This window comes from Allobosea sp., from assembly GCF_017308015.1.
In the GTDB taxonomy this organism is placed as follows: domain Bacteria; phylum Pseudomonadota; class Alphaproteobacteria; order Rhizobiales; family Beijerinckiaceae; genus Allobosea.
Genome location: NZ_JAFKFW010000032.1, coordinates 1 through 54,044, shown reverse-complemented (window position 1 = coordinate 54,044; position 54,044 = coordinate 1). Strand labels below are relative to the sequence as shown.

Below are 54,044 nucleotides of genomic sequence, written 5' to 3'. Positions count from 1 at the left end.
ATCGCGACGGACCTGATCGGCCATATCCCCTCGACCGAGGCGACCGTCCTCGACCATGGCTGCGGCGAGGCACTCGACGCCGCTCGCGTCGCCGCCTCCTGCGGCAAGCTCTATCTCTGCGAGGCGGCGCCGACCGTGCGCGACAAGCTGCGAGCGCAGTTCGGCCGCAAGGACAACATCGTCGTGGTCTCGCCGGAAGAGGTCGAGGCCCTGCCGCCAGCCTCGCTCGACCTCGTCGTCGCCAATTCCTTGCTCCAGTACCTCTCGCGCGACGAACTGAAGGCGTTGCTGGAAATCTGGCGCGACCGGTTGAAGCCCAGCGGTTCGCTGATCGTCGCCGACGTCATCCCGCCCGATGTCAGCCCGCTGACCGACGCCTCGCAGCTTCTCGCTTTCGCCTGGCGCGGCGGCTTCCTCATGGCGGCGCTCGGCGGCCTCGTCCGCACCGCCTTCTCGGACTATCGCAAGCTCCGGGCGCAATACGGCCTGTCGACCTATACGGCCGAGGCAATCACCGCCCTCATCCGTGAGGCGGGCTTCGCGGATGTGCAGCGTCCGAAGAATTTCGGGCACAATCCGCATCGCATGACGTTTAGGGCAACCAGGCCCGAAGCATAGACGAAAGTAGAATTCGAGCCGGGAATCCGACTCCCCCACACCAACATTCCCTTGCGGAATATCGTCATAAGCCTTGATCTGACGCTTCAAATATGGCTTTGACCGCGGCTTGCCCCGCGAGATTTCCGTGCAGGACCAGTTCATCTGTCCCTATTGCGAAGCAGCGCTCAACAACGGCGTGCTGTCATGCCGTAGCTGCGGGCGCGACCTCACGCCCGTGCTGCCGCTGCTGCGCCGCCTCGATGCTCTGGAAGAACGCCTCGCCGCCGCCGAGAAGCGTATGGACGAAGACCGCGCCGCGCTCGCAGCAGCCCGGACGGCAGAGCCGGCACGGGCTTCGGCCTTCACGCCCGCAGCAGCCCCTGCGGAGGCCGCGCCGGCCACCGCAGGGCTCGCGCGCCGGCGCTTCTGGGTCTTGCCCTTCGGTCTTGTGCTGCTGCTGCTCGCCTATTGGGCGGTCATTCTCTGGCTCGACCTGCCGCTCTGGACGTTGCGTCTCGCCTCGATCGCGATCCCGTTCTTCACCGGTTTCGTCTATTTCGGCATCCGCCCGCGCCTGATTGCCTTCGATATCGGCATCGCCTTCGTCTTTGCGATTTTTTCCGTCGCGACCATGAACGCGTTGCTGGGTTGGCACGACAACATACCGCTCCTTCCGCAAGGGTCGGTGGCCTGGCGCGAGACCTCGTTCTACGCGCTGAGCATCGGCGCCTCCATGTTCTCGGGGATGTTGCTGCGCGTGACGCAGGCTGCGCTGACCGCGCGCGGCCTCGTCTCGCTGCCGGAACTGCGGAAAGGGCTGCAGGCCGTCCACGGCAAGGTGCCGATGGACACGCTGAAGACGATCGAAACCACCATCCTGATGGCCGGCACCGCCATTTCGGCGATCGCCGGCCTCATCGCCGCAATCCTGGGAGTGAAATAGGACGATGATGAAGTCTGTGCTCGTTCGGCACATTCTGCCTGCCGTTCTCGCCACCGCCGCCATGCTGACGGCGGCCCAAGCCGCCGACCCGATCCATCTGATCACCCGCGAGGAAGCGGGCCTGCCGACCGCGCCCAAGGCCGCGGCCAGCACCCGCAACCTGACGCGCGGACCCGGCATCGACACCTTGCCGACCCCGGACAAGGGCGTCGACGGCAAGCCATTCCGCCTGGCCGTGCGCTTCATGCCCGCAAACGGCGTGCCGATCGACCCGGCGACCGTGCGCGTCTTCTACCGGCGCGATCCTCCGGTCGATATCACCCAGCGCATCAAGCCGTTCATCACGCCGGCCGGGATCGACGCGCCCTCCGTCGTCGTCCCCAGCGGCAGCCATACCCTCGAGATCGAGGCCGCCGATAAGGAAGGCCGGATCGGCCGCAGGCAGCTCACGCTGACCGTCGCCCCGACCCCGTGAGACATTGAGGGCCGGTCATCGAATGGCCCGCCCTCATCACATGGTCGTAGCGCAAGCTTCGTGCCTTGCCTGCCGCCATGTGATGAACTCCTGCCGGCAGGCGCGAAACCCTGGCGCCGCCCTGGGGGCACGGATGAAATATTGGCTGGTGACGGCGGCTTTGCTCGCCGCAGCATGGAGCACTTTGCCGGGCGCTTCAGCGCAGTCCGGCAGGATCAGGCCGGAATGCCGCAGCATGGGCAATCCGCATTCCTGCAGTTGTGCGCTCGACAATGGCGGCAGGATCGTGCCGGATCATCACCGCATCGGCCGGATGAACTGGCGGAGCCCCAAGGTTGGAACCGGGGCACATATGGCGTTCATGAACTGCGCGACGGGCTCGGGGCGATAGCGCCGGGCCGCACCCGAGCTCCCTCGAAGCCGCGTGAGCTAGCCGGCCCTGTCCGCGAAGCTGAAGAACTTGTGGCCGAGAAACGAGAACACCATCACCACGCCGGTGGTGACGAATTGCATCGGCAGATAGGGCAGACCCGCCCGCGCAACGAACAGATGCATCAGGATGCCGGTGAGCACGAAGCCGCCGGCCGCGATCAGGGCGAAGCGCCAGCCGGCCTGGGCATGGCTGCGGGTCGCATCGAAGGTCATCCAGCGGTTGAGGCCATAGGAAACCAGCGCCCCGACGATGAAGCCGGCCAGCGTCGCCGGCACGGGCTCGACATGGGTCAGCTCGACCAGCCCGATCAGAACGCCGTAATGCGCGACCGCCGTCAGCCCGCCGGCCAGGACATAGGCGGCGAGCTGGCGGATCTGGCGTGGATACTGGCGAAGCGGCATCCGCGCTTCGTAGAGGATGCCGCAGGTTCGCGGAAGCCCGTCAGCCCGCGTCGCTGCCGGCGAGATTGGCCGGCATGCCGCCGACCGGCATGTCCAGTCCCTGCTTCAGCGTATCGAGATGATACTCGCGGATGCGGCCGTTGGTCGGGTCGCTGACGAAGGCGCTGCTGCCGATGACGGCGAGGCTCGGCGTCGGCGTCTTGGCTCCGTAGGCGCAGTCGAAGGCCGGCACGGCATCGAAGGCCGCGAGGTCCTTCCAGACCGGCGCGATCTCGTAGATCCGCAGCTTGCCGTCCGGCGTCAGGTTGGCGAGCCGGCTGCCATTGCCGCTGAGCTCGAACTGGCAGGCGGCCTGCCCGCCCGGCACGGCCAGCACGTCCTCGATCTTCAGCGCCTTCGCCTCCGGGTCGATCCGCAGCAGCGCGTCATAGGGCGCCTTCAGACCGTAATTGCCAACGAGATGGCGCCCGTTGTCGCGCGACTTCAACGCGCTGACACGGCGCTCGTCGGGATAGCCGAGCTTGCGGCCGCTCCAGCTCGCGGCAGCCCCCTTGCCGGCCTTGGACAGCACCAGCAAGCCACCGCCCTCGCCCTCGGCGCAGCCGAAGATATGGCGGCCGCCGCGCGCTGCGGCCGAGCCATGGAAGAGCTTGCAGGAGGCATCGGGCTTTGCCGCGTCGTCGAAGAGCGCGACGCGCTTCCAGTCCTTACCCTCCGCGAGAATCTCGAAGCCGTTCGGCCGCGACGAGGCGCTGCGATCGTCGCCCTTGGCATAGGCCGGGTTCGGGATCGACATCAGCCATTGCCGGTTGCCGAGCGGCACCGCGACGCCGTGCTGCGGCGCCGGGCTCGGCCAGGTCGTCGCGGTAGGCTTCTCCTTGGCGAGGCTGTCGATCGCGACCAGCACGGCCTTCGGCTCGCTCTTGCCTTCCCAGGGCCGCAGACCGTCGAAGAACAGCGCGAGCTGGCCATGGCCGGAGAGTACATGCGCCGGCCGGTCGCCCTTCACCGCGAAATCGAGCAGCTTCGGCGACGCCTTGTCGAGATCGACATGGTCGCCATGCGATTCCGCGATCAGCCCGGTATCGAGGATACGCAGCGTGCCCGCCTCGTCGCCGGTCTTGACCACGACATAGCGCCCGCCGGACACGCCGGCGAAACCGGGATTGGCCTTCGGCATGTCGAAGCTGTGCGTGACCTCGCCGCTGTCGAGATCGAGGATGCGGACGACCGGCTTCTCGTGATCGGCGAAGACGAGGCGCCCGCGCAGCGGGGCATGGTCATGGGCGAAAGCCGCAGAAGCGAGCAGGCAGCCGACCAGGCCGGCGGCAGCGAAGCGGGAGGAAGGCACGGGAGAGCTCCAAGGTAATAATGCAATGATATAACGTTACATAACCACACGGCGAACTCAACCCGCTTCCGCGCCGCCGGTGGATAAGGCAGCGCGTCCGGCAAGCGCCCGCGAGGCGCCTGCCGAACAGCGATCAGCCAAATCGCCTCAGGCCCTGACCTCGAACACCATGTTGAACGGCGTCTCGGTCGCCCGGCGAAAATGCTGGAAGCCCGCATCCATCGCGACCTTCCGCAAGCGCATCTCGCCGGCCTGCGCGCCGAGACCCAGCCCGACCTCCTGCGAGAGCGAGGCCGGCGTGCAGATCATCGTCGAGGCCCCGTAGAAGATCCGCCCGACCGGGTTCAGGTTGTCCTTGAGATGGTCGTGCGCGAAGGGCTCGACGATCATCCAGCTCCCGTCCTCCGCGAGCACATCGCGTATATGCTTACCGGCGCCGACGGGGTCACCCATATCGTGCAGGCAGTCGAACATCGTCACAAGGTCGTATTTCCGCTCCGGGAAATCCTTGGCCGTGGCGCGCTCGAAGACGATGCGGTCGCCGACACCGGCCTTCTCCGCCGCCTCCCGCGCCCGCTCGATCGAAGGCCCGTGATAGTCGAAACCGTGGAAGCGCGATTGCGGGTAGGCCTGCGCCATCAGGATGGTGGAGGAGCCGTGCCCGCAGCCGACATCGGCGACGGTCGCGCCCTCCATCAGCTTCACCTGAACGCCGCTGAGCGCCGGAATCCAGTCCGTTGTGAGATGGGCATTGTAGCCCGGACGGAAGAAGCGCTCGGTCCCCCGGAACAGGCATTTGCTGTGCTCGTGCCAGCCGAGTCCCGAACCGTTGCGGAAAGCCTCCTCGACCTTCGGCTCGTCGAGCCACATCGACTGGACGATTTCGAAGGCGCCGGCGAAGAAGGCCGGGCTGTCCTCCTCGGCGAAGGCCATGGCCTGCTCGGCCGAGAGGCTGAAGCTGTCGCTGCCCTCGTCATAATCGACGTAGCCGGCCGAAGCCTGGCCAGCGAGCCATTCGCGCAGATAGCGCTCCTTGAGGCCGGTCTTCTCGGCCAGTTGCAAGGAGGTGACGGGCCTGCCGTCGGCCATCGCCTTGTAGAGGCCGAGCTGGTCGCCCAGAACGATCAGGGCCCCTGTGACGGAGGCGCCGACGTCGCCGACGAGACGCCCCACCAAATCATCGAGTTTCTGAGGGTCGGCAGCACGCATGGCCATGCTCCTCGGGTTCGGGCGTGGCCGGTGCCGTATCGCGATCCGGCTCGACGCCATCGCGGAAGCAGGAACGCTAGACCCGTGCGCGAGCCTGTCAACGTGACGAAGTCTGACCCTGAGCCTGTTCCCCGCCCGAAAGCCATTCGGGGCCGAGCCGCGGCAGGTTGGGATCGCGCCGCGCCGTTTCGATCACGCTGTCGATCAGCCCGGGGAAGCGCTGGTTCAGTTCCTCGCGCCGGATGCTCAGGTAGCGCGACGTGCCCTCGACCCGCATGCGGGTGATGCCGGCCTCGCGCAGCTTGGCGAAGTGATAGGACAACAGCGAAGGAGAAGCGAAGGCCGTGAAATGGCTGCAGCGCGCCCTGTCGACGTCGTTGAGGTCGGAGAGCGCGACGAGGATGCCGAGCCGGATCGGATCGGCCAATGCTCCGAATACGTCGGCGGGCGCCACATCCTCGATATCGGGGTGGAAAACCGGCTTCATGACCTCCGAGATAGGCGATGCCGCCGCTCCTGACAATATTCAACATTCATTGAAATTATCCTTGCGGCAATCGCCAGGCAGGCTTAATTCAACGATCATTGAATTTCGAACCCAGCTTTCGAAACAGCGATCATCCGCAAGGATCACTCCCATGGATACGCGCCTTCTCTCGCTTGCCGGCGGCGCCTTCGCCATCGGCACGGGCAGCCTGATCGTCACCGGCATCCTGCCCCATCTCGCCTCCGGCCTCGCCGTCTCGATCGACACCGCCGGCCTGCTGATCTCGATCTTCGCGCTGGCTTATGCGGTCGGCTCGCCGATCCTCTCCACCGTTCTGGGCGATGCCGATCGCAAGACGGTGCTGGCCGGCGCGATCACCGTCTTCGGCCTCGCCAATCTCGGCGCCGCCTTCGCCACCGATTTCTGGGTGGTGATGGCGGCCCGGATCGTGATGGCGTTCTCGGCCGGCGTCTTCATGCCCGCCGCCAACGCCGTCGCCGTCGCGGTCTCGCCCCCCGAGCGGCGCGGCCGCGCCATCGCGCTTGTCACCGGTGGCATGACCGTCTCGCTGATTCTCGGCATTCCGATCGGTACGGCAGTCGTCGGCTTCGGCGGCTGGCATCTCGCCTTCCTGATCGTGGCGGGCCTGAGCGCGCTCTCGCTGGCGGGCCTGCTGGTCAAGCTTCCGCGTGGCCTGCCGCGCGGCACCAACACCTTGCGCGAACGGCTGCAGGTAGCGGCGCGGGGCGACGTGCTGCTGGCGCTCGCCACGACCATGCTGTGGACCACCGGCGCCTTCGTTCTCTACACCTATATCGCGCCCTTCCTGACCAACCACGCCGGCATCACGGGGCCGTGGCTCGCCGCGACGCTGGTCGTCTCCGGCCTCGGCTCGGCGATCGGCAACCAGCTCGGCGGCATCGCCAGCGACCGCTTCGGCCCCGAGCGCTCGCTGAGCGTGGTGCTGTCGATCTTGGCCGCCGCGCTGGCTAGCGCCTCGCTGATCGCAGTCAGCCTGCCGCCGGCGTTGGCGATCTGGCCGATCCCCTTCGTGCTCTTCGTCTGGAGCGCGGCCGGCTGGGCCGGCCACCCTTCGCAGATGTCCCGACTGGCGGCGATGGCGCCGGATGCGACCGTAGTCGCGCTCTCGCTCAACGCCTCCGCGCTCTATTTCGGCATCGCGGCCGGCGCGGCACTCGGCCAGCAGGTGATGCGCCATGCCGGCACCTGGCCGCTCGGCTTCGTCGGCGCCGCCTGCGAGGTTGCGGCGCTCGCGGTGCTCGCATTCACGTTCTATCGCAAGCGCGCCGCCAAGGGCGCGCCGCCCCTCCCGGAAACGGCAGCGCCGGCTCGAAGCTGAGAGGGTGCGGGCGGATCAGGCCGCTTCCGCCCGCCGCCAGGCCGGGAACGGGTCCGGCAGGTCGCGGTAGCGCTCGGGGTTGAAGCGCAGCGGCAGGGCATCGCCGACGAGACAGAGGTCGAGCGCGGCGCGAATCGCCGCCTCGTCCAACTCCGTGCCGATGAAGACCAGCTCCTGCCGGCGGTCGCCCCAGACGGAATGCCAGTTGCGGTTCAGGATCGTCTTCCACTCGGGATGGTCGGGCCAACGCGAGCGTGGCACCGCCGCCCACCAGAAGCCCATCGCCTCGGTGCGGCAGATGCTGCCGGCCAGCGACATCTCGCCGACCCAGTCCGGCCGGGTCGCCAGCCAGAAATGCCCCTTGGCGCGGATCAGTCCCGGCCATGTCCGGCCCAGAAAAGCATTGAACTTCTCGGGATGGAACGGTCGCCGCGCCCGGTAGACGAAGGAGGAAATGCCGTACTCCTCCGTCTCCGGCACATGGTCTTTGAAGCCATACAGCTCCTTGTGCCAGAGCGGGTGTTCCTGCGCCTTTTCATGATCGAACAGGCCGGTATCGAGCACGGCGGCGAGCGGCACCTTGCCGAAATCCGCCTCGACCTGCCTTGCATCCGGATTGAGCGCGCGCACGATCCTGCTGACGGCATCACGCTGCTCGGGTGTGGCCTCCGAGATCTTGTTGACCACGACCACGTCGGCGAACTCGATCTGCTCGACCAGGAGGTCGACCAGCGTGCGCTCGTCGCCTTCCCCGGCCGTCTCGCCGCGCTCACGCAGGAAATCGCGCGAGCCGTAGTCCCGCAGCAGGCTCGCGGCATCGACCACCGTGACCATCGTGTCGAGCCGCGCGACATCCGACAGCGAAAGCCCGCCCTCGTCGCGGAACTCGAAGGTCGCGGCGATCGGCAAGGGCTCGGCGATGCCCGTCCCCTCGACCAGCAGATAGTCGAACCGCCCTTCCTCCGCGAGGCGGCGCACTTCCGCGAGCAGGTCGTCGCGCAAGGTGCAGCAGATGCAGCCATTGCTCATCTCGACCAGCTTCTCGTCGGTGCGCGAGAGTTTGCCGCCGCCCTCCCGCACCAGATCGGCGTCGATATTCACCTCGCTCATGTCGTTGACGATGACCGCGACCTTGCGGCCTTCGCGGTTGTTCAGGATGTGGTTGAGAAGGGTCGTCTTGCCGGCTCCGAGGAAGCCGGACAGGACGGTGACGGGCAGACGTGACATGGGGCGGAACCTCTATATGAAATGTTATAACATAACTTTCATAAGATACCCGCCACTGGCAAGTGCCCTAACGAAGCCGTGCACATCTGGCCGTGCCGCTCCTTTTAGCTTCCCCCCGGCGCCTTCGCCGTCTATAGCGAGCGCCTAGCATTCATTCAGACGCTCGCCTCGCCTCCGCTCGCCCGATCGGACCGGCCTTGCGCGCGCCTGTCCAAGACCGGTCGAGATCATGCCCAAGCGCACAGACATCAAGTCCATCCTGATCATCGGCGCCGGCCCCATCATCATCGGCCAGGCCTGCGAGTTCGACTATTCCGGCACCCAGGCCTGCAAGACGCTGAAGGCCGAGGGCTATCGCATCATCCTGGTCAACTCGAACCCGGCGACGATCATGACCGATCCGGACCTGGCCGACGCGACCTATGTCGAGCCGATCACGCCCGAGATCGTCGCCAAGATCATCGAGAAGGAGCGCCCCGACGCGCTGCTGCCGACCATGGGCGGCCAGACCGCGCTGAACTGCGCGCTCTCGCTCAAGAAGATGGGCGTGCTCGAGAAGTTCGGCGTCGAGATGATCGGCGCCACGGCCGAGGCGATCGACAAGGCCGAGGATCGCGAGCTCTTCCGCGAGGCGATGACCAAGATCGGCCTCGACACGCCGCGCTCGCACCACATCAAGACGCTCGGCCAGGCGCTGGACGCGCTGGAGGATATCGGCCTGCCGGCGATCATCCGCCCGTCCTTCACCATGGGCGGCACCGGCGGCGGCATCGCCTACAACAAGGGCGAGTTCATCGACATCGTCGAGCGCGGCATCGACGCTTCCCCCACTAGCGAGGTTCTCATCGAGGAGAGCGTGCTCGGCTGGAAGGAATACGAGATGGAGGTCGTCCGCGATAAGGCGGACAACTGCATCATCGTCTGCTCGATCGAGAATTTCGATCCGATGGGCGTCCATACCGGTGATTCGATCACCGTCGCGCCGGCGCTGACGCTGACCGACAAGGAATACCAGATCATGCGCGACGCCTCGCTGGCGGTGCTGCGCGAGATCGGCGTCGAGACCGGCGGCAGCAATGTCCAGTTTGCTATCGATCCGGCGACCGGCCGCATGATCGTCATCGAGATGAACCCGCGCGTCTCGCGCTCCTCGGCGCTGGCCTCGAAGGCCACAGGCTTCCCGATCGCCAAGGTCGCGGCGCGGCTTGCCGTCGGCTACACGCTCGACGAGATCGAGAACGACATCACCGGCGGCGCGACGCCGGCCTCCTTCGAGCCGACGATCGACTACGTCGTCACCAAAATCCCGCGCTTCGCCTTCGAGAAGTTCCCGGGTGCCGAGCCGACGCTGACAACGGCGATGAAATCGGTCGGCGAATCCATGGCGATCGGCCGCACCTTCCAGGAATCGCTGCAGAAGGCGCTGCGCTCGCTGGAAACCGGCCTCGACGGCCTCGACGAGATCGAGATCGAGGGCTTCGGCCAGGGCGACGACCGCAACGCCATCAAGGCCGCGATCTCGACGCCGACGCCGGACCGCATCCTCCATGTCGCCCAGGCCATGCGCGCCGGTTTCAGCGACGAGGAGATCCACGAGAGCTGCAAGATCGATCCGTGGTTCCTCGCCCAGATGCGCGAGATCGTCGAGACCGAGGAGAAGATCCGCAAGATCGGCCTGCCGACCACGCCGGGCGCCTTCCGCCAGATCAAGGCGATGGGCTTTTCCGACAAACGCCTCGCCGCCGTCTCCGGCAAGACCGAGACCGAAGTCAGGAAGGCGCGCCGCGCGCTGGAGGTCCGCCCGGTCTACAAGCGCATCGACACCTGCGCGGCCGAGTTCTCCTCGCCGACGGCCTACATGTATTCGAGCTACGCCATGCCCTTCGGCGGCAAGGCCGCGGACGAGGCCAATCCGTCCGACCGCAAGAAGGTCGTCATCCTCGGCGGCGGACCGAACCGCATCGGCCAGGGCATCGAGTTCGACTATTGCTGCTGCCATGCCTGCTACGCGCTGCGCGACGCCGGCTACGAGACCATCATGGTCAACTGCAACCCGGAGACGGTCTCGACCGACTACGACACCTCCGACCGGCTCTATTTCGAGCCGCTGACGGCGGAAGACGTACTCGAGATCCTCGAAACCGAGAAGCAGAACGGCACGCTGATGGGCGTCATCGTCCAGTTCGGCGGCCAGACCCCGCTGAAGCTGGCCAACGCGCTGGAAGAAGCCGGCATCCCGATCCTCGGCACCTCGCCCGACATGATCGACCTCGCCGAGGACCGTGACCGCTTCAAGCGCCTGCTCGACAAGCTGCACCTGAAGCAGCCGAAGAACGGCATCGCCTATTCGGTGGAGCAGGCCCGCATCATCGCCGGCGAGCTCGGCCTGCCCTTCGTCGTGCGCCCGTCCTATGTGCTCGGCGGCCGCGCCATGGCGATCATCCGCGACGAGATCATGTTCGAGGATTACCTGCTCGGCACCCTGCCCTCGCTGATCCCCTCCGAGGTCAAGGCCAAGTACCCGAACGACAAGACCGGCCAGATCAACACCGTGCTCGGCAAGAACCCGCTGCTGTTCGACCGCTACCTGTCGGACGCGATCGAGGTCGATGTCGACTGCCTCTGCGACGGCAAGGATGTCTTCGTCGCCGGCATCATGGAGCATATCGAGGAAGCCGGCATCCATTCCGGCGATTCGGCCTGCTCGCTGCCGCCGCGCTCGCTCTCGGCCGAGACGATCGCCGAGCTGGAGCGCCAGACCAAGGCGATGGCTCTCGCCCTCGATGTCGGCGGCCTGATGAACGTCCAGTACGCCATCAAGGACGGCGAGATCTACGTGCTCGAGGTCAATCCGCGCGCCTCGCGCACGGTGCCGTTCGTCGCCAAGGTCATCGGCGAGCCGATCGCCAAGATCGCGGCCCGCGTCATGGCCGGCGAGGCTCTGGCCGGCTTCGGCCTGAAGCCCGCCAAGCTCGGCCATGTCGGCGTCAAGGAAGCGGTCTTCCCCTTCGCGCGCTTCCCCGGCGTCGACGTGCTGCTCGGGCCGGAAATGCGTTCGACCGGCGAGGTCATCGGCCTCGACCGCTCCTTCGACACCGCCTTCGCCAAGAGCCAGCTCGGTGCCGGCTCGAAGGTCCCGGTCAAGGGCACGGTCTTCGTCTCGGTGCGCGACGAGGACAAGCCGCGCATCGTGCCGGCCGTCCGCATCCTCGCCGATCTCGGCTTCCGCATCCTCGCGACGGGCGGCACGCTGCGCCACCTGCAGGAGCAGGGCATCTCCGCCTCCAAGATCAACAAGGTTCTGGAAGGCCGCCCGCATGTCGTCGACGCGCTGAAGAACAGCGAAATCCAGCTCGTGTTCAACACCACCGAGGGGCCGCAGGCTCTTGCGGACTCCCGTGCGCTCCGGCGCACGGCCCTCTTGCACAAGGTGCCCTATTATACCACCTTGGCCGGAGCGATCGCAGCGGCGGAGGGCATCAAGGCCTATTGCAGCGGCGATCTCGAAGTACGATCCTTGCAGTCGTATTTCGAACGCGCGGCCTGACCGGCCGCTCGGCGCGAATTCCATAGCATCGGACCGAAAAGTGGAATCCACTTTTCGAAAAATCCGATGCGAAACCATTAGAATAGATCATCGTTATCGCGTCCGATCGGACGCGCGATGATCTAGGGATTGAGCGGAAGCGCGGGAACCGGCGGCCGATATGCCGCCGGTGAGCCGCGCTTTCGAAGCTTATGGGACGGAAGGTATGGAAAAGGTTCCGATGACCGCGGGCGGCTTCGCCGCCCTGGAGGCCGAACTGAAGGACCGTCAGCAGGTCCAGCGCCAGCGCATCATCACCGCGATCGCCGAGGCGCGCGCGCTGGGTGATCTCTCCGAGAACGCGGAATATCACGCGGCCAAGGAAGCGCAGTCGCTCAACGAAGGCCGGATCATGGAACTCGAATCGCTGATCGGCCGCGCCGACATCATCGACGTCGCCAAGCTCGGCGGCGACACGATCAAGTTCGGCGCCACCGTCAAGCTGATCGACGACGACACCGAGGAAGAGAAGAGCTACCAGATCGTCGGCGAGCCGGAATCGGACGTGAAGTCCGGCAAGGTCTCGATCGGCTCACCGATCGCGCGTGCGCTGATCGGCAAGAAGGTCGGCGATTCCGTCCAGGTCAACACGCCTGGCGGCGGCAAGTCCTACGAGGTCGTCAGCGTCGTCTTCCGCTGAGATCAAAGTCGGTCGCGGGCGAAGCCAGGCGCAGACCCGCGAGTCATAGGAGAGGGAGGCGCCGGAGCCTCCCCTGGCCAGGTATGCTGTGGCTCTTGCCCGAGCATGACGCCTGCCCCGTGCAGCGTGACGCCGTGGTCATGGACTCTCGCGGCCCCGCCCCTACATTGAAGCGACAGGCTTTTTCGGAGATCCGGCCATGATCACCCGTCGACAGGCACTGGCATCCGCGCTCGGGGCCTCCGCGCTGGCCCTGGCGCCCCCGGTTCCCTCCGCTTTCGCGCAAGGCTCGGCGGTGGGCACGATCCGCGTGGACGCACTGCCTTCGGTCGTGGAGGCCTGGGGCCCCAACCTGCCGATGGTGCAGGCCGAGCTGAAGCGAACCCTGGTGGAGATTCTCGGCCCCTCGCTGCAGCCCGGCGCCGGGACCAGGCTCGTCGTCACCATCGGGCGCCTGTGGCTCTCCAGCAGCACAAGGGGCACCGGCCTGACCGGAGCCCACGAGGATTTCCTCGAAAGCACCGCCACACTCTATGATCGCAGCGGCAGGCCGCTGGCCAGCTATCCGATCCGTTCCACGGAACCCGCCACCGGCGCCGGTCTTCTGCCCCTGCCCGAGGCCGACTGGTTCCGCCTGAGGGCGCTGGCTCGCAACAATGCCTGGTGGGTCAGGCGCTATATCGCGGGCTGAGGCCGGCTGTCAGCCGAACGGCACGATCGGCTCGTCCTTGACCCTGTCGAGGGCGAGCGCGGTCCGGACATTGCGGACATTCGGCATCGCGGTCAGTTCCGCGACGAAATCCTGAAAGGCCTTCAGGTCCGGCGCGACGCATTTCAGGGCGAAGTCGATATCGCCGGAGAGCGTCCAGCATTCGCGCACCGTCGGCCAGTTGCGAATCCGATCCTGGAAGGCGACGAGATCGGCCTCGGCCTGGCTCGCCAGATGCACGAAGGCGAAGCAGACCACCTCGAAGCCCAGCTTCCGCTCGTCGAGATCGGCATGATAGCCGCGGATCAGCCCGGCCTCCTCCAATGCGCGCACGCGCCTGAGGCAAGGCGGGGGCGAGATGCCGACGCGGCTGGCGAGCTCGACATTGGTCATGCGCCCATCGGCCTGCAGCTCGCGCAGGATGCGCAGGTCGAGATCGTCGAGTTTGGGGCGCAACGAGTATCCTCGCATGAAGGTCGCGCTGGTGTAGACGGCAGTGGCAGGCGATACAAGGCGCATGCCACGAGCGCAGACCGCCATTCACGACAATCCGGAGCCAACCGTCTGGGTCCTGACCGACGGCAAGGCCGGCGACGAACTGCAATGCCTGGGCGTCGCCGAGCGTCTCGGCGTCGCGCCTGAAATCCGCCGGGTGAAGCCGCGCCGACCCTGGGCCTGGCTGATGCCGCGCGGGCCGATCGATCCGCGCGAGGCGCCGGATCGGCCGGCAAGCCCGCTCTCCCCCCCTTTCCCGGATATCGCCATCGCCTCCGGCCGGCGCGCGGTCGCCTATTTGCGGGCGCTGAAGCAGGCCTCGAACGGCGCGACCTACACCGTCTTCCTCAAGGACCCGCGCACCGGCTCCGGCACCGCCGACCTGATCTGGGTCTCCGGCCATGACAGGCTGCGCGGCGACAATGTGCTGGTCACCACGACCTCGCCGCATCGCCTGACGCCGGGCAGGCTCGCCGCCGCCCGTGCCGCGCCGCCTGTAGCCATCGCGAATCTGCGCAGCCCTCGCGTCGCCGTGCTCGTCGGCGGCGACAGCCGGCATCACCGCTTCACCCCCTCCGATATCGAGCGCCTCGCGAAACAGCTCGACGAACTCGCCCGATCGGGCGTCAGCCTGATGGGCTCGCCTTCTCGGCGAACCGCGCCGGCGCTCGCCGCGGCCGTCGCGACTGTCTTCAAGCGACACGGCGGCTGGTGGTGGGACGGGACAGGCGAAAATCCCTTCCTCGCCCTGCTGGCCAATGCCGATGCGGTGGTGGTGACGGCCGACTCGACCACCATGATCGGCGAGGCCGCGGCGGCCGGCCGGCCCGTGCTGGTCTTCGAGCCCACGGGCGGCCACCCCAAGATCACGGCGCTGGTCGCCGCGCTGCAGCGCGAGGGCGTTGTGCATCGCTTCTGTGGACGCCTTGAAGGGGAGGCTTACGAACCGATAGACTCAACGCCGGTCATAGCCGATGCGATACGGGAAGGCTGGCTGCGCCACCGGGCAGCACGGGGATGCACGCGCTCCTGAACCCGGCAGCCCTTGTTTCGGCGCCGCGCCGGCGTATCTGACGGATCGAAGCTGCGGCTCGCGCCCGCAGGAGAGGAACTGAGACGATGGCCCATACCCATGCCCGCGTCATGATCATCGGCTCCGGCCCGGCCGGCTACTCCGCCGCGATCTACGCCGCCCGTGCCATGATGGAACCGGTGCTGGTCTCCGGCATGCAGGCCGGCGGCCAGTTGATGATCACCACCGATGTCGAGAACTACCCCGGCTTCGCCGACGTCATCCAGGGCCCTTGGCTGATGGAGCAGATGCGCGCCCAGGCCGAACACATGGGTACCCGCATGGTCTCCGACCATATCGCCCGCGTCGACCTCTCGCAGCGCCCCTTCCGGCTCTGGGGCGATGGCGGCGAGACCTATTCCTGCGACGCGCTGATCGTCGCGACCGGCGCTCAGGCCAAGTGGCTTGGCCTGCCCTCCGAGCAGGCCTTCCAGGGCTTCGGCGTCTCGGCCTGCGCGACCTGCGACGGCTTCTTCTTCCGCAACAAGGAGGTCGCGGTCGTCGGCGGCGGCAACACCGCGGTGGAGGAAGCGCTGTACCTCGCCAATCTCGCCAGCAAGGTCACCCTGGTCCATCGCCGCGATACCTTGCGCGCCGAGCGCGTGATGCAGGAGCGCCTGTTCAAGCACCCGAAGATCGAAGTGGTCTGGGATAGCGAGGTCGCCGAGATCTGCGGCGGCACCACCCCGCCCAGCGTCACACACCTGCGCCTGAAGAACCTCAAGACCGGCGCGGAGAGCGAATTGAAGGCGGACGGCGTCTTCATCGCGATCGGCCATAAGCCGGCGACGGAGCTTTTCGCCGGCCAGCTCGCCATGAACGAATCCGGCTATCTTGACGTCGAGGCCGGCACGACCCGGACGAATGTACCTGGCGTCTTCGCCGCGGGCGACGTCACCGACGAGCACTACCGCCAGGCAGTGACCGCAGCAGGCATGGGCTGCATGGCGGCACTGGACGCCGAGCGCTGGCTCGCCGCCAGCGCCTCGGACCGCCGCGAAGCCGCGGAATGAAGCCCTCGGCGCAACCCATCACGGACTCTGATGGGTTGCGTCACCAGATTCAGTGCGAATAACAGGGTCTGCCTGCCATACAGGCGTTGACGAACAACGCCTTTATCCTCCATCATGCAAAAAACGCATAACGGGGGAAGCGCGGTGGATTGGGACCGCATTAGAATCTTTTATACGGTCGCAGAGTCAGGCAGCTTCACGAAAGCTGGCGATGTTCTGGGCTTGAGTCAATCGGCCGTCAGCCGCCAGATCGGCGCGCTGGAGCGGGAGCTGCGCGCACCGCTGTTCCACCGCCATACGCGCGGCCTGATCCTCACCGAGCAGGGCGAATTGCTTTGGCGCGCCGCCCGCGAGATGACTCAGCGGCTGGAACGCACGCGCTCGCAGCTCTCCGAGACGCGTGAGCATCCTTCCGGCGAGCTCAAGGTCACCGCGACCCGCGGTCTCGGCGGCCATTGGCTGACGCCGCGCCTCTCGGAGTTCATGGACCTCTATCCCGACATCCGGGTCGAACTCATCCTCACCGACGAGGAACTCGACCTGTCGATGCGCGAAGCCGATATCGCCATTCGCCTGCGCCAGCCGCAGCAGCCGGACCTGATCCAGCGCAAGCTCTTCACCGTGCACTTCCACGTCTACGCCTCGCCGGCCTATGTGAAGCGCTTCGGCGAGCCCAAGAGCTACGACGATCTCGACAACCACCGCATCCTCTCCTTCGGCGGCACCTCGCCCTCTTACCTGACGGCAGTGCATTGGCTCGGCACCATGGGGCGGGACCAGCGCAACCCGCGGCCGATTCATCTGACGGTCAACAACATCACCGCGATGAAGCGCGCGGTCGATTCGGGCGCCGGCATCGCCGTGCTGCCGGACTACCTGATCGAGACCGGCTCCCCGCTCGTGCAGTTGATGCGCGAGACCGAGATGCCGCAGCTCGAAAGCTATCTGGTCTACCCCGAGGAGATGAAGTCGGTCGCCCGCGTCCAGGTCTTCCGCGACTTCCTCATCCAGAAAGCCCAGCGCTGGACCTATTGATTACGCCTTGGGGGCAAAGGGGAATCGGGCGCCGCAAGGCGCCCTTTTCGATTCTGGCGGTTTTGTGACCAATCCAGCATCTCGCATGCGCCAAAATCGGACTGTTCGCCTGAAAACTGTTCAGTAGCGGACAAAAGCCCGATTTCTGCAGGCCCTGCAACCTTCCCGCGCAGCCTCCACCCTGCAGCGAATGCATATTTCTCAATCATTTAGGCTCAAATTCGCACCATATGCCCCTTGTTCATGCAACCACTGCATGGCGGACCCAAGATATGTTGCATTGCAAAATGGCAGGCCATGGCCGATATTGAACTCACGGTTGTTCGAGACGGGCTCCGCAATCTCCTCCCGGCGTTGAGTTCGTTTCAGCCGTTCCCCTCTGAGATGTTTGGCGTTTTGCCAGATGTTTCAAACTTTCAAAGCCGGCTCCCCTCGGGGACGCCGGCTCTTTTTTTGCCCGGATGCGGCTGCTTTCGATCCCCCCGCTCCTCCCACGGCATCACAGCCTCTTCCGGCCCGACCATCGGCACCGTTTCGTTGCCTCTTTTCCGGGAACGAAAGCACAGCCTCGCGAGCTGCCCGCCCGCCCAGAAACGGAAAAGGCGCCGCCCGAAGACGACGCCTTTCGTATGTTTTGCCAGATGACTCCGATCAGGCTGCGAGCTTGCCGGCGATCTTCGCGAGATTGTCGAGGAAACCCTGCAGGAAACCGCGCGTGCCCTCGTTGGTGACGTTGTGCTGGGCGTCGATCAGATCGTCCTTGAAGGTGATGAAGACCTGGCTGCCGACGACGACGCCGGCGAGATTCGTCAGGATCATCCGCAATTCGTTCTGGGAGACGGCGGTGCCGACGCCACCGCCGCTGGTGCCCGTGACGGCTACGGTCTTGCCGGCCCAGGAATTCTTGCCATAGGGGCGCGAGGCCCAGTCGATGGCGTTCTTGAGCACGGCGGGAATCGAGCGGTTATGCTCGGGCGTGACGATCAGGATAGCGTCGGCAGCCTCGATCTCCCGCTTCAGGCGGAGCGTCGACTCGGGCCGGTTCGGCTCCAGGTCCTGGTTGAACATCGGCAGATCGTCGATCTGGACGAAGGTGGCATCGAAGGCGCCCTCACCCAGCTTCGCCAGCGCCTGAGCCAGCTTGCGGTTGATCGATTCGCGGCGGTTGCTGCCCACGATGACTGCGAGCTTCAATTTGGCCATGATAGTTCCCGGTGAGGATGGAAAGGCCGTGAGAGTAGAGGCCACGCCTCACCCCGCGCAAGCCGCCGCTCTGCAAGGACGACATTGCGCGATTTCAAGCTGCGATCTGTTGAGTGCCCTTAATGCCGCCCCGGCCGCGCCGCCAACGGCAGCGCGTCGAACAAGCCGGGCTCGGCGCTGGTGCGCGCCTTCTCGATGGTCAGGATGCGGAGCTTGATCTCGACGCCGCCCTCGGCCGAGAAGCCTCCGGTCTTGCCGCCAGCCGCCAGGACGCGATGGCAGGGCACGATGATCGGCCAGGGATTCTGGCCGAGCGCGACGCCGACGGCCCGCGCCGCGCCGGGCTCACCGATGCGCTGCGCGACTTCTCCATAGGTCAGCGTCTCGCCGTGCGGAATGGCGAGCGCAACCTCATAGACCTTGCGGTTGAACGCGGACACGCTGTCCAGCGCCACAGGCAGATACGACAGGTCGCGCTTCTCGCCGTCGAACAGCGCGCGGATGCCGGCCACGGCTTCCGCAACGAAGCCCTCGGCTTCCGTCTCGTCAGCCTCGGGGAACCGCCGCTCCAGGCGCTTGCGGGCCGCCGCCTCGTCGCGCTCCGGCAGTTGCGCGCCGATGAAGCACCCGTCTTCCCAGACCAGCGCGCAGGCGCCGATCGTGGTCTCGAACAGATGGAAATGCTGGTTGGCCATGCTCGACCCGTGTCGTTCCGGCTAGGGATGACATGAGGTCTATCACGGCGATGGCAGGAGACGGCACCCGAAACCTGCCGACGCTCGCGCCTCACATGAAGAGCTTCTCGCTCTCCAGCCCCTTGTAGAGCCCCGCGACCTGCTCGCCATAGCCGTTATAGATCTGGGTCGGGCGCCGGTCGCGCGAGCCCAGCACCTGCTCGCTCGCCTGGCTCCAGCGGGGATGCGGCACGGCCGGGTTCACATTGGCCCAGAAGCCGTATTCCGAGGCCTGCAGGCCTTCCCAGAAGGTCTTCGGGCGCTCGGCGACGAAGCTGATCTTGCGGATCGATTTGACCGACTTGAAACCGTATTTCCACGGGGTGATCAGGCGGATCGGCGCGCCATGCTGCGTCGGCAGCGGCTTGCCGTAAATCCCGGTGACGAGCAGCGGCAATTCGTTCGTCGCCTCGGCGATGGTCAGCCCTTCCGTATAGGGCCACGGATACCAGCGCTGGTTCTGCCCCGGCGCGACGCGCGGGTTCATGAAGGTCTCGAAACGGATATATTTCGCGCCCGAAAGCGGCTTGGCCAGTGCGACGAAGGAGGCGAGCGGAATGCCGGTCCACGGCACGGCCATCGCCCAGGCCTCGACGCAGCGGAAGCGGTAGAGCCGCTCCTCGATCGGCAGCTTGCGGACGAGATCGTCGAAACCGATCTCGAAGGGCTTTTCGACGAGACCGTCGACCTGGATGTTCCAGGGCCGCACGGCGAGGCGCTTCGAGGCGTCGACGATGTCCTTCGACATGCCGAATTCGTAGAAATTATTGTAGTTCGCCGCGTCGTCTTCCTTCGTCAGCGCCACGTCCAACTTGTAGGCTTCGTTGCGCTTGGCCGGGTAGAGGTCGAGCGTCGGATCGGCCCCTTCGGCCATCGCGCGGCCCGACATTGCGGCACCTGCGATCGCCCCGGCGCCGGCTGCCATGAACTGGCGGCGATTGAGGAACACGCTCTCGGGCGTGGCCTGACTTTCCGGCATGTCCCAGCCGGCACGGCGCTTGATCAGCATGACGGACATACTCCGTTTTCGTCGCGGCGGACTTAGGCCACGAAAGCGGAGTCACGGCAATTCACGAGGGTGAGAGGTTCCCCGCGGCCGTCACGGTCGGGCCGGACCCGACCATTTCCGGACGAATTCGACTGGTTCCCGTCATGGCCGGGTCAAGCCCGGCCATGACGGTTGATGATCAGCCCCGCGCTTCCAGTGCCTTGATGATCGCCGTACCCATCTCGCTGGTCGAGACGGCATTGGCACCGGGCGCCGCGATGTCCTTGGTGCGGGTGCCGGAGCCCAGCACGTCGGAAATCGCGCCTTCGAGACGGTCCGCCGCCTCGCCCGCGCCGAACGAATAGCGCAGCGCCATGGCGAAGGAACCGATCATCGCGATCGGGTTGGCGAGGCCCTTGCCGGCAATGTCCGGGGCCGAGCCATGGACGGGCTCGTAGAGAGCCTTGCGCTTGCCGGTAGCCGGATCCTCGGCGCCGAGCGAGGCCGAGGGCAGCATGCCGAGCGAACCGGTCAACATCGCCGCGACGTCCGACAGGATGTCGCCGAACAGGTTGTCGCAGACGATGACGTCATACTGCTTCGGCCAGCGCACGAGCTGCATGGCGCAGTTGTCGGCGAGTACGTGCTCGAGCTCGACATCCTTGTACTCGGCCGCATGCAGCGCGGTGACCGTCTGCTTCCAGAGCACGCCGGTCTTCATGACGTTGTGCTTCTCGGCCGAGGAGACCTTGTTGCGGCGGGTGCGCGCGAGCTCGAAGGCAACGCGGCAGATGCGCTCGATCTCCGGCGTCGTGTAGAGCTGCGTGTCGACGCCGCGCTTGGAGCCGTCCTCCAGCGTGACGATCTCCTTCGGCTCGCCGAAATAGACGCCGCCGGTGAGTTCGCGCACGATCAGGATGTCGAGGCCTTCGACGACCTCCGGCTTGAGCGAGGAGGCTGAGGCCAGCGCCGGATAACAGATCGCCGGACGCAGATTGGCGAACAGGCCGAGATCCTTGCGCAGGCGCAGCAAGCCGGCTTCCGGGCGATGCTGGTAGGGCACATCAGCCCATTTCGGGCCGCCGACCGCGCCGAACAGCACGGCGTCGGCGTCCTGCGCCAGCTTCATGTCGCCTTCCGAGATCGCCTGCTTGTGGGCGTCATAGGCCGCACCGCCGACGAGACCCTTCTCGATCTCGAAGGAGCCGAGGCCCTGCTTGCCGAACCAGGAGACGATCTGCTCGACCTGACCCATCACCTCGGGGCCGATGCCGTCGCCGGGGAGCAGCAGGAGCTTGTGGGTCGCCATGGTCGTCGCCTCGCGCTTGATCGTGAACCGAACCGGTTACCGGTCTTGGCCGGTGATTACGGGCGGAACCGTAACGACGCAAGCGGCAGGCGCGCGAAGCCGGCGCATGGCAGGCCATGCGCCGGCGCGGTGAGCGCTGCTCAGGCCTTCTTCTCCATGTTCCAGAAGAACTGCGCCGGCGCGAGAACCATGCCGGTCAGGCTCTTGCGGAACGCCATCGGCTGCTGGACCAGGCCACAAGGGACATAGGGAACGACCTCGAAGCCGCGCTCCTCGATCTGCGCCGCGATCTCCTTCTGCTTCGCCTCCTCCGGCGTCGCGATCCAGGCGTCCCGGAGTTCTTCGATCCTCCCATCCTCGGGCCAGCCGAACCACGCGGAGCCGCCATTGGCCCGCATCAGCGGATGCAGAGCCGGATTGAGCGTGTCGGCGCAGGACCACAGCGTATGGAACACCGACCAGCCGCCCTGGTCCGGCAGGCCGCGGTTGGAACGGCGCCCGATGAAGCTCGCCCAGTCGGTCGCGACCAACTCCGAGTTGATGCCCAGCTTCTTGAACACATCCTCGGTGATCATGCACTGCTGATAGGCGATCGGCTGGTCGGCCGGCGCGAGCAGGACGACCTTCTCGCCCTTGTAACCGGCCTCCTTGAGCATGGCCTTGGCCTTCTCGAGATTGCCCGGCATGGCCGCCGCCCCGCCCGCCCCCGACGACATCGGCGAACCAGGGGTGAAGAAGGTCTTGGCCGGACTGTAGAACGCCTTGTCGCCGACGACGGCCTCCATGTAGTCGGTATGGTTGACGGCGGCCATCACGGCCCGGCGGATCGCCGGATTGTTGAAGGGCGGCTGCATCTGGTTGAAGCGCATCAGCAGGAACAGGCCGAGCGGCACGTTCTCGATGACGACGTCCTTGTTGCCCTTCAGCATCGGGATCAGGTCGACGGGCGGCTGCTCGTACCAGTCGAGTTCTCCCTGCATCAGGGCGCCGGCCGCGGCCGCGGCCTCGGTCAGGGCCAGCCACTCGATGCGGTCGATCCGCGCGACCTTGCCGCCAGCGGCCCAGGACGGCGCCTCCTCGCGCGGCTTGTACTTGGCGAAGCGCTCGTAGATCGCGTTCTGGCCGGGCACCCACTGCTTGTCCATGAAGCGCCACGGGCCGGAGCCGACCGCCTCCGTGATGTTCTTCATGTGGTCGGTCTGCGCGACACGCTCCGGCATGATGAAGGGCACGTTGGATGAGAGCTTGCCGAGCGCGGCCGTCATCATCGGGAACGGCTTCTTCAGGCGGATGCGGAAGCTGCGCTGGTCGACGGCGTCGTAGCCCTCGACGAAGGTGGCGAAGGTCTGGCCGAAGGCGTCGCGCTTCGACCAGCGGGCGATCGATGCGATGCAGTCCTGCGCGCGGACCGGCGCATCGTCATGGAAGGCGAGGCCATCGCGGAGGCGGAAGGTCCAGCTCAGCCCGTCGGGCGCGGTCTCCCAGGCCTCGACCATCTGCGGCTTGATCTGAAAATTCGCGTCTGTGGCAAAAAGCGTGTCGTAGACCAGATAGCCGTGATTGCGGATGACGTAGCTGGTGGCCGTGATCGGATCGAGCGAAGGCAGCGGCGTCGAGGGGTTGAAGCGCAGCGTCGCCGCCGCCCCCTGCGAAAAGGCCCGGTTGCCCATGAAGGCTGTCGCGGCAAGCGCGCCAGCTCCTTTGAGGACCGTGCGACGGCGAATCGACATGGCAGATCTCCCTCATTTTTAGGCGGGTGCCCCAAGGGCACCGCCAGATAAGGGATATACCAAATGTCGGCAGTCTGTCGACAACTTGCCGTCAGGCTCGTCCGATACGCGCGGTGACCTCGATCTCCACTTTCATCTCGGGCTTCAGCATCCCCGACACGACGTAGATGGCAGCCGCCGGCCTGATCTCGCTGAAGAACTCGCCGCAGACAGCCAGAACCGGTTCGCAATAGCTGCGGTCGGTGACGAAATATTGCGCCCGGGCCACCTGCGCGAGAGAGGAGCCGGCCTCCTCCAGCACGGCGCTGATCGTGCGGAAGATATTGCGCGCCTGCTCCGCGGCATCCTCCGGCAGCGTCATCGTGGCATAGTCGTAGCCGGTCGTGCCGGAGACGAAGACGAGATCGCCGTCGATCACCGCGCGCGAATAGCCGAAGCTGCGCTCGAAGGGCGAGCCGGTGGAAATCAGGCGGCGGTTCATGGCGTCTCCGAAGGCTGGTTGCGGCAGGAACGCTTTCCTCAAGCCCTCCCGCGACGCCACCCGTTTTCTGCGTGATCAGACCCGCCCGCCCTTGAGCGCGCGCAGAACCTTCTCGCCCGGCCGCCCGGTCTGGGGCATGCCGATCCTGGCCTCGATCTCCTTGATCGCGGCGCGCGTCAGCGAACCGACGGCGCCGTCCGGCTCTCCGACATTGTAGCCGCGCTGGATCAGCAGGCGCTGCAGTTCGCGGCGCTGCTCGCGGGAGAGCGGCAGGTCGTCGGTCGGCCAGTCGCCCTGCACGCCCGGCCGGCCGCGGAGGCGATCGGACAGGAGAGAGATGGCGAGCGCATAGGAATCCGCGCCATTGTAGCTGTAGGCCGCATCGTAGTTCTTGAAGACGAGGAAAGCCGGGCCGTTGCGGCCTGCCGGCATCAGCAGACCGGCATTGCCCGAGCCCGTCAGCGCCGAGCCGTCGTATTTGACGATGCCGCGCGACGCCCAGCTCGATACCGGATGCTTGGGGTTGCGCCCGGTCGGGCCGGAATAGCCCGAAGGCACCCGGACTTCGTAGCCCCACGTCGCGCCGGTGACCCAGCCGGCCTTGTCCATGAAATTCGCGGTGGAATGCAGGGCATCGGGGATCGAATCGACGAGATCCCGCCGCCCGTCGCCGTCACCGTCGACGCCAAGCCTGAGATAGGTCGAGGGAATGAACTGGGTATGGCCGAACGCACCGGCCCAGGAACCGAACAGCCGCTCGGGTCGGACGTCGCCACGCTGGATGATCTGCAGCGTGGCGATCAGTTCGCCCTTGAAGAAGGCATTGCGGCGCGGCGCCAGACAGGCGCCTGTCGCAAGCGACTGCACCAACGGCCATTTGCCCCGCGCCTTGCCGAAATCGCTCTCCACACCCCAAACCGCAGCGATGGTGTGGCGGTCGACGCCGAAGCGCCGCTCGGCCGCGGCGAAGACGGAAGCGTACTGGCGCAGCATCGAACGGCCTTCCGCCACCTTCTCCTCGTCGACCAGCGTGCCGAGATAGTCCCAGATCGGGGTCTTGAACTCCGGCTGGTTGTTCATGGCTTCGATGATTTTCATATCCGGCTCGACGCCGGCCATGGCGCGATCGAAGGTCGCGCCCGAAACGCCCTTGGCGGCAGCGGCCGATTTCAGCCCGGCAAGGCAGGATTGGAAACCGCTCTGCGCCGGGGCGGCGGAAGCGAGAAGGATGAGTGGCAAGGCCAGTGTGATTGCGCGCATGGTCTCCACCGAATCGCAGAATTCACGCAAAACTAGGGCGCTGTGGTTAAGGGAGGTTAACCATCGAGATTCGCGGCACGAGGCGGCGAAACCGGCTATGGGGAAGCCAGCATCCCCGTCACGATTCGTCCGCCATGTCGCCAGCCGCCATCGAACTCCTCGGCTTCGCCGCCGCCACGCTGACCAGCCTGTGCTGGTTGCCGCAGGCCTGGCGAACCATTCGCACCCGAGACACCCGCGCGATCTCGCTGTGGACGCAAGGATTGTTCGCCGCGGGCACCGCGCTGTGGCTCAGCTACGGGGTCCAGATCCTGTCATGGCCAGTCATCGCGGCCAATGCGCTGACCCTGCTGCTGGTCCTCGCCATCATCGCCATGAAGCTGCGCTTCGGCTGAACGCCGGAACGCGCCGATACCTGTCCCCGTCGTCGCGAAGAAAGCCTCCGGCATGCCCTCGCTATCCCTGGCCCATCTCCTGCCGATCGCGATGCTGTTCGGCTCGAACATCTTCATGACCTTCGCCTGGTACGGACATCTCAGCTACAAGAGCACCGCGATCTGGCTCGCCATCCTCGCGAGCTGGATGATCGCCTTGCCGGAATACATGCTGGCCGTCCCCGCCAACCGCATCGGCTCCGCCGTCTATTCAGCCGCTGAGCTGAAGACGATGCAGGAGGTGATCACGCTCACCGTCTTCGCCGGTTTCTCGGTATTCTGGCTGAAGGAATCGCTGACCTGGAGCCATGCGGTCGGCTTCGCCCTGATCGCGGCCGGCGCCTTCTTCATCTTCCACGCCAAGGCCTGAGCCCCGCTTCCGAAATCTTCGACAGGACTGACTGCCTTGCAAAAGACGGCACTGATTCTCTGCGGCCTCGTACTCTTCTCCACGGCAGCCCTGGCCGGCCCGACCTGCAGTCCGAGCGACGACAATGCACGCATCCTCTCCGGCCCCTCGGCGGATACGCCCCATCGCAACTGGCAGAACGGCAAGCGCGTCGGCTACGGCTGGTCGCTCCAGGTCGAGCGCAGCGCCCACGACGCAGCAGGCACCGAATACTATGTCGGCGACCTCTACGATCCCAATGGCAGCCTCGCCACGCGCAAGGTCTTCGTCATCGAGCGGGAATGGGACTGCGGTCCCTGATCGGCGTCTAGCGGGCCGGCCGGACCCGCAGCACCTTCCCGTCCGCATCGTCGCTGAGCAGGTAGATCAGGCCGTCCGGCCCCTGCACGACGTCGCGGATGCGTGCGCCGATATCGGTGAGCAGGCGCTCCTCGCCCGTCACCTTCTCGCCCTGCGTCGAGAGCCTGACCAGCATCTGCCCGGCCAGCGCCCCGACGAAGAGCGAATTCTTCCAGGCCGGCCAGGCCGAACCCGTGTAGAAGGCCGCGCCCGACGGCGCGATCGACGGGTCCCAGTAGAACAGCGGCTGCTCCATGCCGGGCTTGGCCGTGCCCTCGCCGATCTTCGCGCCGGAATAGTCGACGCCATAGGTGATCACGGGCCAGCCATAGTTCAACCCGGCCTTGGGCGTGTTGATCTCGTCGCCGCCGCGCGCGCCGTGCTCCGCAGTCCAGATCTGTCCGGTATCGGGATGCAGCGCCGCGCCCTGCACATTGCGATGGCCGATCGACCAGATCTCGGGCGCCCAGCCGTCCTTCTTGGGGTTGTCCGCCGGCGTCGAGCCGTCCGGCCGGATGCGGATGAGCTTGCCGAGATGATTGGCCGGGTTCTGCGCCTGGTCGCGCTGGCTGTAGCGATCGCCCACCGTGACGAAGAGTGCCCCGGTTCGGTCGAAGACGAGGCGAGAGCCGAAATGCAGATTGGAATTGATCGCCGGCATCTGGCGGAAGATCACCTCGACGGCCGTCAGGGCCGTGCCCTGCTCGTTCAGGCGCCCGCGCGCGACGCTCGTGCCGTTGCCGCCGGAGCGCGGCTCCGCGAAGGAGAGATAGACCAGCCGGTTCTGCGCGAAGGCCGGATCGAGCGCGATGCCCAGCAAACCGCCCTGCCCGCGCGCCATCACGCCGGGCACCCCGTTGATCGGCCGCGAGAGCTTGCCATCGGCCTCGACTAACCGGAGCCGCCCCGGCCGCTCGGTGACCAGCATGCGTCCATCCGGCAGGAACGCGAGACCCCAGGGGTTTTCCAGCCCGCTGGCGACGGTCTCGACGGAAAGCCCGCCGGCACTGGAGGGATAGAGCTTCTGGGCAACCGCGGGCAACGCCGGCATGATGATGGCCAGGAGTGCAGCGGAGAAGGCCAGTAAGCGCATCGGAGATCCTTGAAGCAGCGTGGCCCCTTCAAGATAGGAACGCCAGGAGGCCCCGCCAGCCCGCACATCGACGAAAACGACGATTGACCCGGTAATCGTCTTCACGAAGCTGCAGGCACTCCGGCCGGGACACGCCCTCCATCACGTTGCGCGCTCGCGACCGGCAAGAGCAGGCGGTGTGCGCAGACATGGCAGGCTGCCGCGATCGCCAGTCCACCCAGGACGTCAGTGAAATAGTGCCCACCATCGATCGGCGTGGCGACGATCATCAGGACGTTGACGACGAAAAGCGGCCAGCGCAGCCAGCGATTGGACCATGCCCCCAGCAGCGCGAGCAGCCCCAGCGCCGCATGATAGGATGGAAAGGTGATGATGCCGTGTGCCTTCATGAGGTCGAGATGCAGCGGTTGGCCGGCATGGGCGGCGAGCAGGTCCGGCAGATGGATGAAGGCAGCAGCGGGCTTGAGTTGCGGATACTCGGCAAGGTCGACCCTGTAATGGGCGAAAGTCGAGAGCGCCGGCAGCAGGCCCGAGATCGAGATGGTGACGACACCGGCCAGGATCATGGCGAGGACGGTCACTCGTGCCGCTCGCCCCTGCCCCATGAAAGGCAGAACGACCAGCAGCAACAGAATCTGCGGCATGAAGCTCGCATAGGTGAAGCTCAGGATGCGGGCGAACCAGGCATGGCCATCCAGCCATCGCAGAAAGGCGAGCCAATCCAGCCCCATCGCGCGATCGGCAGCGTCGAGGACGGAATCCTGCATCGGCAGGCCCGGCGTCACCACAAGATAGGAGAACAACGCGCTGAGCACCATGAACGCAGTCATCTGCCCGACGAGATCCAACGCATCGGCCAGCCGCGGTTCCCGCCGCCGAACACGATAAAAGGCGGCCAGTCCCGCCAGGCCCGCACCGACTGCGAGCGGACCGATCAGCGACCACGGGGCGACGGAAATCGCCGTCTGCGACATCCAGGCGAGATCGGCCAGCAGCAAGGCCCCGATGACGGTCCAGGCCAAACGATTCGATCGTTGCGCCACACTCACTGAGGACCTCGCCATCTGACCGCGCCGGAGCATGCACGGCACCGTGCACGACAGCCTTTAAGGCGAGGTCAAGGTGATTGGTTAAAGTCCCGCAAGCCGATCGCGAACTGCGTCGATCAACCGCTTTCGTCGAACGAGGGATGCTTCCGCAAGCTGCGAGATCATCGACGCATCCCTCGACACGGCCGCTTACGCGGTTTCTCCCGCTGAGAATGGGGAGAGCGTCGCTCTTACTCCGGCTTCACGCCGGCATCGGTGATGATCTGCTTCCACGTGGCGATTTCCTGCGCGTGATAGGGCTTGAACGCCGCGGGATCGCGCACCTTGAGCGTGAATCCGAGCTTCAGGATCGCCTCGCGCGTCTCCGGCTTGTTCAGCGAGGCGAGCACCGCCTTGGAGAGGGTATCGAGCACGGCATCCGGCGTCTTGGCCGGGACGAAGAAGGCCGCCCAGGAATCGGCATCGGCATTGCTGACGCCCTGCTCCCGCAGTGTCGGGATGTTCTTGGCGCGCGGGTTGCGCTCCGGGCTCGCCAGGGCCAGAGCGCGCAACGTGCCGGAGTTGATCTGCTCCAGCACGCTCGGCAGCGTCGAGTTGGCGATGTCGATGCGGTCGGCGACGATCTCCTGCACCAGCGGCGCCGCCCCCCTAAAGGGCACGTGCGTCATCTTGATACCGGTACGCTGCATGAACAGCTCCATCGCCAGATGCGAGCCGGAACCGACGCCGGTCGAGCCGTAGTTGAGCTTGCCCGGATCGGCCTTGGCCAGCGCGATCAGCTCCTGGATGTTCTTCACCGGCAGGCCATTGCGTACGACGAAGGCATGCTCGAAGGCACCGACGCCGGCGAGCGGCGCGAAATCCTTCACCGCGTCGTAGCCGGGCTCCTTCAGCAGGAACATGTTGTTGCCATGCGTCTGGTTGTTGCCGAAGACGATGGTGTAGCCATCGGCCGGGCCATGGGCGACGGCGCGCGTGCCGACGGCGCCAGACGCCCCGGCGCGGTTGTCGACCACCACGTTATGCCCGAAGGCCACTGCGAGATCCTGCGCTACGAAACGTGCGATGGCATCGGTCGGCCCGCCCGCCGGATAGGGCACAACCAGAGTGACGACCTTGCTGGGGAAGCTCTGGGCCCGGACGATCGACGGAGCAAAGACGGCGCCGGCCATCAGGCCGAGCGTGGAACGGCGGGTCAACGACATGGGCTTCCTCCCGGGCGCCCGCCTGAATGGCGAGCCTGCTTTGACCGGGAGGTTTAGGGGCAAAGGCACGATGCGTCCAGCAATGCCAAAGTCATGGCGGGCGGCACGGCGCCGCGCGCCACGGCAAGCTCAGCAAAGCAATCGGGGGAACGAACCTGAAATATCGCCCCTCCCTGGATTGCTTCGTCGCTGCGCTTCTCGCAACGACGGCTTATGCCGATCGGAAGGCCTCTAGCCGCCGAAGAAGCCCGCCCGCTTCAACCGCTGGACCGAAAGGTCGAGCGCCTGCAGGAAGGCCGAGCGGTCCTTCTGCGAGAACGGCTTCGGCCCGCCCTGCACGCCGCCCATCGCGCGCAGGTCCTCCATCATGTCACGCGTCGCCAGCGCCATGCCGATCGAGGCCTCCGTGAAGGGCTTTCCGGTCGGCCCGATGACATCGGCACCGGCCTTGATGCAGCGATCGGCCAGCGGAATGTCCGCGGTGATCACGATCGCCCCGCGCGAAACCCGCTCCGCGATCCAGTTGTCGGCGGCGTCGAAACTGCCGGGCACCGTCACCCGCTCGATCCAGGGTTCTCGCGGCACGTTGAGGAAGCTGTTGGCGACGACGAAGACATGCAGACTGTGGCGGCCGGCAACACGATAGACCTCGTCCTTCACCGGGCAGGCGTCGGCGTCGACATAGATCGCGATCGTTCCGGCAGCATTCGTCATGGACCGGCCTTCGCATGCCCGGAGCGCAAGGGCAAACCGCCCGGAATTCATGACGCTTCTGCAAACCATCAAGCAGTTGCGCTTGCGATCGTTGGCCTTGAGTCATAAACCACGCGCGCGCCTTTTCCGCGCTCACCCTTCTGCCTCTTCCGGAGACCAGTCCCATGGCCTTTCTTGCCGATGCCCTGAAGCGCGTGAAGCCGTCCGCGACCATCACGATCACGCAGAAGGCCCGCGACCTGAAAGCCCAGGGCAAGGACGTGATCTCGCTCTCCGTCGGCGAGCCCGATTTCGACACGCCGGACAATATCAAGGAAGCCGCGATCTCCGCGATCAAGCGCGGCGAGACCAAGTACACCCCGGTCTCCGGCATCCCGCAGCTTCGCGAAGCCGTCGCCCGCAAGTTCAAGCGCGAGAACGGCCTCGACTACAAGGCGAGCCAGACCATCGTCTCGACCGGCGGCAAGCACGTCATCTACAACGCCCTGCTCGCCACGCTGAACCCCGGCGACGAGGTCATCTGCGTCTCGCCCTACTGGGTCTCCTATCCCGAGATGGTCGCTCTCTGCGGCGGCACGGCGACCTATGCCGAGACCTATCTCAAGAACGACTTCAAGCTGCAGCCGGAAGACCTCGAGAAGGCGATCACCCCGAAGACCAAGTGGGTGATCCTGAACTCGCCGTCGAATCCCTCGGGCGCCGCCTACAGCCATGCCGAGATGAAGAAGCTCACGGATGTGCTGATGCGCCATCCGCATGTCTGGATCCTCACCGACGACATGTACGAGCACCTCGTCTATGGCGACTTCACCTTCGTCACTCCGGCGCAGGTCGAGCCCGCCCTCTACGAGCGCACGCTGACCATGAACGGCGTCTCGAAGTCCTATGCCATGACCGGCTGGCGCATCGGCTACGCCGCCGGCCCGCAGCAGCTCATCAACGCCATGGACCTCGTCCAGGGCCAGCAGACCTCCGGCACCTCGGCGATCTCGCAATGGGCCGCGGTCGAGGCGCTCGACGGCACGCAGGAGCATATCCCGGTCTTCAAGAAGGCGTTCGAGCGTCGCCGCGACCTCGTCGTCTCCATGCTGAACCAGACCCGCGGCCTGAAGTGCCCGGTGCCGGAAGGCGCGTTCTACGTCTATCCCGACTGCTCGGCCCTGATCGGCAAGACCCTGCCGAACGGCAAGAAGATCGAGACCGACGAAGACCTCGTCATGGGCCTGCTCGAAGCGGAAGCGGTCGCGGCCGTGCACGGCTCGTCCTTCGGCCTCGGCCCCAACTTCCGCATCTCCTACGCCACCTCGGACGAAAAGCTGGAAGAGGCCTGCCGCCGCATCCAGCGCTTCTGCGCCGAGCTGCGCTGAACCTCGTGATCAAGGGCACCGCAACGCGCCGGGTCGTTCTGGCCGGGAGCTTCATGCTCCCGGCCTCTTTCGTTTTCGGGCAGTCGGTGCCGACGCTCTCGCCTCGCGAAGCTTATGAAGCGACGCAGGCAAAGCGCATCCTGCTGATCGATATCCGCGGTACGCAGGAATGGGCCGATACCGGCCTGCCGCAGGGCGCTGTCGCGCTGGACTTCGATGCGCCGGCATTCGAGGTCAGGATCGCCGCGCTTCGCCTCGACCATCCCGGCAAGCGCATCGTCCTGATCGATCGGACCGGTGCGCAGGCGGTCGCCGTGGCGCAGAAGCTCGGCGGACGTGGCTGGCGCGATCTCGCCGGCGTGCGCGGCGGCATGCTCGGGCCGGGCGGCTGGCTGGCCGAGAAGCTGCCGGTGTCGGCCTATCCCTGATCGCGCCTGGCGAGCAGGTCAGGCCGCCGCTCCCGTGTGATCCGCTCCGCCTGCTCGCGCCGCCATTTCGCGATGCGGGCATGGTCTCCGGAGAGCAGCGCATCCGGCAGGCCCCTGCCCTCCCATTCGCGCGGGCGGGTATAGTGCGGATATTCGAGCAATCCGTTCTCGAAGCTCTCGTCCTCACCGGACGCGACCTTGCCCATGACACCGGGGATCAGGCGCACGCAGGCATCGAGCAGGGTCAGCGCCGCCATCTCTCCGCCGGAGAGGATGTAGTCGCCGATCGAAACCTCGATCAGGTTGCGGCCCTCGATCACCCGTTCGTCGACGCCCTCGAAGCGCCCGCAGACGATGACGAGGCCGGGGCCTTCAGCCCAGTCGCGGACCTGTTCCTGCTTGAGCGGGCGCCCCCGCGGAGACATCAGCAGGCGCGGGCGCAGGTCATCCGCCGGCACCGCCGCATCGATCGCGGCCGCCAGCACGTCGCAGCGCAGCACCATGCCGGCGCCACCGCCGGCCGGGTTGTCGTCGACATTGCGATGGCGGCCGATGCCGTGTTCGCGGATCTGATGGGTATCGAGCGACCACAGCCCCTTGCGCAGCCCCTCGCCTGCCAGCGAGATGCCGAGCGGCCCCGGAAACATCTCCGGATAGAGCGTCAGGATCGAGGCGCGGAAGGACATGCCTTCAAGCAAAGCGCAGCGCCGGCAGCCCGTCCAGCGCCGTGAAATCGCGAGCCGAAGCGATCAGGTTGTCATAGCCCTCAAACCCCTCGGGGCCGAGCATGGTGAGCAGCGCCACGGCCCGCATGCCGGCACGGCGCGCGGCCTCGACACCCAGCGGCGCATCCTCGAAGACGATGCAGTCGGCCGGATCAACTTTCATCCGCTCGGCGGCGGCCAGGAACATGTCGGGATGCGGCTTGCCGCGGAAGCCCTGGCTCGGCGAGACGATCGTCGCGAAGCGCTGGCGCAGGCCGAGCGTATCGAGGACAACCTCGATATTGGCCGGGGGCGCCGCCGTCCCGACCGCCATCGGCACACCCGCCTTCTCGGCACGTGCGATCAGGTCCAGGAAACCGGCGGTCGCGGCGACGTGTGGCAGGTAGGCCTCGCGATAGAGCGCTTCCTTGGCGTCGCTCATCGCGTCGAGCTCGGCCACGGCGGCCTGCGGGAAATAGGAGGAGATGATCTCGTTGCCGGCCATGCCGGCCGTACGCGCCGCGAAGGTGCTGCGATCGAAGGGCAATTGATTGCTGACGTGCCAGCTTTCCCAGGCATCGTCATGAAAGCGCATATTGTCGACGATGGTACCGTCCATGTCGAAGATCAGCGCGCGGGCAGGCCTATTGCTTGTCATCGTCGGGCTCGAACAATCCCAAAGGGGGCTCGGCCTCGATCCGGCGCGTGGCGATGTCGATACGCGGCGCAAAGGCCTTGGTGAAGGGCATCAAAACGAATCGTCCGTCCGGCGTCTTGATGTCGAGCAGGTCGCCTGCGCCATAGTTCTCGACTCCGGTCACGGTGCCGAGCACCGCTCCATCAGGCCCGGCGACATGGCAGCCGATGAGATCGGCATGCAGGAACTCGTCCTCGTCCTCATCCGCCGAGAGCTTGTCGCGGGGCACGAACAATTCGGTCCCGTTCAGTGCCTCGGCAGCCTCGCGGGTCGTCACACCCTTGAGCCGGGCGACGACCACTTCCTTGGCAGGACGGATATCGGTGATCTCGAAGCTGCGGCCCTTGCTGTCGGTCAGCGGGCCGTAATCGGCGATCCCGAGCGGATCGCCGGTGTAGGTCTTGATCCTGACCTCGCCGCGCACGCCATGAGGCGCGCCGACGATTCCAAGCAGGATGAGGTCGCTCATGTCAGCACGCCACGCCCGGCCTTGAGCCGGACATCTCCTCGAGAAAACGCTCGGGCCGAAGCTGCGCTTCGCCCGAGACTGACGTGCGGACGAGCAGGCTCACGCCTCGGCGGCTTCTTCGGCAGCCGGAGCAGCGGCCTTCTCGGCCTTCTTCTCGGCGCGCTCCTTGGCCTTCTCGCCGGGAACAGCCTTGTTCGGGTTGTTGCGGGCTGGGCGCTTGACGAGGCCGGCGGCATCGAGGAAGCGCAGGACGCGATCGGTCGGCTGGGCGCCCTTGGCGAGCCAGGCCTGGACCTTCTCGGTGTCGAGCACGACGCGGTCAGCGGCGTCCTTGGCCTTCATCGGATCATAGGAGCCGATCTTGTCGATGAAGCGGCCATCGCGCGGCGAGCGCGAGTCGGCGACGACGATGCGATAATAGGGGCGCTTCTTGGCGCCGCCGCGGGTCAGGCGGATCTTGAGGGACATGGGTTTTCTCCGGTCAGGTTTGGTTTTGGTTCAGTGTTTCGCAGGCGTGGCGGCCGGATGCCGGTAGATGCCGACCTCGGTGCCACGGATCACGAAGGGTTTCTCGAAGCGCGCGCCGAGACGCTCGGCGACACGGATCGAGGGTCGATTGTCGGGATGGACCAGGCTCATCAACGTGGTCCATCCCAAGTCTCGATAGGCATAGTCACGGACGCGCAGCGCGGCCTCGGTCGCGTAGCCGCGCCCATGCTCGCCTGCGAACAGGCTCCAGCCGATCTCGGGCTCGGGCCAGCCTTCCGGCGAGAGCAGACCGCACCAGCCGACGAGCCGCTGGTCCTCCTTCGCCTCCAGCGCCCAGAGGCCATGGCCGCGCAGCGCCCAATGCCCGGCCATCCCGGCGAGGCGGCGCCATGAATCCGGTCGGTCGCTGGTGCCGCCGATATAGCGGGTCAGTTCCTCGTCGGCATAGAAATCGACGAGCACGTCGAAATCTGCGGCCGTCCAGCCGCGCAGCCGCAGACGCTCCGTTTCAAGAACGGGAATCACTTCTTCTTACCCCCGAACGGCCCGCCCAGGCCGGGCAGCCCGCCGCCGCCGAGGCCCGGCAGCCTGGGCATCATCCCGGCCGGCGGGGTGACGCCCTTCGGCAGGCCGGGGAATCCGCCCGGCGGCATCGAGGGCAGGCCGCCGCCCGCACCGAGCTGCTTCTGGAGTTCCGCAAGCTGCGCCGGGTCCATCTTCGAGGGATCGGGCATGCCGGCCGGCAATCCAGCGCCCATGCCACCGCCGAGCCCGAACATCGAGCCCAGCTTGCCGAGCATGCCGCCCTTCTGCTTGGCCATCATCTTCATGGCGTCGGCCATGCCGCGATGCATCTTCAGCAGCTTGTTGATCTGCTCGGCCGTGGTGCCGGAGCCGGCCGCGATGCGCTTCTTGCGGCTGTTCTTGAGCAGGTCGGGATTCTTGCGTTCAGCCGGCGTCATCGAGTCGATCGCGGCGATCATGCTCTTGAACATCTTGTCGCCGACGCCGGCGCTGGCGAGCTGCGACTGCGCCTGCTTCATGCCGGGCAGCATGCCCATCACGCCGCCGATGCCGCCCATCTTCTCCATCTGCTGGAGCTGGGCGCGCATGTCGGAGAGGTCGAACTGGCCCTTGGCCATGCGCTGCGCCGTGGCCTGCGCCTGCTCGGCATCGATCGTCTGCGCCGCCTTCTCGACCAGCGAGACGATGTCGCCCATGCCGAGGATGCGGTTGGCGACGCGCGAAGGATGGAATTCGTCGAGCTCGTCGACCTTCTCGCCGATACCGACGAGCTTGATCGGCTTGCCGGTGACGGCGCGCATCGAGAGCGCCGCGCCACCCCGCGAGTCGCCGTCCATGCGGGTCAGCACGATGCCGGTGAGGCCGACACGGGCATCGAAGGCGCGCGCGGTGTTGACGGCGTCCTGGCCGGTCAGCGCATCGGCGACGAGCAGCACTTCATGCGGATTGGTCGCGGCCTTCACCTCGGCGACCTCGGCCATCAGCGTGTCGTCGAGCGTCACGCGGCCGGCAGTGTCGAGCATCACGACGTCGAAGCCGCCGAGACGGGCCGCCTCGACCGCGCGCTTGGCGATCTGCACGGCCGACTGGCCGGCGACGATCGGCAGCGTCTGCACGCCGACCTGGGTGCCCAGGATGGCGAGCTGTTCCATGGCGGCCGGGCGTCGCGTATCGAGCGATGCCATCAGCACCTTCTTCTTGTGGCGCTCGGTCAGGCGCTTGGCGATCTTCGCGGTCGACGTCGTCTTGCCGGAGCCCTGCAGGCCGACCATCAGGACCGGGACCGGCGGCACGGCATCGAAATTGATGCCTTCGCCCTCGCCGCCCAGCGTCTCGATCAGGACGTCGTTGACGATCTTGATGACCTGCTGGCCGGGCGTGACCGACTTCAGCACCTCGGCGCCGACGGCGCGCTCGCGCACCTTGTCGGTGAAGGAGCGGACGACCTCGAGCGCGACGTCGGCTTCGAGCAGCGCGCGGCGCACCTCGCGGAGGGCCGCGCTGACGTCCTCCTCGGTCAGCGCCCCCCTGCGGGTCAGCCCCGAGAGGATGCTGGAGAGCCTGTCGCTCAGCGTGCCGAACATGCGGACCTGCCTGCTTGCCTCAGGAAGCCTTCAGCGCAGAACCTCATCGCCAAGCGGTTTCGCGCCCGAGGGCGCAATCGCGCTGTCGGGCGTTGACCTCCGGGCTCATGAAAGCGGCCTGCGCGGCCCGGTCGGCGGATGTGGTTTCGGCGATGTCGGCGAAACGGATGCGGTCTTAAAGCGGAAGACCGTAGCGAAAGTCAAGTTTTGGGGACAAGGGCGCGACGAAAATGACGCCCGGATTGCAAGACAGCCCCCGTCCCCGCATTGCTGGGTGGTTCGATTTCACGATTGAGGAACCGACGATGCGCTTTTCCGCCCTTCGCAGCATGCCCCTCGCCGCCGGCCTCGCGCTCGCCAGCCTCTCCCCTGCAATGGCTCAGCCCTGCGCCGGCAACTTCAAGGTCGACGGCGTGCCAATGGTGACGGGGCTGAGCTACCGCACCTGGGACCTTATCCCCAACCGCCAGCCGGCCTCCGTCCTTGCCGATCTCGGCGCCGCCGTTTCGGCTGAAGGCTTCGCCGACATGCGCATCGACAAGGCGACGAGCGCCGTCCTCGCCATCCAGGAAACCACCGGCTCGGGGCGCCCGCAGACCCTGCGCATCACCGCTCGCAAGAACGGCAAGGGCACCCGTGTCGATGCGGTTTTCGTGGTCCAGGCCGGACAGGTCGCGCCGGAGGATTACGTTCGCAAGGCGTTCTGCCGCGTGATCGGCGGCGCGCGCGGCTGATCCGCGCGGCCCCAGAAAGGCCCTTATCGACCGGCATCGCTGCGCGCCCGATTCGTAAGACATGCCGGTCCATGAAACTGAAACCCGCCTCGACACTGCTGGCCCTCACTCTTCTGCTCGCCGCCTGTGCCGGCGACCCACGTCGTGAAGGCACGCTCGATCCGCGCATGGTCGAGAAGGTGGCTGCCGTCTCTCTCGATCCCGCCCAGGCCGGACGCATCCTCAACGCTTATCGCTCCAGCCAGGGCCTGGGCCCGGTCCGGCCGGACCCGCGCCTGATGGCGATGGCACAGCGCCAGGCCGATGCCATGGTCAAGGCCAACGCGCTTTCGCATGATGCCGGCGGCAGCTTCAGCGACCGCATCCTCGCTGCCGGCGTCGACAGCTCCCGCGCGGCGGAAAATCTCGGCGGCGGCTATTTCTCGGTCGAGGAAGCCTTCGACGGCTGGCGCAGATCCCCCGGCCACGACATCAATCTGCGGATGAAGGAAGCCACCCGCTACGGCATCGCGCTCTCCAAGGACCCGCGCACCAGCTATCGCGTCTGGTGGACGCTGGTCGTCGCGGCGGAACCGGAAGCGCGCCGCGAGATGGCCGCCCAGGGTGCCGGGCCCGTCATGTGGTTCGGAAACAATCCGCAGCCGGCGCGATAGGCTCTTTACAAGCACCCGCTTCTGGTGATGGCTCTGCGCTTTAGCGGAGCCAGCACCATCATGACCTTCGAAGCCTGGATCGCCTTCACGGCCGCCACGGCCGTCCTCCTGGTCATCCCCGGACCGACGATCCTCCTCGTGATTTCCTACGCGCTCGGCCAGGGCTGGCGCACCGCCTTCCCGATCGCCGTCGGCGTCGCGCTCGGCGACTTCACGGCCATGACGCTCTCGATGCTCGGCGTCGGCGCCCTGCTCGCCACCTCCGCCCTGGTCTTCACCACGCTGAAATGGATCGGCGCTGCCTATCTGGTCTGGCTCGGCGTCAAGCTCTTCCGCGCCGGCGGCACGCTCGATGCCAGGCCACGCGAGGATGCCGCTCCCGGCTGGAAGATGCTCGGCCATGCCTGGCTGGTGACGGCGCTGAACCCGAAGAGCATCACCTTCTTCGTCGCGTTCCTGCCCCAATTCCTCGACACCAGGGGCGATTTCTGGACGCAGATGCTGATCTTCGAGGCGACCTTCATCACGCTCGCCTTCGCCAACGCCATGGGCTACGCGCTGATCGCCTCACGGGCGCGCGCCGTGGTCAGCAACCCGCGCGCGATCGGCCTCTTCAACAAGGCCGGCGGCACGCTCCTGATCGGCGCCGGCGTCGCCACGGTCGCGATCCGCTCCGGCAGCAACTGAGCGGCAGCTCGCGTTCGCATCTTGACGCAGGGTCCCGGCGGCCTACCTCTTTTGCCATGACCCGCCGCAAGCTTCTCTCCTTCGTCGGCCTCGGTGCGCTGCTGGCTTCGACCGGCGCCGCCTGGGCTGCGATCTCCCGCTCGCGCAATCCCTATTACCAGGGACCGGTCAGCGACCATTTCAACGGTCTCGTCTTCAGCGACGGCCGCCCGGTGACCAAGGGCATCGCCGACGTGCTGCGCTGGCAGACCGGCAAGCGCGAGCGCGAGACTTTCCCTCTCGCCTATCAGGCACCGCCGCAGGACAAGCCGCCCGCCAGCATCGAGGGCACCAGGATCGTCCATCTCGGCCACGCCTCCTTCCTCTATCAGGTCGCCGGCCTCAACCTGCTGATCGACCCGGTCTATTCGCTGCGCGCGAGCCCCTTCTCCTTCATCGGCCCGAAACGCGTGAACGCGCCCGGCGTCGCCTTCGCCGATCTGCCGAGGATCGATGTCGTGCTGGTGACGCATAACCATTACGATCATCTCGACATCGAGACGCTGGCACTGCTGCATGCCAGAGACCAGCCACGCATGATCATGCCGCTCGGCAACGACTCGATCGTCCGCGCCCGCATTCCCGATGCCCGCACCGAGGCGCATGACTGGAACGACCGGCTGATGCTCTCCGACAAGGTCGCGGCCACGCTGGTACCCAGCTACCACTGGTCGGCGCGCGGCGCCTTCGACCGGCGCATGGCGCTCTGGTGCTCCTACATTCTCGAAACGCCGACCGCGAAGGTCTTCCATATCGGCGATACCGGCTACCATGACGGCTCGCTCTACGCGGAGCTCGGTAGCCAGCACGGGCCGTTCGACCTCGCGGTGCTGCCGATCGGCGCCTATGAGCCGCGCTGGTTCATGTCGGACAACCACATGAACCCCAACGAGGCCGTGAAAGTCATGCTCGCACTGCGGGCTGAGCAGGCGATCGGCCATCACTGGGGCACGTTCCAGCTCACCGACGAAGGCGTCGAGCGCCCGCCCGAGGCCCTGAAGGCCGCGCTGGCCGAAGCCGGCCTGCCGGAAGAGCGCTTCCGGCCGATGCGGCCGGGTTTGAGCTGGAGCGTCTGAAAACGCCCCTCACCCCGCACAAGCATTCGTGATGATCGGGCTTGTCCCGGCCATCCATGTCTTCACTGGTCGAAGGTTGCGCGCAAGACGTGGATGCTCGTCACCAGGGCGAGCATGACGTCGGAACCCGCTATTTCGGCTGGACGTAGACGTTGATCTCGAGATTCGGATCGCCGGGGTCCTTGAGATCGCTGACATATTCCTCGAGGAAGGCGTCCTTCACGGTGATGCTCTTGGCCTCGAGATAGGCCGTGATCGTCTCGTAGGTGGAATCGATGTCGTCATAAGGCGCGACGTGCAGGAAACGCAGCGCCTTCCCCACCGGTGATGCGCCGAGCTTCACCCCGCCGCCGAAGGCCGGAACCTGCCCGCTGGCGGGCGCTGCGACCGGCAGCATGGCATCGAAGCGGAAGCCGTCATCGGTCGTCTCCACGAAAAGCGACAGCGGCCGGCCGGCAACAGGCAGTCCCGCCTTCCGAGCTTCCTCGCGTAAGGTGTTGAAGCTCTCGGACAGTTTCTGGAAGCCCTGGTCCCAGCTCGTTTGTCCTGACAGCAGCAGCACCGGCTTGGCGACCAGCGCGACCTCGTCGATATCGCTGGAATCGCCGCGCTTGCCGGCGAGCGTGGCATTGGGATCGGGCACGCCGGTCTGCTGCTGCACGGGCGGCGGCGCGGGTAGCACCGGCGGCGGCAGGGTCGGCGGCGGTTGCACAGGCTGCGGCTCGGCCGGACCCGGCAATGTCGGTGCAGGCTGAACAGGCTGCGGGGTCACAGGGTTCGGTGGCGGCGGAGCCGGCTGGACCGGTTGCGGCCCGGGCTGGGAATCGGGCATCGCGGCGGGCGGGACCTGTGCGGGGACCGACGGCATCTGCGCCGGGCTGGCGCCGGGCGGTGGCGCCAGCGGCGCGGTTTCGACGGCCGACGGCGGGGCGACGCGCGCCTGTGCGAAGACCCATCCGCTTGGCAGACTCGCCAGGAGCGCCAGAACACAGATCCGGGAATACCGCCGAGAATCACGCATCGTCACGGCCTTAGAGTTTCACGCGATTCGCGCCCTTGCGGCGCAACATAGAATGTCCACCTTGTCTCAGGAACGGGGGTGAGGGTGGCTTTTTCACGTCGCCTCCGCCATAGACCCACTATTCACGGGACGTGTGACCAAATGAACGCTCTGGCCAATCGCCGGTTCCTGAAGATGAACGGGCTCGGCAACCAGATCACGGTGCTGGATCTGCGCGGCAGCAAGCATGTCGTGAGCGAAAGCGAAGCCCGCGCCATCGCCTCCGAGCCGCGCGCCCGCTTCGACCAGCTCATGGTGCTGCACGATGCCGCGACGCCCGGCACCGACGCCTTCGTGCGCATCTACAATACCGACGGCTCGGAAGCCGGCGCCTGCGGCAACGGCACGCGCTGCGTCGCCTGGGCCATGATCGCCGATCCTCGGATGGGCGATGCGAGCAAGACCCGCCTTGCGCTCCAGACCAAGGCCGGCCTGCTGCCGGCGGTTCGCGACGGCGAAACGCTCTTCTCTGTCGACATGGGCGCCCCGCGCCTCGCCTGGGACCAGATCCCGCTGGCCGAGCCCTTCGAGGACACCAGCCGCTTCGAATTGCAGATCGGTCCGATCGACGATCCGATCCTGCACACGCCCTGCGCCGTCAACATGGGCAATCCGCATGCCGTCTTCTTCGTCCAAGACCCCTATGCCTACAACCTCGAGCAGATCGGCCCGCTGCTCGAGAACCACCCAATCTTCCCCGACCGCGCCAATATCGAGCTCGCCGCGGTCAAGGCGCCCGATCATATCGTACTGCGCGTCTGGGAGCGCGGCGCCGGCATCACCCAGGCCTGCGGCTCGGGCGCCTGCGCGGCGCTGGTTGCGGGCGTGCGCCGCGAGCTCACCGCGCGCAAGGCGACCGTCAGCCTGCCCGGCGGCGATCTCGCCATCGAATGGCGCGAGCGCGACGGCCATGTCCTGATGACCGGCCCGGTCGAATTCGAATGGGAAGGTACGCTGGACCCGGCGCTGTTCACGAGCGCGGCGTGATGGCCCTGGAGCATTTTCAAGCAAAGTGGTGCCGGTTCGCGTGAAGAAAATGCGACCAAACAATAACCCAGAGGATCTTCGCAGTTCGGAGAAGCGCGAAGATGCTCTGGAGGTCGTCACCTTCGGCTGCCGCCTCAACATCGTCGAGAGCGAGGCGCTGCGGCTCCAGGCGGAAGCCGCCGGGCTGAAGGATGCCGCCATCGTCAATTCCTGCGCCGTCACCGCCGAGGCCACCCGACAGGCGCGGCAGGCCGTGCGCCGCCTCAAGCGCGAGCAGCCGGACAGGCCGGTGATCGTCACCGGCTGCGCCGCGCAGATCGAGCCCGCGCGCTTCGCCGATATGCCGGAGGTCGACCGCGTCCTCGGCAATGACGAGAAGCTGCGGCCCGAGAACTGGGCCGTCCTCGCCCGCTCGAACAGCCTCGGCCATTCTGACACCGCTGCGGCCGACAAGCTCGATGTCGGCGACATCATGGCCCGCACTGCCATGCGCGCGCCCGTCACCGGCCGCTTTACCAGCCATACCCGCGGCTTCGTCCAGGTCCAGAATGGCTGCGATCATCGCTGCACCTTCTGCGTCATCCCCTTCGGGCGCGGCAATTCGCGTTCGCTCGCCATCGCCGATGTCGTCGCGCAATGCCGTACCCTGCTCGAAGCCGGCGCCCGCGAGATCGTCCTGACCGGCGTCGATCTCACCAGCTATGGCCGCGACCTGGCCGACCAGCCGTCATTGGGCAGGCTCGCCGGAGCGATCCTGAGCGCCCTGCCCGATCTGCCGCGCCTGCGCCTCTCCTCGATCGACGCCGTCGAGGTTGATGACGCCCTGCGCGACCTGCTCGCGACCGAAGCGCGTCTGATGCCGCATCTGCATCTCTCGCTGCAGGCGGGAGACGACCTCATCCTGAAGCGCATGAAACGCCGCCACAGCCGCGATGACGCCATCCGCTTCTGCGCGGAGATCCGCGAACTGCGCCCCGATATCGTCTTCGGCGCCGATCTCATCGCCGGCTTCCCGACCGAGGACGAGGCGATGTTCGCCCGCTCGCTCGACCTTGTCGGGGAATGCGGGCTGAGCTTCGTCCATGTCTTCCCCTACTCCGCCCGCCCCGGCACGCCCGCCGCACGGATGCCGCAACTTTCGGGAGAGGTCATCTCCGAGCGCGCCGCCCGGTTGCGAGCGGTGGCGAGCACGGCACAGCAACACCATCTGACGGAGCGCATCGGCCGCCCCCTCAGCGTCCTGACGGAACGCGGCAACACCGGCCGCGCCGAGGATTTCACGCTGATCCGCTTCAGCAGCGATATCGCGCCCGGCGAGATCGTGCCGGTCACCGGCCACGCCGCCGACGGCAAGGCCCTGCTGGCGGCCTGAACGCGTTTTTGCTGGGGAGAGTGGCCGCCTCGGTCGCCGATGGGAGGAGGAGTGACCGAGGCGGCAGAGCCATGCCCGGAATGGCAGACCCATTCCTTAGACGCGGCAGCCCGCCAAAAGGTTCAAAGCCTCATGCGACGACCGAGCCGCGCACGCGCTGGACCTGATTGTTGCAATAGCCCCGCGGGTTCCAGACCGGCTCCAGCGGCTGGACATTGCCTTCGGCATCCCGTGCCCGTGCCATGATCACGAAGGGGCCCGGCTGCTCGGCCACGATCTCCGCCTCGAAGCGGCGCCAGGCGAAAGGCCCCTCGCCGGCCTGCAATTCGACATCCTGCCAGCTTTCGCCGCCATCGCTGGAGATGACGACCGATTCCAGCGGAATCGCTCCGCTCCAGGCGAAGCCCGCGACCTTCAATCGCTCGCTCTGCCTCGCCACGAAACCGTCGAGAGGCGTGGCGATGAGCGACTTGACCGGCATGTCGGTGATGACGGCGAAATTTGCCGAATCGAGTGGCTCGCCGGGGCGGACCGGCCGGATCGGCAGGCGGTAGTCGGTCCCGCGCATCTTCTCGCCGTCATGCTCGATGGCGCGCAGGCTGATCCGGTTCAGCCATTTCTGCCAGGCTGAGCCGGGATAACCCGGCGCGACGATACGCAAGGGCCCGCCATGCAGGCGCGGCAGAGGCTCATCGTTCATAGCGAAGGCGATCAGCGTTTCCGGAGCCACCGCCTTGGCCATGGGCAGGCCGCGCGAGAGCGCCGCCTTCTCCGGCTTGCCGATCTGTCGATCCGGCGCGTGATGGGCGGTGTAGACTGCGCTCCGCCTTGGGCCCGCATGTTCCAGCACATCCGCCAGCCGAACCCCGGTCCAGCGCGCGCAGCCGACGGCGCCGAGCCGCCATTGCAGCCCGTCGGTCGCCGGCGAGAAGCGCGAGCGGCCATTGCCGGCGCATTCCAGGACGGCGGTCACCGTGACGGTTTCGAAGCGCTGATGCAGGCCTTCGACGGTCCACACGGCCGGGCGCTCGACCTCGCCATCGATGGTCAGCGTCCAATCGCGCTCGTCGATCTCCGGCAGATGGCCGTTATTTCGGATGAAGAAGGAATCGACCGGTGTGATCGGTTCGTCGAGCAGCGCGAGTGCCGGCTCGGCATTCAGCGCCTCCTCCTCGTAGATATGGAGGCCGGGCTTCAGGCTGCGCAACAGGGGCAGTTCGACGAGGCGATGGGGCAAGCGGCAAGGTTCTCCGGCGGCGCAAGGCGGTCACCCGCCCAGCGAAAGCCGACAAGAGATGACACGTCGCTCGCCCGCCTGTCGACAGTCGCACAGCGTCAGCGCCCGGCGACGACCTCCTCGCGCAGCGCCCGGCGCAGCACCTTGCCGACATTGGTCTTCGGCAGGCTTTCGCGGAAGAAGATCTGCCTGGGCACCTTGTAGCCGGTCAGGTTCTCCTTGCAGTAGGCCCGCAGGACATCCGCCGTCAGCGTCGGGTCCTTGCGCACCACGAAGGCGGTGACCGCCTCGCCGGAATGCTCGTCGGGCAGGCCGATCACCGCCGATTCCAGCACGCCGGGATGGGAGGCCAGCACGTCCTCGACCTCGTTCGGATAGACGTTGAAGCCGGAGACCAGAACCATGTCCTTCATCCGGTCGACGACCTTGACCTGTCCGTCCGGCAGCATCACGCCGACATCGCCGCTGCGGAAATAGCCGTCGGCTGTCATCGCCTTGACGGTCTCGTCCGGCCGGTTCCAGTAGCCCGCCATCACCTGCGGCCCGCGGATGCAGATCTCGCCGGCCTCGCCGAGCGGCATGTCGTTGCCTTCGGCATCGCGGATCGCGATGTCCGTCGAGGGAATCGGATAGCCGATCGTACCGCTGAATTCGGTCAGGTCGGGCCGGTTGATCGTGGCGATCGGCGAGGTCTCGGACAGGCCGTAGCCCTCGATGATCGGGCGCCCGGTCACAGCCTTCCACTGCTTGGCGACCGCGGCCTGTGTCGCCATGCCGCCGGCTACGGCAAAGCGCATCTCGGAGAAGTCGACCTGCTCGATCTCGGGATGGTTGGCGAGAGCGTTATAGAGCGTGTTGACCCCGGAGAAGAGCGTGAAGCGGCTCGCCTTCAGCGTCTTGATGAAGCCGGGAATGTCGCGGGGATTGGCGATCAGCAGGCTCTTGGCGCCGATCCGCAGCATGAAGAGGCAGCAGCAGGTCAGCGCGAAGATATGGTAGAGCGGGAGAGCCGTCACCATGACATGCTGGTAGTCGCTGCGGCCGAGCGGCGGCTCCAGCACCCATTCCAGCCATAAGGCGGCCTGCTGGACATTGGCGGAGACGTTGCGATGCGTCAGCGTCGCCCCCTTGGCGACGCCGGTCGTCCCGCCGGTATATTGCAGGAAGGCGACGTCTTCCGGCACGATCGTCACCGGCGCCATCGGCGCCGCGTTCCGCAGGATCTGCTGGAAGGCTACCGAGCCCGGAAGGTTGTAGGGTTTCACCACCTTCTTGATGCGGCGCGCGACGAAATTGACGATCTTGCCCTTGAAGCCCATCAGGTCGCCGGCCGTGGCGACGACGATGACGTCGAGCTTCAGGCTCGGCTTCGCCTCCTCGACGACATGGGCGAAGTTCTCGATCGTCACGAGCACCCGCGCCCCGGAATCGTTGATCTGGTGGGTCAGTTCGCGCGCCGTATAGAGCGGATTGACGTTCACGACGGTGAAGCCGCCGAGCAGGGCACCGAAGATCGCCGCCGGATAGGCCAGGATGTTCGGCATCATCAAGGCGACGCGATCGCCCTTCTTCAGCCCCTTGGCCTGCAACCAGCCGGCAAAGGCCTCGGCCGCCTGACGCGTCTCGGCGAAGGTGATCGCCTTGCCGAAGCTCTCGAAAGCCGGACGGTTGGCATAGTTCGAGCAGGCGGAACCGATCAGGTCCACCAGGGTCCCGATCCTGGCAACGTCGAGTTCCGGCGGCACGGCTGGCGGATAATGCGCCAGCCAGGGACGCGAGGCATTCCTCGCCTGCGTGGCGCCGGTCGCAGTCATCGTTCCCTCCCTGTTGCCCGGTTGGCCGCCTCGCGGCAGGTTCCGGTGCATTTTCATGATCATACAGTGCGGAACAGTGGCCGGCAGCGCAAGCGTCGACCACCATTACCTGTAAAATGTTTATATCTAAACAGTCCATCCGGCACGAAATCAAGCCCGAACCGGGGGCCGATGACGGCTCCCCGGCGGAAATGGCGGCCTGAAGTGCCGGTCAGCGCGCCTGCGCGAGTGCCAGCGCCTGCGCGGACACGACGGCTTCGGCCGGCCTGCCGGCGAGCTCCGCGAGATGGTCGAAGCGTGCGCTGAAAGAACCGACGCCCGATGTCGCCGAGCGCAACTCGACGATCAGTCCGGTCATCTCGGCCTCCGGCACCAGCGCCTTGATCTGGTCCCAGCCGCGCCAGCCCGGACGGGTATCGTAACCAAGGATCTGACCGCGCCGCGCGGAGATCAAGGCCGAGGCCCGCGACATCGCCTCGGAGGGGATCACGACATCGACCGAGAGGATCGGCTCCAGCAGAACCGGTTTCGCCTGCGGCATCGCCTCGCTCATCGCCAGCCGGGCCGCCTGCCGGAACGCCATGTCGGAGGAATCCACGGTGTGGTAGGAGCCGTCCGTCAGCGTCACAGCGACATCGACGATCGGAAAGCCCAGCGGCCCCTTCTCGCAGAAGTCGCGCATGCCGGCCTCGACCGAGCCGATATACTGGCGCGGAACGACGCCGCCGGTGATCCTGTCGACGAACTGGATACCTTCGCCACGCGCCAGCGGTGCGACCTCGATCACCACGTCGCCATACTGACCATGTCCGCCGCTCTGCTTGCGATGCCGGCCGCGCGCGCTGGCCTGGCTGCGGATCGTCTCGCGGTAGCCCACCTGCGACGGCTTGCTCGTCACCGTCACGCCATAGCGGCCGGCGAGCTTCTCGAGCGCGACGCGCAGATGCATCTCGCCCTGGCCGGAGAGCCGGATTTCGCCGAGCTCCGGCACCTGCGTCACTGCGAGCGCCGTATCCTCCTCGGTCAGGCGCTGCAGCGCCGCCGCCATCCTGACATCGTCCTTGCGATCCTTCACCGCGACGGCGAAGGCATGCACCGCTTCAGGCGGCGCCACCGCGCTGACGACGCTCGCCCGCGCCTTCCCGAGCATGAAGGCCTCGCCCGTCGCGATGCCGTCGAGCTTGGCGAAGCCGGCGACCTCGCCCTCCTCCGCGGCGGGCTTGCGGCTCTGTTCGGCACCCTTGAGGGAGACGACCCCGGCGATGCGTGCCTCGACGCCGCCCGAAGAGGTCACCACATCGCCCTCCGCCAGCCGCCCGCGCATCACCCTGGCCAATGAGAGCTTGCCACCCTGGCTCGAATGCCAGGTCTTCATCACCTGGGCCAGCGGCGGCCCTTCGGAGAGGATGCCGGTCCTCCCCCGCGTCTCGGCGAGCCCAGGCGCCTCGTGCCTGAGCGCCTTGAGCAGCCGTGTGACGCCGTTGCCGCGTTCGGCCGCACCGATCAGCACCGGCACGACATGCCGGTGCTGCAACTCGCGGGCGAGGTCGTCGAAGACCCGATCGCGCGGCGGCTCCATGTCACCCAGCAATTCCTCCATCAGCTCGTCGTCGTAATCGGCGAGCCGCTCCAGCATCGAGAAGCGCGCTTCCTTCTCGCGGCCAACCTCGTCGACGGCCAGCGGCACGATCTCGCTCGGCGCGTGCTCGCGGTAGATGAAGGCCCGCTCCAGGGCGAGATCGATGAAGCCGACCGCGATGCCCTTCTGCCAGATCGGAATCTGGCGCAGCAGCAGCGGCGTGCGCGAGGCCCGTTGCAGGATACCGAGCGTCTCCCGCACCCGGCGTGAAGCCGTGTCGATCTTGTTCAGGAACAGGAAGCGCGGAATATCGGCCTCCTCCAGCTCGCGCAGCACGAGTTCCAGCGCAGGAGCCTTCCTGTCATCCGCCTCGCAGACGACGACAGCGGCATCGACGGCCGGCAGCACATGGCGCATCTCGTGGAGGAATTCGACCGAGCCGGGGCAATCGATGAAATGGAAGGTGTCTCCGAGGAAGTCGACGGTTGCGACCGTGGGCTCGGTGCTCATCTGGTGTGCGCGCGCCTCGGGAGCCGCATCGCCGACTGTGTTGCCGGCCTTGACCGTGCCGGCACGGGAGAGCGCGCCGCATCGCATCAGGATGCTTTCGAGCAGCGTGGTCTTGCCGCTCTGGAAGGGGCCGACGATCGCGATGCATCGCGGCCCCGCGCGTCGGGTGCCGGTTGCGGAACCGCCATTCTGTGCCGATGCGGGCATGACTTCCTCCTTCGGGGCTGGCCGCGATGGAGGAGAGGTTCGAGCGGCCCCGGCTCCGGCGCGATGGAACCCGGCGGGAACCGCGAATGCGCTCGCGCCGGATGGGCGGCGGTCGCTCGGGCCCGACAGGGTCGGGCGGCCGTCGGAGAGGCAGTTGAGGAGAGGTTCGCGCCGATCGGTGGCGGACGCAAGCGCTTTGTCAGCGATGCTGCGCCGAACCTGAGACGCCGGCTGCGCCGATGCCGCGACGACTATCCCGGCGCAGCAACGTATGGTTTCATCAGGCTTCCGTCCGGTTGCCCGCATCGTGAAGCGGCCCCGGCGATCTCGTCGGTCCCGGCGCTGCTGTCGCGGAACCCGATGGGTTGCCGGACATTCTACGGGACGGAGCCGCCGGCGCGGCGGCGATGGAGCATGGAGAATCGGCCGATGCCTGAGAACGCTTCGCGAATGGAACTGGATGAGCGCATCGCCCTCCTCCGGCGCAATATCGCCGAACTGATGGAGCAGGCGACGGGAGCCTCCGGCGCCGCCGTCGAGGAGGCCCTCGCGAACCGGCTGAGCGAGCAGCAGGACATGCTCAACGAATTGCTCAAGAAGCGCGAGGCGATGGGGTAGCGTTCCCTCCCCGTCATGGTCGGGTTTGTCCCGACCATCCACGTCGTCCCTCGTCGGACATCGAGTTCAGGACGTGGAGGCTCGCCACATGGGCGAGCATGACCGAACCGAAGCTGCACTGCGACGGGCGTTTCGCGCGAACGTCAGGAATTCCGCCGCTCGCCCCGCAGGGTCGCAAGCCCGATTCCGGCGGCGTCGAAGCCGCCATCGACGGCGAGCACCTGCCCGGTGACATAGGTCGCCCGATCCGAGCAGAGGAAGAAGATCGCCTCGGCCAGCTCCTCTTCCAGCCCGTAGCGGCCGAGCGGGACGGCATCGCGATAATCAGCCCGGATCTCCGGGCTGTGCACCGCCTTGGCCATCGCCGTCTCGACCGGCCCGGGCGCGACCGCGTTGACGCGGATGCTCAGCCCCGCGAGCTCGACCGCCTGTTGTTTGGTCAGATGCGCCAGCGCCGCCTTCGAGGTGCCGTAGGCGACACGCAGCGTCGAGGCGCGCAGGCCCGAGATCGAGGTGATGTTGACGACGGCACCGCCGCCATTGTCCGCCATCGCCCGGGCGGCGAGCTGTGTCGCCAGGAACGGGCCGGTCAGGTTGACCGCCAGCACCCGCTGCCATTCCTCATGCGTGGTGTCCAGCATGGGCTTGAACACCGCCGTCCCGGCATTGTTGACCAACGCATCGAGCCGCCCGAAGCGCTTGGCCATGCCGGCAAAAGCCGATTCGAGCTGCGCCGGCATGGACACGTCGCAGGTCAGCACCAGCGTCCGTTCGGGAGTGGCGATCTCGGCCGCAGCCCGTTCAAGCCCGGCCCCGTCGATGTCGAGCAGGCCGACCTGCCAACCTTCGGTCAGGAAGCGCCTGGCCGTCGCGAGACCAATACCACGCGCCGCGCCAGTGACGAGAACGGTCCTGATGGCTTGGTCGGTCATGGCGTGTCGTCCGCTGGCGTGTCGCTTCCACAAAGGCTATGCATGCCCGCAGCGTCGCCAACAAGCCGCCCCCCGGTTCAACGTCTGGCCGGCATTGCCGCTCGACAAATCTCGCGCGCTCCTGTAAGGCCCCGCACTCAACTGAAAACAGCGAGCCGAAAGCCCGCGCCTTCGCGCGAATACGGCCATGGAGAGACCCATGAACATCATCGAGCAGATCGATGCCGAGCAGATTGCCAAGCTGAGCGAAGGCAAGGCCATCCCCGCCTTCCAGCCCGGCGACACCGTGCAGGTCAACGTCAAGGTCAAGGAAGGCGAGCGTAGCCGCGTCCAGGCCTATGAAGGCGTCGTGATCGCCCGTAACGGCGGTGGCCTCAACCAGAGCTTCACCGTCCGCAAGATTTCCTATGGCGAGGGCGTCGAGCGCGTCTTCCCGCTGTTCTCGCCGAATCTCGATTCGATCAAGGTCATCCGCAAGGGCAAGGTGCGCCGCGCCAAGCTGTATTACCTGCGCGATCGTCGCGGCAAGTCGGCCCGTATCGCCGAGCGCATCGATGCCAAGCCCGCCAAGGGCCAGAAGGGCTCCGGCAAGTAAGCCGAAACCCAAGCGCCGAGAAACTCAGCGCGAAGAGATTGGAACGCGGTCCCTCGGGGCCGCGTTTTTTTGTCGCCGGCGGCCAAGCCTGATATGCATTTTTTGCATATCATTCGATAAATATATTCCTTGATATGCATCAAACGCCGATATAAGCAAGACAATCATTAGCACACTATTGATATCACTGCTATGGACCTTATCCAGCTTCAGGCCGCATTCACCGGCGAACTTGCCGCCGTCAACCGCAAGCTGAGGGCGCTCGTCGACGACCGCGCCCGCGGCATGGGCCTGACGTTGTCGCGGGCGCGTCTGCTGATGGAACTTGCGCGGGAAGACGGCCCGATCCAGTCCGATCTCGCCGGCCTGCTCGACATCGAGCAGCCAACGCTGGTCCGGTTGCTCGACGGGCTGGAGCGCAATGGCATGATCGAGCGTCGCGCGGTCGAAGGCGACCGGCGGGCGCGCCGCGTCTTCCTGACCGAGAGCGCGCGGGCCCAGGCACAGGATATCCTGGATTTCCTTGCCGAGCTGCGCGCCGGTATCCTGCAGGGCATCGCGCCCCAGGAACTGGAAGCCGCGCTCGACGTCCTGCGCCGTACCTCGCGTAATATCGCTGCAGGCCGGAGCGCCGCACCGTGAGTGCGTCCGAAGCCTCCGCCGCGCCGACCGCATCGCCGCAGGCACCGGCCCCTGCAGGGCTGACCATGCCGCCTGCCCGCGCGCTCGCCTACATGTTGGCTTCGGTGACGTTGGCGATGACGCAGCAGATCGGCGCGAACCTCGTCAACACCAACGTCTACCAGATCCAGGGCGAACTCGGCGCCACCATCGCCGAGACCAACTGGCTGATCGCCGCGTATATGGCGCCGAACGTTTCGCTCTCGCTCGCCCTGATCAAGATCAGGATGCAGTACGGCCTGCGCAATTTCGCCGAGATCAGCCTCGCCGGCTTCGTCCTCGCCGCGTTCCTGAATCTCGTCTTCGTGCACGACCTGCCCTCGGCGGTGGTCGTGCGCTTCATGAGCGGCATGGCGGCTGCGCCGATGTCCTCGCTCGCCTTCTTCTACATGATCGAACCGCTGCCCCCGCAGAAGAAGCTCACCGTCGGCCTGTCACTGGCGCTGACCAACACCGCGCTCGGCATCCCGGTGACGCGGTTGCTCTCGCCACCGCTGCTCGAGCTCGGCGGCTTCCATGGCCTCACCCTGTTCGAGACGGGGCTGGCGATGGTTGCCTTCGGCTTCGTCTTCGCCTTGCCGCTGACCACACCGCCGCGGGTGAAATGGATCGGCCCGCTCGATATCGTCAGCTACCTGCTGATCGCGATCGGCTTCGGCGCCATCGCGGTCGCGCTCAGCCTCGGCCGGATCTACTGGTGGTTCGAGGCGCCCTGGCTCGGCATGCTCTTCGCTCTCGCCGTCATCTGCCTGACGCTGGCGGTGATCGTCGAATTGCACCGTGACAGCCCGCTCATCGACATTCGCTGGCTGACCAGCCCGGCGACGTTGCATTTCGCCGGCGCCATTCTCCTGATGCGCATCGTGCTCGCCGAGCAGACGGTCGGCGCCTCCAACTTCTTCCAGGCGCTCGGCATCCAGAACGAGCAGACCATGCCGCTCTATGCGATTATCCTGTGCGCGATCCTCGCCGGCGGCCTGACCTGCGCGCTGCTGCTGCGGCCCGGGCGCGAAAACTGGTTCTACGGCACAGCGCTCGCCTGTGTCGCGCTCGGCGCCTGGCTGGACAGCGGCGCCACCAGCCTGACAAGGCCGCACGATATCCGGCTGAGCCAGGCACTCGTCGCCTACGGCTCCGGCCTGTTCCTGCCCGCGGCGATGGCTCAGGGCATGGGCGGCGCGATCGTACGCGGTCCGATCTATATCCTGAGCTTCATCACTGTCTTCCTGTTCACGCAGAGCATCGGCGGCCTGCTCGGCTCGGCCCTTTTCGGCAGCTTCATCACGCTGCGGACCACGTTCCACTTCAACGTGCTCACCGAGCATTTCGTGCTGTCCGAACCGCTCCTGGTCCAGCGCCTCAACCTCTTCGGCGGCGTCTATGGCCATGTCCTGAGCGACCCCGCGCTGATGCGCGCGGAGGGCGTCACCCTGCTCGCGCAGCGCGCGACGCAAGAGGCGATCGTACTCGCCTACAACGACGCCTTCATGCTGATCTCGGCGATTGCCAGTCTCGCACTCGTCGGGCTCCTCTGCCACGTCGCCTTTCTGCAGTTGCGCCAGCGTGCCGGCGCAACCCGCGCTCAACCCGCCCCTGACCGTTCAGCCCCGCAATGACCCGCATCCTCCGCTCTGTCTCGACTTATGTCGCACTCGCCATCGGCCTCGTCGGCCTCGGCATCATCCTCTACGCTTGGCGGCTGCCGCCGTTCACCAGCGCCGTCGAGGTAACCGAGAACGCCTATGTCCGCGGCCAGGTCACGATCATCGCGCCGCAGCTCGCCGGTTATGTCGCCGAAGTGCCGGTACAGGATTTTGCCGCGGTGCACCGCGGGGACCTGCTCCTGCGTATCGACGACCGGATCTTCGCCCAGAAGCTGGGACAGGCCCGGGCCGGCCTCGCCGCACAGCGCGCCGCACTCGCGAATTCCGACCAGTCGCGCGCCGCCGCCGAAGCCCGGCTGCGCGCCGCCGAAGCCAATGTCGCCAGTGCCGAGGCCGCCTTGCGCACCGCCGAGGCCAACTGGGGCCGCATCGAGCCCCTGCGCGAACGCGGCGTCGTCAGCCAGACCTCGACCGACCAGAGCCAGCAGGCGCTCGACCAGGCTCGCGCCGCAATCACCGCCACCAATGCCGCCGTCGATGTCGCCCGCCAGGACATCCAGACCGCCATCGTCAACCGCCAGTCGTTGGTCGCCGCGGTCGAGGGTGCGGAGGCCGCGGTCCATCTCGCCGAGATCGACCTGAGCAATACCCGCATCACCGCTCCCCAGGACGGGCGGCTGGGCGAGGTCTCCGCCAGGCTCGGCCAATATGTTGCTGCCGGCACGCAATTGATGGCGCTTGTGCCGGACCAGGTTTGGGTCATCGCCAATTTCAAGGAGACGCAGCTCGCCGGCATGCGGGCAGGCCAGCCGGTGAGCTTCACTGTCGACGCGCTCCGCCACGCCCGCCTCACGGGCAAGATCGAGCGTTTCTCGCCGGCGGCCGGCTCCGAATTCAGCGTCATCCGGCCCGACAACGCGACCGGCAACTTCATCAAGATCGCCCAGCGTGTGCCGGTCCGCATCACGGTCGACTCCGGCCAGCCGCTTGCCGAACGCCTGGCCCCCGGCATGTCGGTGGTCGTCAGCGTCGATACCTCTGCGTCGCGCTGATGGCCCGGCTGCAGCGGCATCGATTGTCCGGCTTGATTGGAACTGCTAAACACTAGCCATGTCGCCGTGTGAGCATCATTCGCAGCGCTTCAGCGCCGTGCAGGCAGAGGGCCATCTGCCGCCCCTGCCGACGACGCAGGATTTTGCCGCGCTGCACGACCATGCCCGGCTGCCCTGGCGTTTTTTCGGCCGCTTTACGGCTTCCATTGCCGCAGGCCTTACCGGCGCCTGAGACCGGCCGCCTTTGCGCGGCCGGTCTCAGGCGAACCGTTTTTGCGTGCCGGCCCAAAGCAAGCCGGTACATGATTTCCCGCAGATTTCCGCAGACCGAGAACAAGCCATGACTGCGACCAAGGGTCCC

At 66.5% G+C, this 54,044-nt stretch carries 56 protein-coding genes; 26 read left to right on the top strand and 30 right to left on the bottom strand.

All coding sequences use genetic code 11. From position 1 onward, the window contains the following. The 3 genes from J0I42_RS21425 to J0I42_RS21415 all read left to right on the top strand — a co-directional run. Positions 1 to 618: class I SAM-dependent methyltransferase (locus tag J0I42_RS21425; protein WP_291657871.1), on the top strand; the 618-nt coding region annotated here is incomplete at its 5' end. A 127-nt stretch (positions 619 to 745) separates the two neighbouring features. After that, positions 746 to 1,543 (top strand): hypothetical protein, encoded by a 798-nt coding sequence (locus J0I42_RS21420; RefSeq protein WP_291657869.1) that lies wholly within the window; start codon positions 746 to 748, stop codon positions 1,541 to 1,543. 4 nt (positions 1,544 to 1,547) lie between these two features. Further along, positions 1,548 to 2,018, top strand: a complete 471-nt coding sequence (locus tag J0I42_RS21415; RefSeq protein ID WP_291657867.1) for a hypothetical protein — start codon at positions 1,548 to 1,550, stop codon at positions 2,016 to 2,018. A 36-nt stretch (positions 2,019 to 2,054) separates the two neighbouring features. On the opposite strand, the gene J0I42_RS21410 is transcribed toward J0I42_RS21415, so the two are convergent. From J0I42_RS21410 to J0I42_RS21390, 5 genes are all read right to left on the bottom strand, one after another. Further along, positions 2,055 to 2,255: a hypothetical protein gene (locus tag J0I42_RS21410; protein WP_291657866.1), complete on the bottom strand. Its 201-nt coding sequence runs from the start codon at positions 2,253 to 2,255 to the stop codon at positions 2,055 to 2,057. Between the two features lie 192 nt (positions 2,256 to 2,447). Then, positions 2,448 to 2,852 (bottom strand): GtrA family protein, encoded by a 405-nt coding sequence (locus J0I42_RS21405; protein ID WP_291657865.1) that lies wholly within the window; start codon positions 2,850 to 2,852, stop codon positions 2,448 to 2,450. 40 nt (positions 2,853 to 2,892) lie between these two features. Continuing rightward, complete coding sequence (locus J0I42_RS21400; RefSeq protein ID WP_291657864.1) at positions 2,893 to 4,203, bottom strand: hypothetical protein; 1,311 nt, start codon at positions 4,201 to 4,203, stop codon at positions 2,893 to 2,895. A 147-nt stretch (positions 4,204 to 4,350) separates the two neighbouring features. Then, positions 4,351 to 5,412 carry a class I SAM-dependent methyltransferase gene (locus tag J0I42_RS21395; protein WP_291657862.1) on the bottom strand — a complete coding sequence of 354 codons (1,062 nt, stop codon included), beginning with the start codon at positions 5,410 to 5,412 and terminating at the stop codon, positions 4,351 to 4,353. A 97-nt stretch (positions 5,413 to 5,509) separates the two neighbouring features. Beyond that, positions 5,510 to 5,899 (bottom strand): ArsR/SmtB family transcription factor, encoded by a 390-nt coding sequence (locus tag J0I42_RS21390; protein ID WP_291657860.1) that lies wholly within the window; start codon positions 5,897 to 5,899, stop codon positions 5,510 to 5,512. A 151-nt stretch (positions 5,900 to 6,050) separates the two neighbouring features. Here J0I42_RS21390 and J0I42_RS21385 point away from each other — a divergent pair, with 151 nt between their 5' ends. After that, entirely contained in the window at positions 6,051 to 7,259 is a 1,209-nt protein-coding gene (locus J0I42_RS21385; RefSeq protein WP_291657858.1) for an MFS transporter, read from the top strand. Between the two features lie 15 nt (positions 7,260 to 7,274). Here J0I42_RS21385 and zigA read toward each other — a convergent pair whose 3' ends face one another. After that, positions 7,275 to 8,486, bottom strand: a complete 1,212-nt coding sequence (gene zigA / locus J0I42_RS21380) for a zinc metallochaperone GTPase ZigA (RefSeq protein WP_291657857.1) — start codon at positions 8,484 to 8,486, stop codon at positions 7,275 to 7,277. 229 nt (positions 8,487 to 8,715) lie between these two features. Here zigA and carB point away from each other — a divergent pair, with 229 nt between their 5' ends. From carB to J0I42_RS21365, 3 genes are all read left to right on the top strand, one after another. Then, positions 8,716 to 12,033 carry a carbamoyl-phosphate synthase large subunit gene (gene carB / locus J0I42_RS21375; protein ID WP_291657855.1) on the top strand — a complete coding sequence of 1,106 codons (3,318 nt, stop codon included), beginning with the start codon at positions 8,716 to 8,718 and terminating at the stop codon, positions 12,031 to 12,033. A gap of 205 nt (positions 12,034 to 12,238) precedes the next feature. Further along, on the top strand, positions 12,239 to 12,712 hold the full coding sequence (gene greA / locus J0I42_RS21370; RefSeq protein ID WP_291657853.1) for a transcription elongation factor GreA: 474 nt from the start codon (positions 12,239 to 12,241) through the stop codon (positions 12,710 to 12,712). Positions 12,713 to 12,911: 199 nt separating this feature from the next. Further along, positions 12,912 to 13,403 (top strand): hypothetical protein, encoded by a 492-nt coding sequence (locus J0I42_RS21365; RefSeq protein ID WP_291657852.1) that lies wholly within the window; start codon positions 12,912 to 12,914, stop codon positions 13,401 to 13,403. Between the two features lie 9 nt (positions 13,404 to 13,412). On the opposite strand, the gene J0I42_RS21360 is transcribed toward J0I42_RS21365, so the two are convergent. Then, complete coding sequence (locus J0I42_RS21360) at positions 13,413 to 13,877, bottom strand: Lrp/AsnC family transcriptional regulator (protein ID WP_291657884.1); 465 nt, start codon at positions 13,875 to 13,877, stop codon at positions 13,413 to 13,415. 61 nt (positions 13,878 to 13,938) lie between these two features. Between J0I42_RS21360 and J0I42_RS21355 the strand changes: the two genes are divergently transcribed. The 3 genes from J0I42_RS21355 (at position 13,939) to J0I42_RS21345 (ending at position 17,036) form a co-directional block, all read left to right on the top strand. After that, entirely contained in the window at positions 13,939 to 14,949 is a 1,011-nt protein-coding gene (locus J0I42_RS21355; protein WP_291657850.1) for a mitochondrial fission ELM1 family protein, read from the top strand. An 86-nt stretch (positions 14,950 to 15,035) separates the two neighbouring features. Then, the gene (trxB, locus tag J0I42_RS21350; protein ID WP_291657849.1) at positions 15,036 to 16,001 is read left to right on the top strand and encodes a thioredoxin-disulfide reductase; all 966 of its coding nucleotides are present in this window, start codon (positions 15,036 to 15,038) and stop codon (positions 15,999 to 16,001) included. A 144-nt stretch (positions 16,002 to 16,145) separates the two neighbouring features. Then, positions 16,146 to 17,036, top strand: a complete 891-nt coding sequence (locus J0I42_RS21345) for a LysR family transcriptional regulator (protein WP_079591033.1) — start codon at positions 16,146 to 16,148, stop codon at positions 17,034 to 17,036. A 651-nt stretch (positions 17,037 to 17,687) separates the two neighbouring features. Here J0I42_RS21345 and J0I42_RS21340 read toward each other — a convergent pair. The 7 genes from J0I42_RS21340 to J0I42_RS21310 all read right to left on the bottom strand — a co-directional run bounded on the left by J0I42_RS21340 (position 17,688) and on the right by J0I42_RS21310 (position 24,741). Next, on the bottom strand, positions 17,688 to 18,239 hold the full coding sequence (locus tag J0I42_RS21340) for an NADPH-dependent FMN reductase (protein ID WP_291657847.1): 552 nt from the start codon (positions 18,237 to 18,239) through the stop codon (positions 17,688 to 17,690). A 119-nt stretch (positions 18,240 to 18,358) separates the two neighbouring features. Then, positions 18,359 to 18,934, bottom strand: a complete 576-nt coding sequence (locus tag J0I42_RS21335) for a methylated-DNA--[protein]-cysteine S-methyltransferase (protein WP_291657845.1) — start codon at positions 18,932 to 18,934, stop codon at positions 18,359 to 18,361. Positions 18,935 to 19,025: 91 nt separating this feature from the next. Next, complete coding sequence (msrP, locus tag J0I42_RS21330) at positions 19,026 to 19,982, bottom strand: protein-methionine-sulfoxide reductase catalytic subunit MsrP (protein ID WP_291657843.1); 957 nt, start codon at positions 19,980 to 19,982, stop codon at positions 19,026 to 19,028. A gap of 178 nt (positions 19,983 to 20,160) precedes the next feature. Continuing rightward, positions 20,161 to 21,270, bottom strand: coding sequence for a 3-isopropylmalate dehydrogenase (gene leuB, locus J0I42_RS21325; RefSeq protein ID WP_291657841.1), 1,110 nt, complete (start codon positions 21,268 to 21,270; stop codon positions 20,161 to 20,163). Positions 21,271 to 21,410: 140 nt separating this feature from the next. Beyond that, entirely contained in the window at positions 21,411 to 23,000 is a 1,590-nt protein-coding gene (locus tag J0I42_RS21320) for an ABC transporter substrate-binding protein (protein ID WP_291657838.1), read from the bottom strand. Positions 23,001 to 23,091: 91 nt separating this feature from the next. Next, positions 23,092 to 23,481 carry a RidA family protein gene (locus J0I42_RS21315; RefSeq protein ID WP_291657837.1) on the bottom strand — a complete coding sequence of 130 codons (390 nt, stop codon included), beginning with the start codon at positions 23,479 to 23,481 and terminating at the stop codon, positions 23,092 to 23,094. A gap of 75 nt (positions 23,482 to 23,556) precedes the next feature. Then, on the bottom strand, positions 23,557 to 24,741 hold the full coding sequence (locus J0I42_RS21310; protein ID WP_291657835.1) for a lytic murein transglycosylase: 1,185 nt from the start codon (positions 24,739 to 24,741) through the stop codon (positions 23,557 to 23,559). 134 nt (positions 24,742 to 24,875) lie between these two features. On the opposite strand from J0I42_RS21310, the gene J0I42_RS21305 reads away from it, so the two are divergent. From J0I42_RS21305 to J0I42_RS21295, 3 genes are read left to right on the top strand one after another with little or no spacing between them, the layout of a single operon-like run. Then, positions 24,876 to 25,136, top strand: coding sequence for a SemiSWEET family sugar transporter (locus J0I42_RS21305; protein ID WP_291657833.1), 261 nt, complete (start codon positions 24,876 to 24,878; stop codon positions 25,134 to 25,136). A gap of 52 nt (positions 25,137 to 25,188) precedes the next feature. Next, positions 25,189 to 25,545 (top strand): DMT family protein, encoded by a 357-nt coding sequence (locus tag J0I42_RS21300; RefSeq protein WP_291657832.1) that lies wholly within the window; start codon positions 25,189 to 25,191, stop codon positions 25,543 to 25,545. 36 nt (positions 25,546 to 25,581) lie between these two features. Further along, positions 25,582 to 25,884: a hypothetical protein gene (locus J0I42_RS21295; RefSeq protein WP_291657831.1), complete on the top strand. Its 303-nt coding sequence runs from the start codon at positions 25,582 to 25,584 to the stop codon at positions 25,882 to 25,884. Positions 25,885 to 25,891: 7 nt separating this feature from the next. Here the strand turns inward: J0I42_RS21295 and J0I42_RS21290 are convergent, their stop codons facing one another. The 4 genes from J0I42_RS21290 to J0I42_RS21275 form a co-directional block, all read right to left on the bottom strand. Further along, positions 25,892 to 27,016 (bottom strand): PQQ-dependent sugar dehydrogenase, encoded by a 1,125-nt coding sequence (locus J0I42_RS21290; protein WP_291657829.1) that lies wholly within the window; start codon positions 27,014 to 27,016, stop codon positions 25,892 to 25,894. A 101-nt stretch (positions 27,017 to 27,117) separates the two neighbouring features. After that, positions 27,118 to 28,038, bottom strand: a complete 921-nt coding sequence (locus J0I42_RS21285; RefSeq protein ID WP_291657827.1) for a phosphatase PAP2 family protein — start codon at positions 28,036 to 28,038, stop codon at positions 27,118 to 27,120. Positions 28,039 to 28,295: 257 nt separating this feature from the next. Then, entirely contained in the window at positions 28,296 to 29,270 is a 975-nt protein-coding gene (locus J0I42_RS21280) for a Bug family tripartite tricarboxylate transporter substrate binding protein (protein WP_291657825.1), read from the bottom strand. A gap of 231 nt (positions 29,271 to 29,501) precedes the next feature. Beyond that, positions 29,502 to 29,984, bottom strand: coding sequence for a YaiI/YqxD family protein (locus J0I42_RS21275; protein ID WP_291657823.1), 483 nt, complete (start codon positions 29,982 to 29,984; stop codon positions 29,502 to 29,504). Between the two features lie 164 nt (positions 29,985 to 30,148). On the opposite strand from J0I42_RS21275, the gene J0I42_RS21270 reads away from it, so the two are divergent. Next, positions 30,149 to 31,351, top strand: a complete 1,203-nt coding sequence (locus J0I42_RS21270; RefSeq protein WP_291657821.1) for a pyridoxal phosphate-dependent aminotransferase — start codon at positions 30,149 to 30,151, stop codon at positions 31,349 to 31,351. A gap of 53 nt (positions 31,352 to 31,404) precedes the next feature. Beyond that, entirely contained in the window at positions 31,405 to 31,779 is a 375-nt protein-coding gene (locus J0I42_RS21265) for a rhodanese-like domain-containing protein (protein WP_291657818.1), read from the top strand. Here the strand turns inward: J0I42_RS21265 and trmD are convergent. The 6 genes from trmD to ffh form a co-directional block, all read right to left on the bottom strand. Continuing rightward, on the bottom strand, positions 31,770 to 32,465 hold the full coding sequence (gene trmD, locus J0I42_RS21260) for a tRNA (guanosine(37)-N1)-methyltransferase TrmD (protein WP_291657817.1): 696 nt from the start codon (positions 32,463 to 32,465) through the stop codon (positions 31,770 to 31,772). The two genes, J0I42_RS21265 and trmD, sit on opposite strands and share 10 nt — an antisense overlap. Before the next feature lie 4 nt (positions 32,466 to 32,469). Further along, positions 32,470 to 33,141: an HAD family hydrolase gene (locus J0I42_RS21255; RefSeq protein ID WP_291657816.1), complete on the bottom strand. Its 672-nt coding sequence runs from the start codon at positions 33,139 to 33,141 to the stop codon at positions 32,470 to 32,472. Beyond that, positions 33,128 to 33,649: a ribosome maturation factor RimM gene (gene rimM, locus J0I42_RS21250; protein WP_291657814.1), complete on the bottom strand. Its 522-nt coding sequence runs from the start codon at positions 33,647 to 33,649 to the stop codon at positions 33,128 to 33,130. Before rimM ends, J0I42_RS21255 begins: the two co-directional genes overlap by 14 nt. A gap of 99 nt (positions 33,650 to 33,748) precedes the next feature. After that, positions 33,749 to 34,117 (bottom strand): 30S ribosomal protein S16, encoded by a 369-nt coding sequence (rpsP, locus tag J0I42_RS21245; RefSeq protein WP_291657813.1) that lies wholly within the window; start codon positions 34,115 to 34,117, stop codon positions 33,749 to 33,751. Positions 34,118 to 34,147: 30 nt separating this feature from the next. Further along, a complete protein-coding gene (locus J0I42_RS21240; RefSeq protein ID WP_291657812.1) occupies positions 34,148 to 34,663 on the bottom strand; it encodes a GNAT family N-acetyltransferase in 516 nt (171 codons plus the stop codon). Next, positions 34,660 to 36,246 (bottom strand): signal recognition particle protein, encoded by a 1,587-nt coding sequence (gene ffh / locus J0I42_RS21235; RefSeq protein WP_291657810.1) that lies wholly within the window; start codon positions 36,244 to 36,246, stop codon positions 34,660 to 34,662. Before ffh ends, J0I42_RS21240 begins: the two co-directional genes overlap by 4 nt. 305 nt (positions 36,247 to 36,551) lie before the next feature. Between ffh and J0I42_RS21230 the strand changes: the two genes are divergently transcribed. From J0I42_RS21230 to J0I42_RS21215, 4 genes are all read left to right on the top strand, one after another. Further along, positions 36,552 to 36,980 (top strand): hypothetical protein, encoded by a 429-nt coding sequence (locus tag J0I42_RS21230; protein WP_291657808.1) that lies wholly within the window; start codon positions 36,552 to 36,554, stop codon positions 36,978 to 36,980. A gap of 71 nt (positions 36,981 to 37,051) precedes the next feature. Next, complete coding sequence (locus J0I42_RS21225; RefSeq protein ID WP_291657807.1) at positions 37,052 to 37,633, top strand: CAP domain-containing protein; 582 nt, start codon at positions 37,052 to 37,054, stop codon at positions 37,631 to 37,633. A gap of 60 nt (positions 37,634 to 37,693) precedes the next feature. After that, positions 37,694 to 38,320, top strand: a complete 627-nt coding sequence (locus J0I42_RS21220) for a LysE family translocator (RefSeq protein WP_291657804.1) — start codon at positions 37,694 to 37,696, stop codon at positions 38,318 to 38,320. Positions 38,321 to 38,376: 56 nt separating this feature from the next. Continuing rightward, the gene (locus tag J0I42_RS21215; RefSeq protein WP_291657802.1) at positions 38,377 to 39,435 is read left to right on the top strand and encodes an MBL fold metallo-hydrolase; all 1,059 of its coding nucleotides are present in this window, start codon (positions 38,377 to 38,379) and stop codon (positions 39,433 to 39,435) included. Positions 39,436 to 39,565: 130 nt separating this feature from the next. Here the strand turns inward: J0I42_RS21215 and J0I42_RS21210 are convergent, their stop codons facing one another. Further along, entirely contained in the window at positions 39,566 to 40,147 is a 582-nt protein-coding gene (locus J0I42_RS21210) for a GyrI-like domain-containing protein (protein WP_291657799.1), read from the bottom strand. 450 nt (positions 40,148 to 40,597) lie between these two features. On the opposite strand from J0I42_RS21210, the gene dapF reads away from it, so the two are divergent. Beyond that, entirely contained in the window at positions 40,598 to 41,482 is an 885-nt protein-coding gene (gene dapF / locus J0I42_RS21205) for a diaminopimelate epimerase (protein ID WP_291657797.1), read from the top strand. 49 nt (positions 41,483 to 41,531) lie between these two features. Next, positions 41,532 to 42,854 carry a tRNA (N(6)-L-threonylcarbamoyladenosine(37)-C(2))-methylthiotransferase MtaB gene (mtaB, locus tag J0I42_RS21200; RefSeq protein ID WP_291657795.1) on the top strand — a complete coding sequence of 441 codons (1,323 nt, stop codon included), beginning with the start codon at positions 41,532 to 41,534 and terminating at the stop codon, positions 42,852 to 42,854. Positions 42,855 to 42,984: 130 nt separating this feature from the next. Here mtaB and J0I42_RS21195 read toward each other — a convergent pair whose 3' ends face one another. The 3 genes from J0I42_RS21195 to J0I42_RS21185 all read right to left on the bottom strand — a co-directional run bounded on the left by J0I42_RS21195 (position 42,985) and on the right by J0I42_RS21185 (position 48,201). Further along, the gene (locus J0I42_RS21195; RefSeq protein ID WP_291657793.1) at positions 42,985 to 44,091 is read right to left on the bottom strand and encodes a sulfite oxidase; all 1,107 of its coding nucleotides are present in this window, start codon (positions 44,089 to 44,091) and stop codon (positions 42,985 to 42,987) included. Between the two features lie 98 nt (positions 44,092 to 44,189). Further along, positions 44,190 to 45,905: an AMP-binding protein gene (locus J0I42_RS21190; protein WP_291657791.1), complete on the bottom strand. Its 1,716-nt coding sequence runs from the start codon at positions 45,903 to 45,905 to the stop codon at positions 44,190 to 44,192. Positions 45,906 to 46,116: 211 nt separating this feature from the next. Next, positions 46,117 to 48,201 (bottom strand): elongation factor G, encoded by a 2,085-nt coding sequence (locus J0I42_RS21185; RefSeq protein ID WP_291657789.1) that lies wholly within the window; start codon positions 48,199 to 48,201, stop codon positions 46,117 to 46,119. 429 nt (positions 48,202 to 48,630) lie between these two features. Between J0I42_RS21185 and J0I42_RS21180 the strand changes: the two genes are divergently transcribed. After that, complete coding sequence (locus tag J0I42_RS21180; protein WP_291657787.1) at positions 48,631 to 48,819, top strand: hypothetical protein; 189 nt, start codon at positions 48,631 to 48,633, stop codon at positions 48,817 to 48,819. A gap of 143 nt (positions 48,820 to 48,962) precedes the next feature. Here the strand turns inward: J0I42_RS21180 and J0I42_RS21175 are convergent, their stop codons facing one another. Continuing rightward, a complete protein-coding gene (locus J0I42_RS21175) occupies positions 48,963 to 49,751 on the bottom strand; it encodes an SDR family NAD(P)-dependent oxidoreductase (RefSeq protein ID WP_291657785.1) in 789 nt (262 codons plus the stop codon). A gap of 199 nt (positions 49,752 to 49,950) precedes the next feature. Between J0I42_RS21175 and rplS the strand changes: the two genes are divergently transcribed. The 4 genes from rplS to J0I42_RS21155 all read left to right on the top strand — a co-directional run bounded on the left by rplS (position 49,951) and on the right by J0I42_RS21155 (position 53,683). Continuing rightward, on the top strand, positions 49,951 to 50,346 hold the full coding sequence (rplS, locus tag J0I42_RS21170; RefSeq protein ID WP_291657783.1) for a 50S ribosomal protein L19: 396 nt from the start codon (positions 49,951 to 49,953) through the stop codon (positions 50,344 to 50,346). 192 nt (positions 50,347 to 50,538) lie between these two features. Then, positions 50,539 to 50,988 (top strand): MarR family winged helix-turn-helix transcriptional regulator, encoded by a 450-nt coding sequence (locus tag J0I42_RS21165; protein ID WP_291657781.1) that lies wholly within the window; start codon positions 50,539 to 50,541, stop codon positions 50,986 to 50,988. A gap of 65 nt (positions 50,989 to 51,053) precedes the next feature. Beyond that, positions 51,054 to 52,643 (top strand): efflux MFS transporter permease, encoded by a 1,590-nt coding sequence (locus J0I42_RS21160; RefSeq protein WP_465247707.1) that lies wholly within the window; start codon positions 51,054 to 51,056, stop codon positions 52,641 to 52,643. Then, positions 52,640 to 53,683, top strand: a complete 1,044-nt coding sequence (locus J0I42_RS21155; RefSeq protein ID WP_291657777.1) for an HlyD family secretion protein — start codon at positions 52,640 to 52,642, stop codon at positions 53,681 to 53,683. Before J0I42_RS21160 ends, J0I42_RS21155 begins: the two co-directional genes overlap by 4 nt. A gap of 52 nt (positions 53,684 to 53,735) precedes the next feature. On the opposite strand, the gene J0I42_RS21150 is transcribed toward J0I42_RS21155, so the two are convergent. Beyond that, on the bottom strand, positions 53,736 to 54,044 hold a 309-nt coding region (locus J0I42_RS21150; RefSeq protein WP_291657776.1), incomplete at its 5' end, for a hypothetical protein.

Excerpts from the sequence above, each read along its gene's own strand:
- J0I42_RS21415 (WP_291657867.1), top strand. The coding sequence starts at position 1,548 with ATGATGAAGTCTGTGCTCGTTCGGCACATTCTGCCTGCCGTTCTCGCC.
- J0I42_RS21410 (WP_291657866.1), bottom strand. The coding sequence starts at position 2,255 with ATGCTGCGGCATTCCGGCCTGATCCTGCCGGACTGCGCTGAAGCGCCC.
- J0I42_RS21405 (WP_291657865.1), bottom strand. The coding sequence starts at position 2,852 with ATGCCGCTTCGCCAGTATCCACGCCAGATCCGCCAGCTCGCCGCCTAT.
- J0I42_RS21395 (WP_291657862.1), bottom strand. The coding sequence starts at position 5,412 with ATGCGTGCTGCCGACCCTCAGAAACTCGATGATTTGGTGGGGCGTCTC.
- J0I42_RS21390 (WP_291657860.1), bottom strand. The coding sequence starts at position 5,899 with ATGAAGCCGGTTTTCCACCCCGATATCGAGGATGTGGCGCCCGCCGAC.
- J0I42_RS21385 (WP_291657858.1), top strand. The coding sequence starts at position 6,051 with ATGGATACGCGCCTTCTCTCGCTTGCCGGCGGCGCCTTCGCCATCGGC.
- zigA (WP_291657857.1), bottom strand. The coding sequence starts at position 8,486 with ATGTCACGTCTGCCCGTCACCGTCCTGTCCGGCTTCCTCGGAGCCGGC.
- carB (WP_291657855.1), top strand. The coding sequence starts at position 8,716 with ATGCCCAAGCGCACAGACATCAAGTCCATCCTGATCATCGGCGCCGGC.
- greA (WP_291657853.1), top strand. The coding sequence starts at position 12,239 with ATGGAAAAGGTTCCGATGACCGCGGGCGGCTTCGCCGCCCTGGAGGCC.
- J0I42_RS21365 (WP_291657852.1), top strand. The coding sequence starts at position 12,912 with ATGATCACCCGTCGACAGGCACTGGCATCCGCGCTCGGGGCCTCCGCG.
- J0I42_RS21355 (WP_291657850.1), top strand. The coding sequence starts at position 13,939 with ATGCCACGAGCGCAGACCGCCATTCACGACAATCCGGAGCCAACCGTC.
- trxB (WP_291657849.1), top strand. The coding sequence starts at position 15,036 with ATGGCCCATACCCATGCCCGCGTCATGATCATCGGCTCCGGCCCGGCC.
- J0I42_RS21340 (WP_291657847.1), bottom strand. The coding sequence starts at position 18,239 with ATGGCCAAATTGAAGCTCGCAGTCATCGTGGGCAGCAACCGCCGCGAA.
- J0I42_RS21335 (WP_291657845.1), bottom strand. The coding sequence starts at position 18,934 with ATGGCCAACCAGCATTTCCATCTGTTCGAGACCACGATCGGCGCCTGC.
- msrP (WP_291657843.1), bottom strand. The coding sequence starts at position 19,982 with ATGCTGATCAAGCGCCGTGCCGGCTGGGACATGCCGGAAAGTCAGGCC.
- leuB (WP_291657841.1), bottom strand. The coding sequence starts at position 21,270 with ATGGCGACCCACAAGCTCCTGCTGCTCCCCGGCGACGGCATCGGCCCC.
- J0I42_RS21320 (WP_291657838.1), bottom strand. The coding sequence starts at position 23,000 with ATGTCGATTCGCCGTCGCACGGTCCTCAAAGGAGCTGGCGCGCTTGCC.
- J0I42_RS21315 (WP_291657837.1), bottom strand. The coding sequence starts at position 23,481 with ATGAACCGCCGCCTGATTTCCACCGGCTCGCCCTTCGAGCGCAGCTTC.
- J0I42_RS21310 (WP_291657835.1), bottom strand. The coding sequence starts at position 24,741 with ATGCGCGCAATCACACTGGCCTTGCCACTCATCCTTCTCGCTTCCGCC.
- J0I42_RS21305 (WP_291657833.1), top strand. The coding sequence starts at position 24,876 with ATGTCGCCAGCCGCCATCGAACTCCTCGGCTTCGCCGCCGCCACGCTG.
- J0I42_RS21300 (WP_291657832.1), top strand. The coding sequence starts at position 25,189 with ATGCCCTCGCTATCCCTGGCCCATCTCCTGCCGATCGCGATGCTGTTC.
- J0I42_RS21290 (WP_291657829.1), bottom strand. The coding sequence starts at position 27,016 with ATGCGCTTACTGGCCTTCTCCGCTGCACTCCTGGCCATCATCATGCCG.
- J0I42_RS21280 (WP_291657825.1), bottom strand. The coding sequence starts at position 29,270 with ATGTCGTTGACCCGCCGTTCCACGCTCGGCCTGATGGCCGGCGCCGTC.
- J0I42_RS21275 (WP_291657823.1), bottom strand. The coding sequence starts at position 29,984 with ATGACGAATGCTGCCGGAACGATCGCGATCTATGTCGACGCCGACGCC.
- J0I42_RS21270 (WP_291657821.1), top strand. The coding sequence starts at position 30,149 with ATGGCCTTTCTTGCCGATGCCCTGAAGCGCGTGAAGCCGTCCGCGACC.
- J0I42_RS21265 (WP_291657818.1), top strand. The coding sequence starts at position 31,405 with ATGCTCCCGGCCTCTTTCGTTTTCGGGCAGTCGGTGCCGACGCTCTCG.
- trmD (WP_291657817.1), bottom strand. The coding sequence starts at position 32,465 with ATGTCCTTCCGCGCCTCGATCCTGACGCTCTATCCGGAGATGTTTCCG.
- J0I42_RS21255 (WP_291657816.1), bottom strand. The coding sequence starts at position 33,141 with ATGACAAGCAATAGGCCTGCCCGCGCGCTGATCTTCGACATGGACGGT.
- rimM (WP_291657814.1), bottom strand. The coding sequence starts at position 33,649 with ATGAGCGACCTCATCCTGCTTGGAATCGTCGGCGCGCCTCATGGCGTG.
- rpsP (WP_291657813.1), bottom strand. The coding sequence starts at position 34,117 with ATGTCCCTCAAGATCCGCCTGACCCGCGGCGGCGCCAAGAAGCGCCCC.
- ffh (WP_291657810.1), bottom strand. The coding sequence starts at position 36,246 with ATGTTCGGCACGCTGAGCGACAGGCTCTCCAGCATCCTCTCGGGGCTG.
- J0I42_RS21230 (WP_291657808.1), top strand. The coding sequence starts at position 36,552 with ATGCGCTTTTCCGCCCTTCGCAGCATGCCCCTCGCCGCCGGCCTCGCG.
- J0I42_RS21225 (WP_291657807.1), top strand. The coding sequence starts at position 37,052 with ATGAAACTGAAACCCGCCTCGACACTGCTGGCCCTCACTCTTCTGCTC.
- J0I42_RS21220 (WP_291657804.1), top strand. The coding sequence starts at position 37,694 with ATGACCTTCGAAGCCTGGATCGCCTTCACGGCCGCCACGGCCGTCCTC.
- J0I42_RS21215 (WP_291657802.1), top strand. The coding sequence starts at position 38,377 with ATGACCCGCCGCAAGCTTCTCTCCTTCGTCGGCCTCGGTGCGCTGCTG.
- dapF (WP_291657797.1), top strand. The coding sequence starts at position 40,598 with ATGAACGCTCTGGCCAATCGCCGGTTCCTGAAGATGAACGGGCTCGGC.
- mtaB (WP_291657795.1), top strand. The coding sequence starts at position 41,532 with ATGCGACCAAACAATAACCCAGAGGATCTTCGCAGTTCGGAGAAGCGC.
- J0I42_RS21190 (WP_291657791.1), bottom strand. The coding sequence starts at position 45,905 with ATGACTGCGACCGGCGCCACGCAGGCGAGGAATGCCTCGCGTCCCTGG.
- J0I42_RS21185 (WP_291657789.1), bottom strand. The coding sequence starts at position 48,201 with ATGCCCGCATCGGCACAGAATGGCGGTTCCGCAACCGGCACCCGACGC.
- J0I42_RS21180 (WP_291657787.1), top strand. The coding sequence starts at position 48,631 with ATGCCTGAGAACGCTTCGCGAATGGAACTGGATGAGCGCATCGCCCTC.
- J0I42_RS21175 (WP_291657785.1), bottom strand. The coding sequence starts at position 49,751 with ATGACCGACCAAGCCATCAGGACCGTTCTCGTCACTGGCGCGGCGCGT.
- rplS (WP_291657783.1), top strand. The coding sequence starts at position 49,951 with ATGAACATCATCGAGCAGATCGATGCCGAGCAGATTGCCAAGCTGAGC.
- J0I42_RS21165 (WP_291657781.1), top strand. The coding sequence starts at position 50,539 with ATGGACCTTATCCAGCTTCAGGCCGCATTCACCGGCGAACTTGCCGCC.
- J0I42_RS21160 (WP_465247707.1), top strand. The coding sequence starts at position 51,054 with ATGCCGCCTGCCCGCGCGCTCGCCTACATGTTGGCTTCGGTGACGTTG.
- J0I42_RS21155 (WP_291657777.1), top strand. The coding sequence starts at position 52,640 with ATGACCCGCATCCTCCGCTCTGTCTCGACTTATGTCGCACTCGCCATC.